This is a genomic window from Arthrobacter mangrovi (assembly GCF_026011795.1).
Taxonomy (GTDB): domain Bacteria; phylum Actinomycetota; class Actinomycetes; order Actinomycetales; family Micrococcaceae; genus Crystallibacter; species Crystallibacter mangrovi.
In genome coordinates, this window is the sequence record NZ_BRVS01000027.1 from 1 (window position 1) to 57294 (window position 57294).

Consider the following 57294-nt stretch of genomic DNA (forward strand, 5'->3'; position numbering starts at 1 on the left):
GAGTCTGCAACTGCGGCCGCAGGATCCGGCAAGCAATTCCTGGTCCCGCCCCTGAAAGACAACCATCCCAAAGCAGCTCCTGTCACAGCACGAAGCGAACCCCGCCCTGTTGAACGCCACCGCGGGGGAGTGCGGCCGAAGCCGGCCGCCGCATCAGGCGACCCAACGCACCGCCTCACCCCGGCCCCCGCCGACTCTCAGCCACCAACCACAGACACAAACACCCAGGCTCCACCAGACCGGCACTCCATGTCGTCAAGCTGTTCAATTGAGGGCGCGGGAAGCGTCCAACTGATTGTCTCGCAACAGAATCATCGAGATCCGCATTAGGAAGCACGTGGATAAACAAATGCAGTGAGAGATGTAGTCTCATCCGGGGGACCGGAGTGGTCGAAGTACTCGTATTCATCCGTGACTTTAGCTAGCACTGCTTCACGGGCAAGGGAACGTCGAAGAAGCCACTGATGCCAGACGGATCGCTCGTGCGAATATCGCTTTAGCTGGGCTGCTACAGCCATCTGAACACCGAATCGCTCGGCTAAAAGCTCCAGACTCGTCTCGTGAACGATTCTCCAGCGACCGTCAATCCGCTGGATCATGTTCCAGGCCGCCATCAACTCCAATGCCTGTGTCACCGCTCTGGACGATAGCCCAGCAATCCTAGCGATTTCCGTACTGTTCAAAGGGAGATCGGCCTGTTCGATTGCTTCATAAGCGAAAGCTGCCACAGAGCCCAGCTCGCGGAAAACGGGGCGTAATGCATGAATCTTGCCTGGCCGCCACGATCTCTCTTCTGCCCTCTCCCTCAGGCAGTCCGGGATTACCAGTTCATACATGTCTGCATAAACTCCTCTCCCTTCCCTGGCAAGCCGAATCAATCTCACCTCTGCATCTGAAAGCTGTCGCAATAACTTCGCAACCGTTGTCTCGTGAACACCAACGGCTACGGCCAGAGATCGAACCCCGAATTCGATGAACCTGCTGCCAGTCTTAGCAGCTGCTTCTCCCATGGCACGAAGCAGTAGACGAATGCCCAGTCCGGCCCTTGACCCAACCCAGCTTTGTTCGAAAAGAGCTAAGGCGTTACGCCAGGAGAGTAGATATTCGTACTCCGCAGGAGATTTGGTTTGAGGGAGCAAACTTACATGCGGGGGGTGTGTATTGGGCGGGCTTGTGTAGCTTTTATGCCTAGTTTGATTCCCTCCGCTTCTGGCCTGTTGTTTTTTCTTCTGTTCTCGGACATAGGTCACGGCTACTTGCCAGTCTCGGCGTAGGGCCTTGCTGCGATTTGCTGGTGAGTACCGTGAGTAGAACGCAGTCATGCCGGCCCAGACGTTCTGGTGCATACGCTGTTGCACCTGCACGAGTGTCCATCCCGCTGCTGCGGCCGATGCCAAAACGCCTTGGCGAGCTTCTGAGGGGCTGTTGTATCGAGTGGGGTCGTAATTGCCGGTCCGTGCTGTTTGTTCTTTGCTCGTCGATAGTGGGCGGGGCCCTGCCGCCAGCGGTAGTGCTTCGCTGTCTTCTATAAGTTCGAGCGGTCGCAGCCGGCGTTGCCGGATGAGCGCCAGCTCCGGTTCGAGGCCTTTGTAGAGCTTCGCCCAGGCAGTCCAATTGTTGCGTTGTGCGCGGGCAATCTCGTAGGCAACGTTGAGGCTCATAGTGAGCCTTTGGTATCCACCCTTTTTCCAGACGCTGCCAGGCACGCGAATTGCGCCAGTGCTTGCATTCTCATGAGGTCCTGGGTCGAGGCTGGTGTGGCGTTTTGCTAGGGCCTGCACAAATTCCTTGGCCTCAGTGAACGCGACGCCGAAGTTGAGAGGGATGTATAGATGACGACCACCGCTCGGGGATTGGTCTTCGATCCATCTCACTTCGTTGGCGGAGAACCACGTCCGTAGGTTGAGGTAGTCGTTATTGACCTTGTCTGTGCCCCCGCCCTTGATGTCGAGGTCTAGGCAGATCGTACGAACGAGCCCATCCCTACCGCAGGTCCTTACTGCGGCAGGGAAGGACGGCAGCGAATCGGTGAGGTCACGTTCTCCGCTGTCGCGGTATGTCTTGCCGCCGTCTTTGGATAAACGGACGCGCGGCTGCGACGCGATCAGCGGAGCTAGGGCGCGCCATTCGGCTTGAGCCTGTTCTCTTTCCGATGAGTAGAGGGTGTTTCCGTTCGACACGCCATGAGGGTGCGTTTCGAAGGCATCACGCTCTGTAAAAAGGTGTGCGTGTATGATGGAATCAACTCCATATGGAGAAGGGCATGAAAATACCCGGTATCTGTATGAAGCTCTTCGTTGAGGAGACTTGGCGGAATCGCAACGATGAGCTTGGATAACTTCATAGGAAGGCCCGCAACCGCGGGCCTTCCTCGTTTAACTGGCTCGGCTGATAGGCAAAGCCTCCTGACCGTACAGCGAGTCGAGATCAATGGTCATCAGGTGTTCGTGCATGACACGTGCAACGTAATCGCTGACCGTGCTTCCTTCCGCTTCCGCGACGCTTCGGAGTTTGTCGGCGTCAGGTACTGGCATGCGGGCTCCAATGAGGTGGCGTTCACCCTTGCTGCGGCGCCCGCCACGACGATTTCCTGAAATAGCCATGTCGTAATTCAAACGGTTACTGTAACCGATTGAGGTGAAGCTGTTCGGCGTGTCGGAAAACACCGGGTTGATCCTTCAAATTAGGCGCAACGCCAGCGCTGAACTCAGTTGCAGGGGTGCGCTGACTACTCGATGGAGGCAGTGCCAGGTCAGCTTTTGCTGTGGGGGAGCCGAGCAGCAGCACATGTCCATAGCAGCCATGCTCTAGTGACAGAGTCTCGTGGTCGTAAATTGAAGCCGTAAGAAGGTCTGCCGGTCGTGCTGGAACGCCCTCGATTCGACGCATGTTTCCTTCCTCGTGCTAAACAGGTCAGTGAGTTGCTCGATGAACGGGCCCTGCTGTTTCGGCTTTCAGGCGCGGGTACCGCTCAATAGGTAGTGTACTCACACATGCGTGAATCATGTGTGAAAGTTCGTGTAGTGGAGATGTAATGCGAAGAAGTAGGGATGGAGCCCCAGAGGCACGCCTCCCACGTCGAGTGCCTCAGGCCGCTGTGAATCAGCTTCAACTAGCGGGCCACGTAACCTTCGAGCGGCTCCTTGAAGCAGTGGAAATCGCGCATGGCAAACCTATTACTATTCGGATCGTCCCCGAGTCCGTCATTCCTGGCCTTTCCGGACTTTGGCTCGAAACGGATCTAAAATCCCACATCCTCGTTCCACAAGATCACTCGGAACTGCACCGGCTGCACGTGATCTGCCACGAGTTCGGCCATATCCTGCTGCAGCATGACGGGTGCGACGGCCTCGCTGCTTCCATGCCCTCAGTCTTCAATCATCTGGGGCAGAGGAAAGGCATCAAGCGGATGCTTGCCCGATCCCCACAATGGAATGGTGTGGAAAAGGCCGCCGAGGAAGTCGCTTACCTGCTTTCTGGGTTGGTGCTGGTCAGGCCAACTGCACCGACCAGTGACTTCGAAAAGGTCTTTGGATGAGCCTGCTGCAGATATTGCCTGCTCTCATCCTTTGGACGGTGGTGATTATCCGGATCGTTGGGCTGAGGTTCGGGTGGAAGCCGGGCATTCTCACTGCGATGCTTCCCGTATCGATCGGCACGACACTGAATATTGATCCGATGTACCTAGCCGTTGACGCCCTATTGGGCGGGCGAAATATTCTGAACCTGGTCGTCCACATCGTGTTGGGGCTTGGCATGACCGAGCTTAGCCGCCTGATCGTTGGTGCAACGGGAGCGTCAAACGCCCGCTGGCTTCTCCTGGTACTGGCGGGACTCGCGCTATCGATTCTCCAGACAGTCCTGCTGCTCGCTTCGGAAACACCCGGATCTGCAACTAACTTCACGGACGTTTTCGCGGGTATCCCAACTATCGGTTGGTATCAGAGCCTCTTCTTCGCCTGGATCGGGCTAATCACGGGTTACACCGGCATCGAATGCCTACGCCGGGACAGGACAGGCGAAACCGTGTCCTTTCGCGTCGGGTTCGACATCACTGCCGTCTCTTGCCTTATCGGAGTTCTGGCAGTCGGGGTCAAGCTGCTTCTGGTGGCACAGGAGGCAACTGGGATAGACAGCTACGTCTCGAATACTGTTTACGTGGGTTACCGGGCGCTGGTCGCGCTGACCCTGGTTGGCTTCGCTGTGGGCTTTGCGCTTCCTGCGTACCAGCGCATTCGACTGCAGTCGGCCGAGCACACGCGAATACGGAGCGCTCTTAGGAGGCTTCGACCCATTGTCAGCCGGCTCGTTGAAACGGATGCGGGTCAACGGGCCCGGGAAGGAGCGGCGCTCAGTCTGCGACCGCGGGCCTGTAGGAACCAGCTGTACCGATGGGTGATCTTTATTGACGACATACGGGTTCAAAGTCCGGAACTTCTGTCAGCCGAAGAAATCGAGTTAGTAGACAACATTGAGGCAAGAATTGCACGCTCAGGTCCGGTTAGCGCCAAAGTTCAGACTGGCAGCTAGTTTCTCGAAAGCGTTCGCCCCCGCGGTTGTTCTGCTGGTGGTCATTGTCCTGGCTGGAGTGAAGGCCGGCCTCGGTCCCTTGGGCGTCCTTGCGCTTGCCGTCGGCACCATCGTCATCCCTGGATTCACCTACAAGAAATACGCTCTGATCTCTACGCTGCTGGGTTTACCCGGAACATGGCGAACTAGAGTGGTTACAATACTGACAGTTGTTGGGGTAGTTGCTTGTGCCTTGCTGAACGTCCCGGCCCCTGTTCCTGCAACAGTCATAGGACTAGTTGCAGGCAACGCGGGGTTGGCTTTGGCACGACGCTGGATGAACGCCTCGGCCCATGTATCAGTTATAATCTTCGCGGCCCTCTGGGGAACGGCAGTATTCGGCCCGGCCCTTGGTTGGCTGTTGGTACTATCGCCGATGATGATGGCGAGCCGAACCGCCCTGAAGGAACACACATGGGGCGAAGCCTTAGCCGGCGCCCTTATCGGAACAGTCACCTTCGGCTGTTTCGTCGGAGCTACAAATTGGAGCTGGCTTGAGCGATTTTGATCTGTCGCCGGAGCGGACCGCGGGGATCCGCCGAGCAGAAACGCTCGCACGGAAGATCAGTCTTCTGCTGGACGTGATCATGTCGGAAAGCGGTAAGCCCTTTGACTACCCGGCTATCCGTGATGGGGCTCAGAAGGCCGGCTACTATCTTTCGCGGACCAGATGGTCGCTGCTGAAGGCGGGCAAAGAGCAGGTGGTCCCGGACGAAGCGCTGCGCGCAATAGCCTCTGTCTTCGACGTGGACCCAGAATATCTTCTTCAGGACGGCGGCAAATTGCCTGAACGAGTAGAAGCTGAACTCGAGCTGCTGCGCAGTATGAGGCGAGCGGAAGTGCGAAACTTCGCGGCCCGCGCCCTGGGTCCGGTCGATCCGGAAGCGCTGAAGGCGATCACCAGAATTTTGGACGAGGAAAGCTGAGCCGTCAGGCAACCCTACGATTCATTCGAGCGAGACGTATTAACGCTTCCTTCTGAGGGGTGTTCACGCATGTGTGACACATGCGTGATAAGCTCGGCGCGATGCACCCGGACGCTCGTAAAGACCCATCCAGTGAGTGCCCCCTAGGGCGCACTTCATTCACCCAACAAAAACCTCATGTATATGAGTCCCTGCTCGCGCAGCTTGGCGAGGTCAATGAAGTAAAGAACGCGCTGTCCGCTGCGTTCACCGACCTCACCGCCCGCGGAGACGACCCCTTCAGCTTCAAGAGTCTTGATATGGGTGTAGACCTGCCGATAGTCGACCCCGATTCGCCTTGCGATATTTCCCGTGGTGTCACCGTCCGGGTGCCGGGCCAGGTCACGGATAACCGCCGCCCTCAGGGTGTTCGCATTGAAAACACTCAAAGCGTTTCCAACCTCATTGGGCAGTCCGGAAATCGGCTTGTAGATGCGCGGCACTCCATAATTCTCGCCCACCTGTGCGAGTCGCTGAACTTACATCATCGTTTAGGTGATGTTAGCATCACTTTAAAAGTGATGCTTGCCTTATCCTTTCCACTGCTTAGAAGGGGGATCGGTCGTGAAACCGACAGGTCTCGTGACCGGGGCGGTCGCTTCGGCGCCCGTGTTGTCTATTGGGCTGATCTTCGCGTTAATGCAGCAGCCGGCCGGGTCCGAGCCCGCGTCGGCCGTATGTGCAGCGGCCGTTTCAGCGGCAGTCGACGGCAATACCGCGGTTGAGGGGTACTCGGCAGAGCAGCTGAAGAATGCTGCAGCCATCATCAATGCCGGCGAGAGGCTGGACCTGCCGGCTAGAGGGCAGATGATCAGCGTGATGGTGGCCTTGGGTGAGTCCGGCCTGAGGGTACTAGACCATGGCGATGGTCCAGGCCCGGATTCCCGGGGATTGTTCCAGCAGCGGGACAACGGCGCCTGGGGCTCATACGAGGACCGTATGGACCCGGCCGTTAGCGCCACCAACTTCATCAGGGCCCTTCAGAGAGTCGACGGCTGGGAGTTGCTGGAGCCCACCCTCGCGGCCAACCGGGTGCAGCGTAACGCCGACCCGTATCACTATGAGAAGTTCTGGCCGGCCTCGGTCAAAATCGTCGAGGCCATCTCGGACGAGGACATCTCCCTTGAGGGCAGCGGCTGTGGCGTTATCGGCAGCGCGGGGGTCGGGGATGACCTGCCGTGGAAGGACGCGCCGACCTGGCGTCAGGTTGGCGTCAACGACGCGAGCACGTCCCCGCTCGGCTTGTACAACCGGGAGTGCGTCGACTTCGCCCTCTGGCGGGTGAACCAGCAGCTGGGCAGTACCAGCGCGCCGTTCAGGCTCCACAACAGCACCTTCCGCCCCGATGGAAAGAATCTGGGATCGGCGCTGACCTGGAAAGACGGCTGGAACGCCAAGGGCTGGCCCACGGGCAGCACGCCGCGTGCCGGCGCGATCGTCTGGTATGCCCCCGGCACCGGCGGTGCCGATCCGACGTTCGGGCACGTGGCCGTGGTCAAGGAAGTCAGGGACGACGGCACCTTCATCGAGGAGGGCTACAACGGCAATCCTGCCCCGAACAATCACACCTACTACACCCGCACGGTCAACAATGCGGCCCCCAACGCATTCCTATACCTGCCCGCTCAGGAGGAGAAAAAGTGAAAAAGCACCTGCCCCTCATCGCGGTGGCCCTGCTCTGCGCTGCGTGTGCACCGGCAGTCGACACCACCCCGGCACCGGCAGGACCACCCGGCACCACGCCGTCCGCGCCCGTCTCGCTCAGCGCCGGGAGCGGCCCGCAGGCCCCCGGCGGCACAGCTCCGGCCACCACCGGCATCAGCTGGAATCAGGCCAGCAAGGAGAAGGCTGTCGACGTCGCGGAGAAGGCCATGGCCGACTACGCCCGCCCTGCCGTGGAAGACAACCAGTGGGCCAATGATCTTGCCCGCTGGCTAACCCCGCGGGCGACCGCCGACTACTCAACCGTCGACCCGGCCAACATCCCGGCGACCCGCATCACCGGCACCGCCACACTGACCGTCGACGAAACCAACGGCTACGGCGTCACCGCGAAGGTCCCCACCAACGCCGGCACCTACACCCTGCAGCTGCTCCGCACGGGCCGAGATGCCCCGTGGCAGGTCAATCGTTTCACTTCACCAACGCCCTAAGCACCGCCCCTGTCCACCTCACCCACGTAAAGGAAAAAGTTCATGGGTACGACACCAACCGAAGTCCTGGCCTTTCCCAACATCAGGGCCATCGTCCGCGACAACGGAACCGCCGAGGTGGTCGTTGCCGGAAACTCCCGCGTCGTTCCTGCCGGGGAATCTATCCAGGACCTCCGCAACAACGCGCTGGCCCTCGTCGTGAAAGAGGCTCAGACCCTGCAGCGCCCCGTCAGGGTCCGGATCGAGGATCCCGAAGGGCACGGTGAACTGATCGTGCACCCGGACCAGACGATTGAATCCGTCACCTACGAGACCCGCCCAGCCCGCCGAACGACGGAAACTTCCGAAACCGCGCCCGGGAAGGCGGAGACGAAGTCCGTCGGCACGGTTCCGGCCCCGGAACCAGAAACGGCGCCCACAGAACCCGCCGCTGTTTCCTCCGATCCCGGCAAGGTGGACGACGGGCCTGGGTCGCCGAACCCCGTGTCGCCCGGGCCGACGACACGCCGCGCACTCAGGGACGCGGGAAGCTTCCTTGCCGCACCCAGCACGGTTGAACCGGCCACCCAGGGCATCCGGGGAATGCTCAACACCATGGGTTTCTCGCTGGCACCGTCCGCGGATGAGCTGCGTGAACGCGAGGATATCCGTCTGGCCTCCAAGCACTTCGCCGGCACCCGCACCATCGCCGTGGTCAATCAGAAGGGCGGATCGAACAAGACACCTACCGTCGCCGATCTGGCGGCCGTGTTCGGCCGCAACGGCGGCAGCGTCGTGGCCTGGGACAACAACCCGACCACGGGAACCCTGGGCTGGCGCACGGAACAGGGCGACCACACCAGAAGCGCCTTGGATGTCATCGCTGCGGCCGATGCTCTGCTCTCGCCCACGGCCCGGTCCGCAGATATCAACGCCTTCGTTCACCATCAGAGCACCGATAAGTACGACGTGCTGCGCTCCGACTCGGACGTGGATGGCACCCACGAAGTCACCGCTGAAGAAGTGGACATCCTTCACCGGGTCGTCTCCAAGTACTATCGCCTCATCCTGATGGATTCAGGCAACAACCACCGCAGCGCCGAGTGGAACCGCATGATCGACCACGCCGACCAGCTGGTCGTTCCCACCACCAACGAAGAAGACCGCGTAGAGGCCGCCCTCCTGACCCTGCAGGGCCTGGACCTGAAAAGCGAACGCTCGGCCTCACTCGCTACCAACGCCGTCGTCATCGTCTCCGAACGGCAAAAAGGCGAGGCCCGGCTCTCGCAGGAAACAGCGGACAAGTTCCGTCCCTACGTCCGTGATGTCGTCGTAGTGCCCTTCGATGCCGCGCTGAAGTCCGGTCAAATCCGCTTCGGTGCCCTCCAGCCGGCAACGCGCAGGGCGTGGCTACGGGCGGCAGCTGCCGTGGCGCGCGGCCTCTAACCGTGACTGAAACCGCCCGGACATTCGCTACCGGCCACTGAACGAAAGGAGGAGAACATGCAACAGTCCCTGAACCCCTGGGTTACCAGCCCTCCCCGGCCGGAAAACGCATCAGGAGAAGCACCGGATACGCACATGCCGCCTGCGGCCGTGATCAATGCGCCGCTGCGGGGCATGATCGAACCGGACGCAGCCGACCGCCTGGCCCGCCGCAGCATGACCGGTACGGCCGCCCTGTGGATCACCGGGGTCCACGGGGGAGCCGGAGAAAGCAGAATCGCCGGCCTCCTCGACGGCGCACGGGCCACCGGGCGCTGCTGGCCCGTCCTCCAGGACGGCAGCAAACCCCGGGTGCTGCTGGTCTGCCGGGCCGACATGCGCGGCCTCACGGCCGCCCGGAGCGCACTGACCCAGTGGGCGTCAGGCGCCGCACCGGAAATCGACCTGCTCGGCCTCGCCGTGCTGGCAGACGCGCCCGGGAAGACGCCCAAAGCTCTCCGCGACTTCGCCGCCATCGTCGGCGGGGGAGCGCCCCGCCTCTGGACCCTGCCCTGGGTAGAGGCCTGGCGCCACGGCGACACCACGCCGCCAACGGCGCGCGACTACCAGCGCTTCATCACTGACATAGCCGCTCTGGCTACCGACAACACGCCACGCACCACTCACTGAAAGGTCTCGCCATGAACTCCCTCTCCGTACCTGCGGCAAACGTCATCCCCAACCCCACCCCGACCGTCCCGGAACAGGCCGGCGGCCTGCTGACCATCCTGGACTGGGCCTCCGGTATCGGCCTGGTCCTGGGCGTCCTGGGCGTGATCATCGTCGGCATCAAACTCGTCATCTCGCTCCAGCGCGGCGAGGGCGGCCAGACCCTCGCCACGCTCGGCTGGGTCCTGATGGGCTGCATCATCATCACCGGATCCGCCGGTATCGTCCGGGCCTTCGTCTAAAAGCCAGCACCAGCAACGGGAGGTTCACCATGGACCAGTCACCAGAGAACACCACCGACAGCAATCCGTTCACCAAACCCGGTTTCATCATTGCCGCCGCGCTGGTGCTCGCGCTGATCGCGGGGGCCATTGTCATCTTCCTGCTCCCCAAAGGACAGCCAAACGCACAACCGGCCCCGGTAGCCAACAACGGTTCGACCGCAGCCAGCCCCACGACCTCGGCGGAGGCAGGCGGCAGCGTCTGCGGACTTCCCGCCTCATCCGAAACGGCTCTGGGCGCAGCACCGGAATCCAAGTGGGAGCTGGTGGGCCGCATGGCCACCCCGACCGATCCGGAAACCTTCGGACCCGGTACCACTGACAAAGACGGATTCCGCTCGTGCTTTTCCCAGTCACCCACAGGAGCCCTCTACGCAGCGGCCAACCTCCTGGCAATGGGCTCATCGGGCGACCGCGCCATCAATCAGAAGCTGACGGATAAGCTCTTGCTGCCCGGGCCCGGCAGGGAAATCGCCAAAGAAGATGCGCAATCCATGCCGGTGACGACTACACCGAACTCAACGGTGCAATTCCGGGGCTTTGTGATCAAGAGCTACTCCCGGTCAGCTGCCAACGTTGATATCGCTTTTCAGACCGACCAAGGCGTTTTGGGACACACGGTCCTTCCCCTGAAGTGGACAGAAGGCGACTGGAAGCTGGCAATTGCTGACTCCGGCCGCTTGGTCAACGAAATAACCCAAATCCGCGACCTCAGCGGCTTCATCCCCTGGTCAGGTGCATGACATGGCCGAGAAGTGTTTGCCGCTGGATGCCGGCTGCGCACTGGGGAACTGGGCTCTAGGGCTAGCTGATGACGCGCTGACCAACATGGCGAAAGCGATCATCGAGGGCATGAGCCAGATGGTGACAACACTGTCAACCTTCTGGGTATCCATGCCCACGGTGAACCTGGCCAGCGAGGACGGCACCACGCCAAGTCCCGTCGTTTCTACAGTCAACAGTGAACTGATGCCGTGGACGCTGGCGTTGGCGGTCCTCGCCGTCATCCTCGGCGGCATCCGGATGATCTGGGAACAGCGCGGGGCACCGCTGAAGGATCTGCTCCGTTCGCTGCTCACGCTCACCCTGGTTTCCGGACTTGGCCTGGGCGTCATCTCGATCCTGGTGGTCGCGGCGGATGCTTTTTCGACCGCCATCATGGAGCGTTCCACGGATGGCCGGGGATTCGCAGAGTCGATGAGCCTGCTCGTGATGGCCAACCAAACCGAGACCGCAGTGTTCATCCTCATCGTCCTGGGCTTGATCGGGTTGATCGCTTCCCTTGTCCAGATCGTGCTGCTGGTGGTGCGCAGCGGCATGCTGGTGATCCTGGCCGGCATCCTGCCCACCACAGCTGCGTTCACGAACACCGAGATGGGCCGGCAGTGGTTCCAGAAGGCTGTCGGCTGGACCATCGCTTTCATCCTTTACAAGCCGGCGGCAGCGATCGTGTACTCGGTCGCCTTCCTCCTCATGGGAAAGAACAACGGGCAGACTGCCTTGATCGGCTCGATCACGGGTTTCACGCTGATGATCGTTGCCCTTCTGGCGTTGCCGGCGCTGATGCGGTTCGTCACGCCGATGGTCGGTGCGGTCGCTTCGGGCAGCGGAGCGGCAGCCGGAGCCGCCGTTGGTGCGCTGGCTACGGGAGCTGTCTCCCTGGGCCGCAGCGGCAGCGGCAGGGGCAACGCCGCCCCGACCCCCGCGAGCACCACCAGTCCGCCCGCCACGCAGAGCACTCCTGCGGGCGACTTGCCAAAGGGCAGTGACGGAACACCCGGCCCTCAGGGCGGGGGAGGGCAGCCCACCCCCGGCGCTACAGGCCCGGGCGGACCCGCCGGTGCTGCCGCCACAGGCCAAGCGGGCACGGCAGGAGCCGGGTCCGCAGCCGACGCTGCAGGCCCGGCGACCCGAGCACCAGCAGCGACCGGATCACCGGCAGCGACCGGAGCAGCAGCGGGTCCGGCCGGCACGGCTGTAGCTGTTGGAGCACAGGCCGTGTCCATGACCGCACAGGCCGTCGAGAAGACCGCGCAGGATTCAACCGGGGAGGGCCCCAGTGGCAGCAATTAACACCGAATACAAGGAACCGTCCTACGGAAACTGGCGCGTACCGCGCTCGGCAGGTCTGGCGAACCTTGGCACTATCGGCACCGCCATTGTCATGGTCGGGCTGTTGCTGGGGATCGTCAGCTTCGCGATCTGGGGCCTTTTCGTTGGCCTGGGTGTTCTGGCCGCGGCCGGAGCGAGTGCCCTGCTGCTGACCGTCAAAGACAAGCACGGCCAGTCCGTGGTCGACCGCGTCGGCACCCGCCTGGCGTTCAGGCTCTCGAAGAACTCCGGGACCAACCTCTACCGCTCCGGGCCGCTGGGCGTGACCCCGTGGGGCATGTACCAGCTGCCCGGCCTGGCCGCGCAGTCGACCCTCTACGAGTTCACCGACTCGTACAACCGCCCCTTCGCGCTGCTGCATGTGCCCGCCACCGGCCACTTCACCGTGATCTTCTCCACCGAACCCGACGGCGCCTCGCTGGTGGACCCGGAACAGGTCGACTCGTGGGTCGCGAACTGGGGCGGCTGGCTTGCCGGGCTGGCCGATGAGGCCGGGCTGGACGCCGCGGCGGTCACGGTGGAAACCGCCCCGGACTCCGGGTACCGGCTGCGCAACGAAGTGGACATGAACATCGACGAGAACGCGCCGGAGTTCGCGAAGGCGATTCTGCGCGAGGTCGTGCACACCTATCCGGAAGGATCGGCCACGGTCCGGGCCTGGGTTTCCCTGACGTTCAACGCCTGTTTGCGGGCCGGGTCGAAGAAACGCGAGCCGGAAGACGTTGCCCGTGACCTCGCCTCCCGGATCCCGGGACTCTCGGCCCGGCTGCAGTCCACCGGTGCCGGCATCGCCCGCCCGATGCCGGCGCAGGAACTCTGCGAGGTCGTGCGGGTCGCCTATGATCCGCCCGCCGCTTTGATCATTGATGAAGCCCACGCCGCCGGTTCCCCGGTCTCCCTGAGCTGGGGCGAGGTCGGCCCCACCGCGACACAGGCGAACTGGGACGACTACCGGCATGACAGCGGATTCTCGGCTTCCTGGACCATGACCGGGGCGCCGCGCGGTTCGGTGAACTCCTCGGTCCTGTCCCGGCTGCTGGCCCCACACGGGGACATTGACCGGAAGCGCATTTCGCTGCTCTACCGCCCGATGGACTCCGCCCGCGCCGCCGCCGTGGTGGAGCGGGACCAGAACAACGCGAACGTGCGCATCACCTCCGGGACCCGGCCCAGTGCCCGGGCCCTGGTCGATGCCCGCTCCGCCGTGCAGACCGCGTCGGAGGAAGCCCGGGGCGCCGGGCTGGTGAACTTCGGCATGATCGTTACCGCCACCGTGACTGATAAGGAACGCCTGGCGGGCGCGGTGGCGGCCATTGAGCAGACCTCCGGTACCGCCCGAGTGCTGCTGCGCCGCGCCTACGGCGCGCAGGACACCGCATTCGCTGCCTCCCTGCCCCTGGGGCTGGTCCTGCCCGCGCACAGCATGCTGCCGACCGGGATTAAGGATGCCCTGTAATGGCCCGCGCGAAACTCTTTGCCTGGAAGACCGCCGTGCCCGTCAAGGCGACAGCTAAGCGGAAGCCTGTGAAGCAGCCGGGCGGGGCCCGTCCCGGTACCCGTGGCTGGACGGGCCGGGGCGGGGGCATGGCCCGGCTCGTCCCGTCGGTGACGGAGTATCGGGGAACGACGGTCCAGGTCTGCGGGCTATGGCCATTTTCCTCGGGCGCGTCCTCGCCCATGATCGGCGTTCCGCTGGGCCGACATGAAGAAACCCAGGCAACGGTCTGCTGTGACCCGATCGGCTGGTTCCAGCGTGCGCGTCTGATCTCCAACCCTTCGGCCTTTATCCTCGGCAAACCCGGGCTGGGCAAGTCCACGCTGGTCCGCCGCATGTTTCTGGGCCTGTCCGCGCAAGGGATCCACCCTCTGGTCCTCGGGGACCTGAAGGGTGAGCACGTCAAAGCCGTCCAGGCTCTCGGCGGGCAGGTAATCAGGCTCGGCCGCGGTGCCGGGTACCTGAACATCCTCGACCCGGGCCAGGCCGTCGAGGCCGCCGGTCTCCTCGAGGACCACGGGCACTTTGAGGCTGCCGCCCGGGTGAGGGCCGACGCGCACGGCCGCCGGCTGAACATGGTCGTCTCTCTGATCACGATCAGCCGGAACAACCCGCCCACCGATCAGGAACAGACCATTCTGGACCGGGCGCTGCGGGTCCTCGATGACCGGTTCGACGGCATCCCGGTGCTCAAGGACCTGCTGGACGTGATTGTCTCCGCCCCGGACGAGCTGCGCCAGGTCGCGCTCGACCGCGGTGACATGAAGGTCTACCTGCGCGAGACCCGGGCGCTGGAGGCAACACTGCTGGGCCTGACCGGGGGAGGGAAGCTGGGCGAAATCTTCTCCCGGCAGACCAGCAACCCGATGCGGCGGGACCGCGCCGTGGTCTTCGACGTCTCCAGCATCGACGAGACCGAGACCGACCTGCAGGCCGCCGTGCTGCTCGCGTGCTGGTCGTACGGATTCGGAACGGTGAACGTCGCGAACGCCCTCGCGGACGCCGGCCTGGAACCGCGCCGGAACTACTTCGTGGTCCTGGACGAGCTGTGGAGGGCGCTGCGCTCCGGCAAGGGCATGGTCGACCGGGTGGACGCGCTGACCCGACTGAACCGCTCCGTCGGCGTCGGACAGATCATGATTTCCCACACCATGTCCGACTTGCTGGCACTGCCCGCAGAAGAGGACCGCATGAAAGCCAAAGGTTTCGTCGAACGCTCCGGCATGGTGATCTGCGGCGGCCTCCCGGCCTCGGAGATGCCCCTGCTGACCGCCGCCATTCCCCTCTCCCTCCAGGAGCAGCAGAAGCTCATCTCCTGGCAGGACCCGCCCGCCTGGGACTCCCGCGGCATCGACGTCGACCCGCCGGGCCGGGGCAAGTTCCTGATCAAGGTCGGCGGCCGCCCGGGCATCCCCGTGCAGATCGGCCTGACCTCCATCGAGAAGAACGACGGCCTGAACGACACCAACACCCGCTGGCACAAAGAGCGAACAGAGAGGCCCACGGAACCTCCCCTGGGACCGGTGGCTGTCCGTTTGCCCGGCGAAGGAGGACGTGCGTGAGTGCTCCGAACCGGAAAGGAATGGGCCTCGGGGATGCCCTGCTGGTCTGGCTGGCCATCGCCTTCATCATCGTGTTCAGCGGCGGCACCTACGCGGCAGCCCATCTTGGCGCCCGGTTGGCCGGCATTCAGGCTCCGCCTGCCCACCCGATTGATCTGCTGGCCGGACTGGCCAAGGGCCGCGTGCCCTGGCCAGCCCAATCCACACTCGCCGCTTTGCTCATGGCCGGCCTGGTCCTGGTGCTGGCCGTCGTCGTGCTGGCGGCCTGGCTGAAGGGCGCGTCCAAGCGTGCCCGCGTGGATAAGGCGGCCCGCTACCTCGGCCGGGGGAAGTCACTGGCCGCCTTCTCCGAGAAAGGCGCCACAGCCAAAGCCGAACGGCTGGGGGTGAAGGACAACCCCGGCATCGTCGTGGGCAAGGTGGTCTCCACGGGCCAGAAATTCTTTCAGTCCTGGGAAGACCTCAGCCTCGATATCTGGGGGCCACGAACAGGTAAGTCGACCTCCCGAGTGATGCCCGCGATCCTGGACGCCCCCGGGGCCGTGGTGTCGACGTCGAACAAACGCGACGTCGTGGACGGCACCCGCAGCGTCCGCGCCGAAACCGCACCGGTGTGGGTGTTCGATCCGCAGAAGATCGCCCAGGAAGAACCGGACTGGTGGTGGAACCCCCTGTCCTACGTCACCGACGAAGAGAAGGCGTACAAGCTCACCCAGCACTTCTCGGTCGGCTCACGGGTGCCCGGGTCCAAGCCGGACGCCTACTTCGACCCGAAGGCCGAAGACATCCTCTCCTCCTACTTCCTCGCGGCCGCGCTCGGCGGGCTGCCCATTACCCAGGTGTATCTGTGGGTCACCGAACAGGTCAGCCGCCAACCGATCGAGATCCTCAAAACACACGGGTACGAGCTGCAGTACAAGGGCCTGGAGTCCACGCTGAAGCTGGCAGACAAACAGCGCGACGGCATCTTCGGCACCGCCGAGAAAATGATCCAGTGCCTCAAAAGCCGCAACACCCTGCGCTGGGTCGCCCCCGAACCCGGGACCACCGTAACGAGTGACCGCCGCCGGCAGTTCAACCCCCATGACTTCGCTGGCTCGAGGGAAACGATCTACATCCTCTCCAAGGAAGGCGCCCGCTCCGCCGCCCCCTTGACGACTGCACTAACGGTGGCGATCGCCGAAGCCATGGAGGAACGCGCCGAACGCCGCGGCGGCCGGCTGGATGTTCCAGCATTGTTCGCGCTGGATGAGCTGGCCAACGTGGTCCGCTGGGCCGGCCTGCCCGACCAGTTCAGCCACTACGGCTCCAAGGGCCTGATCGTCATGGGCATCCTGCAATCCTGGTCCCAGGGCGTCGAACTCTGGGGCGAGGCGAACATGCGCAAAATCTGGTCCGCCGCGAACATCAAGGTCTACGGCGGGGGAGTGGCAGAAGACGGCTTCCTCCGCGCACTCTCAGACCTGATCGGAGACTACAGCTACACCAACATCTCCATCTCCTCAGGCAAATCCGGGCGCAGCCGCTCCCGCCAGGAAGCCAAGGAACGCATCCTCGATGTCTCCAACCTCGCCGAACTCGACCGCGGCCGCGCCATCGTCCTCGCCTCCGGAGCCCCCGCCACCCTCGTCCGCACGCTGCCCTGGTACACCGGCCCACACAAGGAAGCCGTCGAAGCGTCCATCAAAACCAACAGCCTACGGCGCCAAGAAGACTTCGTGCCGGTGTCGGCGGGCGGAGCTGCTGCCACTAATCCATGGGTCAGCAGGTAGGAGGACACGATGTCAGTTGAAATCGGACTGTTCGCGGACACGGGAGACGACAGTGCCGGCGCGCCGGAGGCGGTAACCGCCGGGCCGGCAGAAGCGCTTCAGCTGGTGTTCGGTTCGGCGGAGGAGTTCCTGCACGAGCAGCTGCTGCCCACTTACGTCCGCGATGTCGACGACAGGAGTGCCAAATGGTGCATGGAATGGTACTTCCACCCCGAAGCCGTCTCCCGCGTCGAAGCCCTCTGGCGGGCCTGGGAACACCTCCGCCTCGACGGCGCCACCGGCATCAGCATCTGGTGGCGCGACCACGCCGACCACCACATGCGCATCCTCCTCGACCCCCAAGGCCCCTTCTACAACTGCGACAGAACGGCACACCGCGACCCCGAACACCTCGAACCAAAACTCGCACCCGACGGATGGTTCCCGGACGTTCGGGTGCAGTGATAGCCTCGCATCCTATAGCTCCCACCCGTCCAACCCGTACTGGTCATATGCGCCGTTATCGGATTCGTTTTGAGGGAGCTGTCTAGAGTTTCGAATAATCGGAGCGCGGGCGGTCAGTGGATTACCAGGTTGATAATGGTTCCGGATCGCAAGGCCGTAGCGACCATCGGTAGTGCAGTCTACCGGTTGCTGAGGTCGACTCCCCGTCCTTCGCGCAGCGAGAGCACTGTTGCGGCGCCGACGAGCAATAGGGCGATCGTGTACAGTGCGAATGCGGTGGGCCCGGCGTCGCCGAACCAGACGCCGAATCCGGCTTGCAGGTAGGCCGCGGTGCCGCCGAACGCCGCGACGCAGAGCGCGTACGGGATGGCCACACCGATGGTGCGGACTGCGGTGGGGAAGAGCTCCGCATACACCGCCGGCATGATCGAGGCGGATCCGGCGATGAAGACCAGCATGGCAGACATAGCCAGACCCAGCTGCAGGGCCGAGTCCCGGACGAACCAGGTGGCGGGGAAGAAGAGTAGCGCGCTGCCAATGCCGCTGATGAGCAGGACCGGTTTGCGGCCGATCCGGTCCGAGAGCCGGCCCCAGAGCGGCAGGGCCACGATGAACACCAGGTTGGCGGCCACACCGGCCCAGAGCGCCTCCGCCGCGTCGACCTTCAGCACGTTGATCGCGTAGGCCGGGGTGGAGACGCCCCAGACGTAATAGGCGACGGTCAGCCCGACCGTGAGGCCGATGACCTGTAGGGCCTGGCGCCAGTGCCGGGCCAGATCGGCGAACAGGCCACCGCGGGCCGTGGCGGGATAGCCGGAGACGACGGCATCATGGGCGGCCGCCTCCGATTTGAAGAGTTCGGACTCTTCCATCCGGGAGCGCATGACCAGGGCGACCAGCCCGAAGACCGCGCCGAGGAGGAAGGGGATGCGCCAGCCGTAGGCGGCCATGGCGGATTCCGGCATGACGCTGGAGAGGACCGCGCCCAGCAGGGTGCCGAACAGGATGCCGGCCGTACCCGAGGCGTAGATCAGCGATGCCCAGTAGCCGCGGCGGGACGCGGGAGCCATTTCCGACAGGTAAGTCTGGGCGCTCGGCAGCTCGCCGCCGTGCGCGAGGCCCTGGATGAGCCGTGCGATGAGCAGCATTAGCGACGCGCCCGCGCCGATCGAGTCGTAGGTGGGGGTAAGGCCGATCGCCAGAGAGCCGAGCGAGGCCAGGCCGACGCAGAGCGTCAGCGATGCCTTCCGGCCGACCTTGTCGCCGATCCAGCCGAAGATGAAACCGCCGAGCGGTCGGGCCACGAAGCCGACGGCGAAGATCGCGAGCGTGGCGAGGAAGGCGCTGGAGGGGTCCTGTTTGCTAAACAGCTGGGAAGCGATGAAGGAAGCGAAGGTGGCATAGATGGCCCAGTCATACCATTCGACGGCGTTGCCGGCACCGGTGCCGATCAGCGTCTTGATGATTTTCGACCGGGGCGGGCGGATCTCGGGGACGGACGCGTCGGCCTGCTTGGCGATGTGGGGGCGGGGGAAAGGCATCAAAATCTCCTGGGAAGGGGGAGCGGCTGAGGGGAAGTCGTGGTCAGGCGGACGCGAGTCGTTCGAGCGCCAGTCGCGCGTAAAGCGCGGTGCCGTCGGCCAGCACGGCGTCGTCGAAGACGGCGAACGGCGAGTGGTTGTAGGCGGCCTCGGTCGAGTCGGTGCCTTCCGGCACGGCGGAGAGGAACAGGAACGCCCCCGGCACCTCGGCCAGGACGCGGGAGAAGTCTTCCGAGCCGGCCAGCGGATTGGCCAGCTCCCGGTAGCGCTGGGGGCCGAAAAGTTCGTCGACGGCGTGCCGCGCGAATGCGGACTCGGATCCGTCGTTGAGGGTCAGCGGATACTCTTCGATGTAGTCGACCGTGGCCTCCAGTCCGTGGCCTTCGGCGATGGCGCCCAGCAGCCGCGGGATCGAGGCTTTCAGCCGAGCCTTGGCCTGTGGGGAGAAGGAACGGATGGTCGCTTCGAAGCGGGCCGTCTCGGGGATGACGTTGCGCTTGGTGCCCGCCTGTAGCATGCCGACGGAAATCACTACCGGGTCGAACACATCGAATTGCCGGGTGACCATGGACTGCAGCGCCATGACCATTTCCGCGGCGACCGTGACCGGGTCCTTGGCGGCGAAGGGCGCCGAACCGTGTCCGCCTGCCCCGTGTACGGTCACGACCAGCCCGTCCGAAGAGCTCATCACGGCGCCCGGTCGGGAGAGGAACGCCCCGCTCTCGCCGAGCGCGCTCATGACGTGCAGCGCGTAGGCGGCATCCGGTCGGGTCCCGGCGGCGTCGAGGACGCCTTCGCGGATCATGACCTCGGCTCCGTCGAAGCCTTCTTCGCCGGGCTGGAACATCAGGACCACGTCGCCGCGCAGCTGGTCCCGCCGGGACGAGAGCAGGGTCGCCGCACCGACAAGCATCGCGGTGTGCAGGTCGTGGCCGCACCCGTGCATGGCCCCGGGGATCTCGGAGGCGTAGTCCAGGCCCGTTTTCTCCTGTACCGGAAGGGCGTCCATATCACCGCGCAGCAACACTACCGGGCGCTGCGTTCCGCTGGCTGGTGTTCCCGCCGTTCCTCGCAGCACTGCCGTGACGGAGGTGGTGTCCGTGCCCGTGGAGATCTCGTAGCCCAGACCGTCGAGGGCCGTCAGTACTTTCTCCTGGGTGCGTGGAAGATTTAGGCCGATCTCCGGCTCGCGGTGCAGGCGGTGGCGCAGGTCGGTGATATCGCCGGCCAGGGCCGCGGCGTCTTCACGCAGGGTGATAGTCAGGTCGGCGGAGGAAGCGGGCAAAGCCAAAACGGCCCCTTTCGCTGGAAAGCAGATCCCTTGAGTGTGACGTGCCCTCGCTCACTTGGTCCCATTAAGCTGAGAAAATTGCATCACGCGGCCACTAAACCGAAGGATCCTGCATGGAGCTTCCCGCTGAGGACCTCGAACTGATCCATGCCCTCCAACTCGCTCCCCGCGCTACCTGGGCCCAGCTCGGCTCGGTGCTGGGCCGGCACCCCGCCACCTTGGCCGCCCGGTGGGAGCGGCTGCGCTCGGACGGACAGGCTTGGGTCACCTGCCATATCGGAACCGCCGAAGGCCAGGGGTGCGTCACCTTCGTCGGCATCCAATGCCGCCCCGGGCATCGGACGAAGGTACTGGAACGCTTATGCGCAGTCCCCGAGATCGGAACCATCGAGGAGGCGGCCCGGGCGTGGGATTTGCGTCTGACCGTCCTGACGCGCAGTTGGGAGCAGGTGGCCAGGGACGTGCTGCCCCTGGTGCGCACCGATCCGGACATTCTGCGCAGCCAGGTGACGCTGGCGACCAGGCTTTACTCTGCCGGGAACAACTGGCGCCTGGATGTCCTGTCCCCCGAGCAGCAGCGCCGCATTGCTGCCTTGCATCCCGGCGTGGTGCGCCCTCCCGGGGCCACACCTCCGACACTGCCCCAACTGATGACTGTGCTGGCCGGGAACGGGCGGGCGTCGGCAACCGAGATCGCAGCTGCAACCGGTACCCATGCGACGACGGTGGCCCGGCATCTGCGCCAGGCCCTGGAGACCGGCCTGGTGGCAATGCGCTGCGAACTCGCCCAGTATTACTCGGGCTACCCGATCGGGTGCCAGTGGTACGTGCGCGTTCCGCCCTCGCAACTGGAGGCTGCGGTCAGCTATCTGCAGTCCCACCGAACCCTGCGGCTGTGCGCCGCGACCACAGGAGATGCCAACCTGACGTTCTATCTGTGGCTTCGTACCCCTGGCGCCATCGCCGATGTGGAAACCGGGCTCCAACAGGCGGCGCCAGGAGTGCAGGTCATCGAGTCCGATGTCGGGGTGCGTACCCACAAGCGCACAGGATGGATGCTGAACGAGGACTCCACCGCCACCGGCGAAGTGGTCGTCGGCACCACTGCCGACTAAGGGTAACTCCACCGGAACGATTCCAGCTTGTGGGTGAAAAAACTTAACGTGTAGTGTGCGGACTTCCGTCGGCGTGCCGCGTGGCGGTTCTAGTAAGCCATGGGAATCACTTCGGCGAAGGTGCCGTCCTCGTTCAGCCGTGCCCCGTTGTATTTGAAGGTCCGCAGTACGATACGGCGGTCGTCGATGGACAGGCCGGGGACGGCATCGAGCAGTTGCTGTTCCACTGCCGGGAGGTCCATGGGGTTGTTGAGCCACACAACGATATGGATGTTATTGGCCCCCGTCACAGTCGACATCATGCGCAGCGCGGCGACCTTCTCAAAGAGCGTTCCATTGATTCGGGCGATGTCAGGCAGCGCCATGGTTCCCCACAAGATGGCGCTGATACTGCGACCGGAGCCGCGGCGCGCGACGTCGCACCGGACGTTGATGTACCCCCCGCTGATTAGCCGGTTCACCCGTCGTGCGGCGGAAAGGGGGGCGATGCCGGTTCCCGCGGCGAGTTCGCGGTAGCTGGATCTCCCGTCTATGCTCAGGAGGCGCAGCAGCGTTCGGGTGGTCTGGTCCAGCTGGACGGTGCCGCCTGCAGACTCAGTGGACTTGCGGTGCAGCGCGGCCAGGGCGCGGGCCTGGGCCGGCGGTAGCGCACGAAAATTCCAACTGCTGGCCTCGGCGACCTGACTGGTCACCGTGCGGACTGAGTAATGCATGACCCCCGGGATCTCGCCGAGGGTGCCCAGCAGGAAGCCGGCAAGGCTGTGACCTGCGGCGGCGACGGTGAGCAGAAGGTGTCCGGCGCCTGCGATGAACTGGATGGACATCAGCCGCTCGTCGGGGATCAGGCGGTCCGCCACCTCTTTAACGCGCTGGTTTTCGCAGGTGAGTTCCACGAAGGCGACGTCGATGGCGCGCATGAGCATGCTGCTGGGCGCTATCGACATCCGCGCCAGCCCCTGCCCGACAAGACGTGCCCAGCGCCGCGACAGCGTGGTCGGATGGGCGTGCAGGACCTCGGCCAGCTCGGCCCAGGAGGCGCGAGGGGCGAGCTGCAGGGCGTTTGCCAGCTCAATGTCCCGTTCGGAGAGATAGCCCTGTTCGTGCGTTTGATCGGTCATACAAAAATTATCGTGCGTTTTTTGGGACTTTCCTAAACGTCTTATAGCGTATCTCCAGCCCTATGGCGCCAGACACATTTGGAGTACGAGATGTCCCACGAAACCCACCCTTTGACAGCGTTCCGCAACGCGACCCTGGTCGACGGCACCGGCGCAGAGCCGTGCCCCGCGTCAACCGTTGTTGTATCGGGCCGGACGATTGCGTGGACGGGCCCCGACGGGCAGCTTCCCGAGTGGGCGCTTGGGGCACGACATGTCGACTGCTCCGGCCTCTTCCTGCTCCCGGGCTTCATCGACACGCATGTACACCTGACCATGACTCCCGGAGGAATGGGCATGCAGGCGCTCGACAACCCGCCGGGCTACCCCTACTACCAGGCCATCCCGCTGCTCCGACAGACCCTGGAGGCGGGCATTACCGCTGCCCGGGACCTGGGCGGCCTCGACATGGCCACAGAGCGCGCCATCGTCGAGGGCATTGTTGAGGGCCCTGAGCTGGTCTACGCCTACCGGGCGCTCGGTCCCACCGGAGGCCACGGCGACTTCCGGACGTGCTGCGGTTTCAACATGGGCTCCGCGCTCTCACCAAACGGGGACATCGGCATGCTCACCGATGGCGTCGACGAGGCGCTGCGCAACACCCGGGAGGCGATGCGCCTCGGCGCGGGCGTCATCAAGGTCATGGCTTCCGGCGGCGTCTGGTCCCCGCGCGATACTCCCTGGCACGACGGTTTGAACATCGACGAGATGACGGCCGTCGTCCAGGAAGCCGGGGCCCATGGCGTCCCGGTCGCCGCCCACGCGCAATCCGCGCGGAGCATCCGCAATGCGCTCACCGCCGGTGTGCACAGCGTGGAGCACGCCTACGAGATCGACGAGTCCGGCATCCAGCTCATGCTGGACACGGGCGCGTACATGGTGCCTACGCTCACTACCGGCCTCACCCCACCCGATCCTGCCAAGGCCGCCCCCTACGCCGTGGAGAAGAAGTTGCGGCTTCAGGAGAAGCTCCACGGGTGCATCCGCGAGGCCATCGCCGCGGGCGTTAAGGTCGCCATGGGCACCGACGCCGGAATCTGCCCCCACGGTAGCAACCTCACGGAGCTTTCCCATTTGGTCGACTTCGGCATGTCCCCGATGGCCGCCATCTCCGCCGGCACCCTTGAAGCCGCCAGGCTGCTTGGCCGCGCAGATCGGATCGGCTCCGTCGAGGAAGGCAAAGACGCCGACCTCGTACTTTCCCGAATCGATCCCCTCGCCGACATCGGCGGCCTCTCCGCCAGGGAAAACATCCTGACGGTGATGGCCAAGGGTCGCATCGCCAAAGATATCCGCCAGCACGCCACGATGGAGGCACACGCATGAGCCGGAAAACGATGGAAACGAAGGACCGCGTGCAGAAATCACCGACGGCGCCGCATGGAGGAAAGCGCGGCTTCGGCAGCGCGTGCATCGACGGCATCGAGCGCGTCGGCAATAAGCTGCCGGAGCCCTTCGCGTTATTCCTCTACCTCTTCCTGGCCATCGGTGTCGTCTCGACAGTGGTTTCCTGGTTCGGTGTCAGCACCCAGGTCCCGGGAACGGCCGAGGCGACACCGGTGCGGGGCCTGTTCTCCGGAGAGGGGATCGCTTGGCTCTTCACCAACGCGGTGGACAACTTCATCTCCTTCCCGCCGCTCGGAGTCGTCGTGACTCTTCTGCTGGCGGTCGGCGTCGCAGAACGAACTGGCCTGCTGATAACCCTGGTGAAATCGACTCTGGGCCGGGCCCCGCGGTGGGCACTGCCCTACGTGATCGCCCTCGTCGCCCTCTGTGCGCACATCATGTCCGACGCGTCCATCCTGGTCATCCCCCCGATCGCCGCTCTGGTCTTCAAGGCAGCTGGCCGCAACCCTGTCGCTGGCCTGCTCGGCGCCTACGCCGTGGGCCTCGCCGCGTTCAGCTGCACCCCGTTCATCACTTCCACCGATGCCCTGCTGGCCGGCATTACCAACGCCGCCGCTGCACCGGTCGCCCACCAGGTCCTGACCGTCACCCCGGTCTCGAACCTCGCCCTGAACATGGTCCTGTCCGTGGTGTTAACGATCGCCGGCGGCCTCGTGATCGACAGGATTCTGGAACCGCGTCTCAACCGGATGGGTGTCGGTACCGGAAAATCCGCGGAACAGGAACAGGGCGCCGCCGCGGCGGTCACCGCCGAGGAGCATGCGGCCCTGCGTTGGGCCGGCTCGGCCCTGCTCGTCGTCGTCGTCATCATCCTGGCCCTTGCACTGCCCGAGGGAGCGCCGTTGCGCAACGAGGAAGGCGGCTTCCTCCCGAAGTCGCCGCTGCTCAGCTCGGTCATCTTCCTGGTCTTCACGGTGCTGATCGTCCCGTCGATCGTCTACGGAGCCAAACTGAAGAACATCACGGGGATCCAGTCCGTCGCCGAGATGATGGGTCAAGCCGTCAAGGACGCCATCTCGTTCATCGTCGTGGCCTTCGTCCTGGCCCAGTTCCTGGCCCTGTTCACCTGGAGCGGACTCGCGTCCTGGGTCGCCGTGAACGGTGCCCAAGGCCTGGAGCGCGCGAACTTCACCGGCTTTGGCGCAGTGCTGGCGTTCGTCCTGGTGGTCTCACTGTTGAACCTCGTCGTCGCCTCCGGATCGTCCCTATGGACCCTGATCGCAGCGGTGTTCATCCCCATGTTCGCCCTCATCGGCTACGAGGCAGGCTTCACCCAGGCTGCCTTCCGCGTCGGCGACTCCGCCACCCAGGTGCTCACGCCGCTGAACCCCTACCTGGTGATCATCCTCAGCTACCTGCGCAAGTACGAACCAGACGCCGGAATTGGCTCAGTGATCGGCCGGATGCTGCCCTTCACCGTCGTGTTCTGGATCCTCTGGGTCGCGGTGCTGACGGTATTCTTCTTCACCGGAACCGGCACCGGGCCGGGAATGGACATCTTCGCCCATTAACGCCCCCGCAAGTACATGGTGCAGACCTCCGGCCCAGGCAGTTTTCAAACCCCGAGGGGCCGTGGCAGTGCCCCTGGCCCAGTAGCTCCTAGGCAGGGGCCGAACTCAACTCCGGGAGCCCGGCAGCCCTTGGACACGGCATTGAATTGCCCGCCTTCAACCAATTCCACATTGGCCGCTCCCTGCGCCCCAAGGAATCGTCATCGTCACCATCGACTGTTGAACTGGGTGCACGCGCGGCAGGCCATCCATGAAGGCTCGAATGAGCGCAGGAGATGCCGGTTCCCCGCAGAAATTCCGTGACATATGTCCGTTGGCGTCGGCGCACTGCTGAGAACCGTGTCGCGACTGCCTAGACTCACTTATCACAACCTTCAGTAAAGCTTCACAAACCTTGAGGAGGGCTGAGATGGGGGAGCACCTCATCAGTATTGGAGCGGCTGCTGCGCGGGTGGCGGTCTCTCCTTGGAAACTGCGGTCGTGGGAGCAGGCCGGGCTTTTGAGCCCCGTGCGTTCCGCCGGAAATTACCGGTTGTACCGGGAAGCCGATGTGGAGGCGGCTATGCGGATCAAGGCGGATGAGGAATCGGGGCATCGTGCGCGGCTGGTGCCTCTTGAAGTTCTTCCTCAGCCCCAGCGCATGGATCAAGGAAGCCCTCGCAAAGGCACAGAGGGGGAGAGCGATACCGGATCAACAGATTCGCGGCCTCTGAGACGAATGGCGCACACCATTGGACATGTCGAGGACGATGCCGCAGTCCTCCAGGCAGTCCTCGACAGCGGCCTCGAAATCGTACACACCGGCATCGGCACCATCTCCTATGCCGACATGATCCAGCAGCGTTACGTTCTGGTAGCCAGCCGAGGACTTTCCGATGAGTACGTCCGGGGCATCGAAACGTGGAAGTTGCATGAGGGTTTGGCCGGGCAGTCGTTCGGGCTTCGGGAACCGCTGGCTATTGAAGATCTCAGCGCCGATCCCGGAGTAGCCAGGGATATCGTGCACAAGGAGAAACTCCGTGGCTACGCCTGCCTGCCTTTGATGCGCGGTCAGCGGAGGCTCGGCATCCTTGAGGTCTTCTCCTCGCGGCCCCGGCGGTTCGGTCTGGACGATCTGGCTCCGCTGGAGGTGGTGGGAGCTACCGCCGCTGCACTGATCGAATCCTTCCTGTTGAAGCGGGACTTCCAGCAGCTGCGGTCGGAGCGGTACAGGGTTATCAGCGACTGGAGCGTCCAGGCTGCGGATGAGGCCAACAGGGACCTGGGCAGGTTTGCGGAGGCAATCCGGGCGGAGGCGTTGCTGTTGGCGGATGGATCGGCGGCCGTCGATCTGCCGGGGATGGCCGGACGCCTAAAGGGGCTGGCATTGGAAATGGAACGGGGGATCAAGGCTGGTATCGACGTCCTGCCGTCGATCCGCGACCAGCTTGTGCCCCGCCTGTCTGCCCGAACCGGCAAGGAAATTGCCATACGCATCGACGATTGGCCGGCCAGTATTCCGATCGACCTTGCGCCGCGGCTTGTCCATGTTGTTGATGCGCTGGCAGCGCCAGCGGCAGCGGCGGCGGAATCATCGGCACTCCTCGTATTTGGCCAGCGTGACGGATCGTTGTGCATTGAAGTCCATGATGACCGGGAGGCTCCCTCGGGCCTGGACCGGCTTGCGACTGTTGCCGGAGACGCGCGGTTGAGCGTGCGCGGACTGGATGGCTTCATTGAACGGGCGGCCGAGGCCGGCTGGTCATGTGGAGTCAGGGCTGTCATTCCGCACGCTTCTGCTGGTGCCCGGCTGGACGCGTTGACGCCGCGCGAGCGCCAGGTGCTGGAAGCGATGGAGCTCGGGCAGCCCAACCGCGAGCTGGCTGCAGGCCTGGGCATGTCGGCAAAGACCCTGCAGAACCATCTCACTTCCATCTACAAAAAGCTGGGTGTCACCAGCCGAGGCCAGGCGATGCGGATCGCCGCCGGGTCATAGAAAAGCGGGAAGCGGCCACCCTCATGGGAGGGGTCCTAGGTGCTTGCCCGGATATAAATCCCATGGTGATCGGCATCACCCTCGATCTAGCGTCTTCTCCTAGCAACCGATCCGAGCCTTCCGGTGCGGATCCGGACTCACAGGATGGAGACGTAAGCCATGCAGATGCTCATCGACGGCGAGTGGGTCGACGCAGAGAACGGCAACACCATAGAGGTCGTCAATCCCGCGTCGGGGACAGTCATCGACACTGTTCCGGAAGCTTCCGACGCCGATGTCTACCGCGCAGTCGCAGCGGCCGCTCGGGCCCAGCGCGGCTGGGGCCAGACCTCCGCGCTTGCCCGGGCCGCAGTCATGCACGAATTCGCCGCCAAGGTGCGGGCCAACCAGCGCGAGCTGGCCGAGCTGCTGACCCTCGAGGGCGGCTCTTCCCTGGCCGAGAACATGGATGAAATCCGCTGGGTCGCGGAGGCGACCGAGTACTACGCGGAAATGGGGCGCAACGCGGGCGGCAGGATTGTCCCGTCGCAGGAGCCGACGCTCACCAACCTGGTGCTCAAGCGGCCCGTCGGTGTTGTGGCGGCCATCGCACCGTGGAATTACCCTGCTCTGCTGCTGTCGTGGAAACTGGCTCCCGCGCTGGCGGCGGGCAATGCCGTCGTGATCAAGCCCCCGGCCGAAGCTCCGCTGACGGTACTCCGGCTCGTCGAGATGCTCGGCACCCCGCCGGGCGTCGTCCAGGTGCTCACGGGGGGCGTCGAACCCGGAATCCGGCTGGTTGAGCATCCGAAGACGGACATGGTGGCGTTCACCGGATCGGTAGCGGCCGGGCAGGCAATCATCCGCTCCACGGCGGATCAGGTCAAGCGCCTTTCCCTCGAGCTTTCCGGCCACGATGCCATGATCATTTGCGACGACGTCGATGTTGACGACGCGGTCGAGGCGGCCCTCTGGGCCGGCTTCACCAACGCCGGCCAGGTCTGCACTTCCTCCGAGCGCATCTACGTCATGCGCAACATCTTCGACGAGTTCTCCAGGAAGCTGGCCCAGCGGGCGGAGGAGCTCATCGTCGGCGATCCGATGGACCCCAACACGGACATCGGCGCCTTGGGCAATGCAAGCCAGCTCGAGAAGGCCCGCAAGTATGTGGAAACGGCGCGCGGGCTGGGCGCCACCGTGCTCGCCGGAGGCACTGAACCGGAAGGTCCGGGCCTCTTTTACCGGCCCACCGTCCTGACCGGCCTCACGCATGACCAGTTGATCGAACTCGGGGAGATCTTCGGGCCGGTGATGCCCCTGGTCCCCGTGGAATCGTTCGATGATGCCCTGCAGCTCGCCAACGACAGTGACATGGGACTGGGCGCCAATGTGCTGACCACCAACATGGAGCGTGCCTGGCGTGCAGCCAAGGAACTGCGGTTCGGGCAGGTCTGGATCAACAATCCGCTGGTGGACAATGACGCAGGTCCCTTCGGGGGGTTCCGCCGCAGCGGGCTTGGCCGGGAACTGGGCGAGGAGGGCCTGGAGACCTTCCAGGAGACGAGCCACGTCAGCTTCGACTACCAGCTGGAACGCAAGTACTGGTGGTACCCGTACTCGAGTTACTCCGAGGTCATGGGGCTCAAGGATGGGCGCACCAGCGGGTTCCTCGGGGGGCATGCCGGCACCACCGCGCAGGCAGCGGGGTCCTGACATGCACATGAAAGGAGCCGTCTTCAACGGGCCCGGGACACCCCTGCAGATCGCCGAACTTTCGGTCTCCGGACCGCAGCCGGGTGAAGTGATGGTGCGGATGACAGCCAGCGGCGTCTGCCACAGCGACTACCACGTCGTGCTCGGTGAATGGGCGGCGCAGACCCCGCTGGTCCTCGGGCACGAAGGAGCGGGCATCGTGGTCGAGGTCGGCGACGGCGTCACCGACGTGAACGTCGGCGACAGCGTCGCTCTCTCCTGGACACCGTCCTGCCGCAGGTGCCTCTACTGTGTCTCCGGCCGCCCCCAGCTGTGCACGTCGGCGGTACAGAACGCCTATCGGAATGTACTTCCGGACGGCACCACCAGGCTCAGTCGCGGCGGTGACCCGGTGTACAGCTACCTCTCGGTCGGATCGTTCGCGGAGTATGCGGTGGTTCCGGAAAGCGGAGCCATCAAGATCGCCGACGACGTCTCACCCGCCATCGCAGCGCTGGTCGGCTGCGCGGTCACCACCGGCGTTGGCGCCGCCATGAACACGGTTCCGGTTGCACCGGGATCGACTGTTGCAGTGATTGGAGCCGGCGGCGTCGGCCTGTCGGCCATCATGGGCGCACGCCTGCAGTCTCCTGCAACAATCATCGCGGTGGACCTTTCCGAGGAGAAACTCGAATTGGCGCGCCGCGCCGGTGCCACGCACACCATCAACGCCCGGGAAACCGACGTCGTTGGGGCCATCAAGGAGATCAGCGGGGGCGACGGCGTGGAGTATGCCTTCGAGGCGATCGGGCGGGCCGGCACCATAGAGCAGGCCTATGCCGCACTCGCCCCGGGAGGCACCGCCGTCGTTGTAGGCCAGGTCCCCAGCGGAGTGAAGATCTCCATTGATCCGATGGCCATGTCCGGCCGGGAGCTCACCCTCACCGGCAGCAACTACGGCTCATCCCGGCCCTCAGTGGATTTCAACCGCATCCTCGGTCTGCACAGCAGCGGAGCGCTCGATCTTGAGCTCCTCGTCGGCGATCGCATTCCCCTGGCAGACATCAATGAAGCCTTTACCGCCATGGGCTCAGGTGCGACGGGACGCACTGTCATCGAATTCCCCTGACCCCCAGCCGAGAAAGAGACAGCATGACAACCACAACCTTCGCGGCCGCGCACATTGCCGGTGAAGCGCGCGCGGGCTCCGCCGAACGTGTCCACGCCGCCGTTGATCCCTCCACCGGGCAGACCATCGCGGAGGTGCCCATTGCGGACGCCAGCATGGTCCATGCCGCCGTCGTGTCGGCGCAGTCTGCGTTCGACAACTGGGCGGACACGACGCCGGTGGAACGCGACACGATGCTCAACGCTCTGGCGGACCGGCTCATCGATCATCAGCAGGAACTGGGGGACCTCGAGGCACGCAACACCGGCAAACCACGCGGTGTTGCCTTCGACGAAGTCGCCGGCGCCGCTGAGCAGCTGCGGTTCTTCGGCGGGGCGGCACGTGTACTGGAAGGCAAGGCCGCCCGCGAGTATGTCGCCGGGCGGACGTCGTTCATCCGCCGTGATCCGGTGGGCGTGATCGGGCAGATCACCCCGTGGAATTACCCGCTGGTGATGGCGGCCTGGAAGATCGGTCCGGCCCTCGCCGCCGGCAACACCATTGTGCTGAAGCCGAGCGAGCTGACGCCGCTGTCCACGCTGCGGCTGGCGGAACTTACGGCCGACATCCTGCCACCGGGTGTGTTGAATGTGGTGGCCGGCGACGGGTCCACCGGAGCTGCGCTTAGCGGGCACCCCGGGATCGACATGGTCTGCGTCACCGGGAGCGTAGGCACCGGCCAGCACGTGCTCCGTGCTGCGGCTGAGCGGGTGAAACGCACGCATCTTGAGCTGGGCGGCAAGGCACCGGTGATGGTTTTCCCCGACGCCGACTTCGCCCGGCTTGCCGAGACCCTCAAGGTGGCAAGTTTCTGGAATTCCGGCCAGGACTGCACGGCCGCCTGCCGCCTGCTGGTGCAGGACAACGCGTACGACGACCTCATGGCGGCCCTGGTGCCGGCGGTTGCCTCCCTGCGCGTCGGCGGTCCGTTCGAAGCGGACGCCATGGACATGGGGCCGGTGATCTCTGCGGCCCAGCGGGACCGGGTCACCGGATTCATCGACCGGGCCTCAAGTGCGGGGGCCGACATAGTCATCGGGGGTTCGGCGACGGGCCCTGCAGGCTACTTTGTCGAACCGACCATCATCGGCAATGTGGGGGCTGACGCGGAGATCGTCCGCAGCGAAGTCTTCGGCCCGGTCATCACCGTGCAGCGGTTCAGCGACGAGCAGGAAGCCCTGTCGATGGCCAACGGGGTGGACTACGGTCTTTCCGCTTCGGTCTGGACCGAGAACCTGGGCCGCAGCCTGCGACTGGCGCGGAAGCTTCAGTTCGGCGCCGTCTGGCTCAATGACCACCTGACGGTGGCCGACGAGATGCCGCACGGCGGCTACAAGATGTCCGGCTACGGCAAGGACCTGTCCACTTACGCCATCGAGGACTACACCGTCGTCAAGCACGTGATGGCTCGGATCGACTAGCCGGCAGGAAAGGAACCCATGGAAGAGCAAACCAACTACGACGCGATCGTCGTTGGAGCGGGATTCGCCGGCCTGATCGCTGCACGCGATCTTGCCGCCCGGGGCCAGCGCGTTGTGGTTTTGGAGTCGCAGGAGCGCATCGGCGGGCGCACCTGGTACAAGGAGTTTCCGGGCAGCGGACGCAAGGTCGAGTACGGCGGAACGTGGTTTTCCACGGAAAGCATGAGTAGCCTCGCCACGGAGATTGACCGCTACAGAGTCGAGGTCGTCGACCAGCCGGCGCCCAAAACCTTCGTCTGGGATACCGGCGGCGTGCGTCGGGCGACGGCACCGATTCCCGCGGAGGAATTCGGGGCAGCCGAAGCCTTCCTCGCCGCCCTGCACCGGGCGATGGCGGCGGTGCCGGGAGGCGCCATCGTTGCCGGGACGGATTACAGCGAATGGGACGTCGCCATCACCGAGTGGGAGCCCACGAAGGCTCTGCCGCTGGCTTCCCGCGAGTTTGTCTACGCCTGGGCGGCGATGTACGGCGGGTGCGCCCCGGGGGAGGTCAGCGTGTTGCACTACGCGCGCATGATGGCCGAGTTCGGCGACCGGGCCAGTGCACTCTATGACGGGCTAGCCCAGAAGTTCGCCCACGGGACCACACAGCTGGCCGAAGCAATCCTCGCTGACAGCGGCGCCGACATCGTACTCTCCACCCCGGTGACGGCGATTGCTCAGGATAGCACCGGGGTCCGCGTGGACACGGCCAGGGGTCCGTATACGGCAGAGACGATTGTGTGCACGGTTCCCCTCAACGCGCTGCATCGCATCCGCTTCGAACCCCCGCTTCCGTCCGACAAAGCCGCAGCTATCAGAGCGGGTCACCCTTGCCGCTCGATCAAAGTGTGGGCCCGGGCAACAGGGGTCCCCGAGGGACTGTTCGCACTGGGCTGGGGCGGCCCCATCCAATGGCTTAGCAACGAGTACTCCCTGGCGGACGGCAGCAGCCTGGTAGTGGGCTTCGGATACGATCCCCAAGCCCTTAGGGCGTCTGACCCCCGCGCCGTGGAGGCGGCCATCCGGAAGTATGCGCCTGACGCCGTGGTTTTGGCCTGCGACGCACATGACTGGGACAGTGACGACAATTCCGACGGAGCCTGGAGTATCTGGGGTCCCGGATGGGTAGTGGCCGGCCACGAGCAGGCCTTCGACAAGCCACACGGCCGGGTCCACTTTGCCTCATCCGACCTGGCGAAGCAGTGGCCCGGCTGGATCGACGGAGCCATCCACTCGGGGGCTGCCCAAGCCCGGAAAGCCGCTGACCCTGACAACCAAGAAAAGGAAGGTAATGGCATGACGGAGAAGACATTGGCGGCTGAGCAGGCGGCGGTTTTCCGCAGGACCGATATACCAGCCGTATCACCGGACTGGCCTGGCGTCCGATCACGCTGGATTACACCTCCGCCGGCCGAAGGCGGCTGGATCGGGGGACTGCTGGCCGAATGGGAACTGGAAGCAGCCGGCTGGGCAGATACCCATCCGCACGACGAATACGCCTTCGTGATCGAAGGGGAGCTGCACGTCGAATGCGCCGGCGTCGAACATGTCTTGTCTCCCGGCGACACCATTTGCGTACCTGGTGGTCAAACGGGCCGCTACTGGGCCCCTGTGTATGCGCGGATGCTTGGCGTCTGGGGGCCCAATCCCGACGGCGACGAGACAGAGCACGGAGAGTGTTTTGCCATCAAAGGAGATGCACAATGAATGAGCTCGACGACCGCTTGTCAGCATTGGAAAGGCCGGAGAACCAAGGGGAACCGCTCGACCGGCAGGGATTCTTCCTGCTGGCCGGACTGACCCTTGTGCTTCCCGCGGCGCTGCTCCTGGTGGGGCTGGTGTTTCCCGCATGAGCAGCCAGCAGAACTCCTCCGCCATTGTAGAAGGCTCACTGCCCCTGCTGCCCGGGCAGCGCACCTGGGGGCCCCTGGCCCTGTTCGGCAATTCGGCCTCGGCCGCGGTGGCCACCTGGTGCTTCATCACCGGCGGATACATTGCCTACTGGCTTCCCGCCGGGCGGGGCAGCATCGCCATCACGGCCGGCACCCTGCTGGGCCTGTTCATCATGATGCTGGCCGCGGTGCCCGCCTCAAGCCGCTACGGCATCGAAGCCGTCCGCTCCACCCGCCCGCAGTTCGGCGTCCGCGGCTCCAACTTCGCTCTGGTCCTGGTGCTCTTGATCATGGCGGGCTGGAACGCAGTACTGACCATCTTCCTGGGCCGCGCCGCAGCTTCTGCGCTCATCACCATGAACGTCCTTCCGGAGGCCCAACGCGCCGCGGCGGAAATCGGCTTCGGGATCCTGGGTTGCCTGGTCGTCTTCATCCTGCTCCGCAAGGGCCCGGACACCCTGCGCAACATCGGCCCGGTCATCGCCGTCAGCGTGATCGCGCTCTCCGCCGTCATCATGATCATCCTCGTGACCAACGTTGGTCTGGAGACCATCTTCGCGGCTCGTCCCCTCGAGCCCTACCCCAGCGAGCGACTGAACTACGCCCTGGTTACCGAGCTGGGCATCGCCGGTGCCGTGGCCTGGTGGCCATACGTCGGTGGCCTAACCAGATTCAGCAAGTCCACCCGCGGCTCCATCCTCCCCGTGGTCCTCGGACTGGGCGTGACGATGAGCCTGGTCATCATCATCGGTCTGTTCGCCAGCCTCGCAGTGCCGGAATCGGGTGGAGATCCAACAGCCTTCCTGATCGAAGTAGGAGGACCCGTATTCGGAGTAGTCGCTCTCGGGTTCATCGTGCTGGCCAACATCGGCACCACCATGATCGGGGTCTACGTCTGCGCACTCGCCCTCAAACAAGTACCGTCCATTGACCGGAAAGTCAGCTGGAAAGGCTCCACGGCGATCTCCATCCTTCCGGTACTGGCCATCCTGGTGTTTTTCGCGGGCCCCTTCATGGACAACTACGGGACCTTCCTGGCGTTCGCAGGCGTGACGCTCGGACCGATCTGCGGCGTCCAAATCGCCGACTACTACTTCATCCGGAAACAGCACCTCGACGTGCGGGCACTCTTCACCGAGGACCGCGGAGGAACGTACTGGTACTTCGGCGGGGTCAACCCTGCCGGCTTCATCGGGGCCGCCGCCGGTGTTGCCACCTACCTCCTGATCCTCGATCCCGTGCACTTCACGGCCCGGCCCGGCTTCGAATACATGACCGCTACCATTCCGGCAACTATCGCCGCAGGCGCATCCTATTGGCTGGCCATGCGTTTAATCCCTGGACTGTGGACGCGGAGCGCCCCCCAGTCCCAGCGCCTGCCCGTGGCCTAGGCATCCCCAACCGGGCGGCAGGCGTGCTACTCGACAACGCGCGCCTGCCACTCCCGGTTTTACAACCTCAATCTGACACGACACAGGAGCTAGACCATGACTGCCGTATCGGCCGAGCCCCTCAACGGACACCTCGGCTTTTGGATGGCGAACCTGCAGCCGGAGCATCTGTCTCAGCCCCGGTTCGAGGGGGAGGACACCATTGACCTGGCCATCATCGGCGGCGGGCTGACCGGCCTCTGGGCCGCCTACTTCGCCAAATCACTCGACCCTTCGCTTTCCATCGCCGTTTTAGAAGCGGAACGTATCGGCTACGGCGCTTCTGGCAGGAACGGCGGCTGGGCATCGGCCCTCGTCCCCGGGAACCGTGCCCGGTTTGCCCGCGCCGCCGCCGAAGGCAAGTCCGCCAGCATAGCGTTGCAGCAGGAGTTCATCAGATCAGTGGACGGCATGCTGGACACGCTCGGCGGTGAGGGCATCCAAGCCGACCAGCACAAAGGCGGGACGCTCTCGGCCGCCCACACAGAGGCCGGACTCCAGCGGCTCTTGGACAAGCGCCAGGCAGACCTTTCCTATGGCTACGCACCGGAACAGGTTCAGGTTCTGGACCGGCAGGAGTTCAAGAACCTGATCAATATCGACGACGTCCACGGAGGGCTCTTCTATCCTGATGTTGCACGGATCGATCCCGCCAAACTGGTGCACGGCCTGGCCGGGGTACTGGAATCCAAGGGCGTAAGGCTGTACGAATCCAGTCGTGTACTCTCCGTGGAGAACGGCACCGTCACCCTTGAAGCAGGGAGGGTGAGGGCACCTATGGCCTTCATCTGCACCGAGGGCTATTCCGCCCCGCTGCTTGGACCCCGCAGGCTCATTCCCATCAACTCCTCCATGATCGTTACGCAACGGCTGGACGACCGGGACTGGGAACACATCGGCTGGAACGGCCTCCAGTGCCTCAACGACTCGGCCCATGCGTTCATTTACGCGCAGCGCACCGCCGACAGCCGGATCGCGATCGGCGGCCGTGGCATGCCCTACCGGTTCGCCTCGGGAACCGGAGGACACGGCCGGACGTCGGAGGCAACCGTGCGCCAGCTGCTGCAAAAACTGCACCGCTTCTTCCCCGGCATCGAATTCAGGGCCGAGCACGCCTGGTCCGGAGTTCTGGGCGTGACCAGGGACTGGAACGCAAGCGTCACGTGGGATCCGGGATCCGGCGTCGGCGCGTCCGTCGGCTACGCCGGACACGGTGTCACCTCCGCCTTCGTCGGGGCACGAACCCTCGCCGAGCTCGCACTCGGACACAAGACCGAGCGAACGCAATTGCCCTGGGTCGGTTACCGCTCACGCAGCTGGGAGCCGGAACCCATCCGCTGGCTCGGCGTTCACGCGATGTACCGGCTGTTCGGTATAGCAGACGCATGGGAGGAATGGCGCGGCTCGGCCAAGACCTCGGCCCTCGCGAAATTCGGCAGCCGCCTGGCCGGCTTACACGAATAACCAAGACTCCCGAACCCATCCGTAGCCAACCGGCGCGACGCTCCCGCTAGCAGCCCTCTTTCTGCATCCCGATCACCCACGGCGGCACGCTTCCATGCACTAACGGCAACGTGCCGCCGCCGCACCAAAGAACCAGGCGCTTGCGCCGGACAGTACGAGACGAAAGGAAACTGAGGTGGAATGGCCACCCGAGCAAGACTGGGAAGATCTCTTGGGCCAACAGGTGCAGATCCGAAAGGACGGGCATCTGATCCGAATCGGATACGTAGAGGACGTGACACAGACCGGTGATGCCCTCTGGCTGGAAAACCATGGCATCGACCCGAGAAAACTCTTCACCAAGGCAGATGGATACACAGCCACGAGCCTGACCGCGGGACTGCAGAACCAAACATGACAGCAGCCGCTACCCGACACTCAGTCCGTGTCACGGCCCCTGACAGGGCATGGACCGTTTCCTGGACGCAGCGGTCCACCAGGTTATGAAAGTCGCCCTTGCGCACCGCACCTGCGGAATTCTCGTGACCCGGCATGAAGATGCACACTTTGCAGTGGAGCTCGACGAGACCATCCCGTTCGGGTACACCGAAGAACACGACTGCAGGCGCTGCACGCCGTTGTGGGATCTTGCTGGAGGCGACAGCAGAGGAGGGTCCTCCAAGCAGACAAGTCAAAGCACCTTGTAGTGGTCGGAAGGGCGCAATCCTGTAGACATACAGGGTGTCCTCCTCGGCATCAAGGGTAAACAGCAAACGGTAGTCACCACGGAGTGCCGTGCGCATGCGCAGCAGTTCGTTGGTCAGCGGCTTGCAAAGGCGATGGGGGTATCGGCAAGAACACCGGTAACGACTCGCTGATAGCGGCGGCCGCCTTTTCCGGCAGCCGCCGAAACCCCTTAGTCACATGGCTGGCGACTCCGACCTTCCACTGGCCCTGGTCTGCCGATGGTGATTCACTCACCGCAGCGGAAGGCCCGACCCCGGCCCAGGTCATCAACGCTAACCGTGCTGCCTTCGGCGACAGGCAGTGTACGGTTTCCTGCAGGGACTCCGATGATCCATGGACGTGAGCGCAGCGGACGGCTGCCCGTGCCGGAGGTCCGGCCTATCGCTAGCCTGACTATGGCTGATAAGGGGCGTTATGGGCCGAATATCAAGACAGTTTCAGACCCTGTAGGCCCTCCGGTGGGTTCAGCGGTTGGGACCTACCGTCGCCGGTTGTCGAGCGGCAGGCCTGCGTGCCCCACGAGCAGCCAGCCCTGATTGGTCTGGACCCAGGTGGCCAACACGCGGTTCTGCAGCCGAATCGTCTTGCCCTCGGCATTCAGCTCGGCGATGACGTCGCCCATCACCACGGCCGTTCCATCTGCGACCGTGATCGAATGGATGGGGTGCTCCACCCGGTTGTACGTGTACCGCCCTGCCTCCAGCTTCGAGAGATAGCTCTCGCGGGTCTCCGTCTCACCCGTCGCGTGCAGGAAGATGAGGTTCGGATGACACAGGAGAGCGAATCCCTCGGTATCTCCGTTCACCAGGCATCGATATCGCTGCTGTTCCAGACCTCGCACAATAACATCGGCACTGGAGGTATCAGGTGTCTCTCGGGTCATGGTCTCTCTCGGGTGCAGGCTGGATGATCGGCCTGTCGGCTGGGGCGGGCGACGGGTTGTACGCTGGTCAGCGTGGCCATTGCACTTGATGAGATAATCGCGGGCCGGGCCCCTGGGGAACACAGCCAGGCTGCCCATCACCGGTTCATTATCACTATATTCGGCGTGTATGGCCGTCCCGCAGGCCGGGCGTTGAAGGTGTCGACGGTCGTCGGTCTCATGTCTGTGCTGGGTTACGAGCCGGCCAGTGTACGCTCGTCCATCTCCCGCTTGAAGAAGAAGGGGGTACTGGTCCCTCAGGCGGTGGACGGTGCCGTAGGCTACGCCTTGGCTGAGGAGCTCGAGCCGCACATGATTATTGGAGACGAGCGGATCTTCTCCCCTCGGTCTCAAGGGGCCAATGAACCGTGGCTGATGGTCTCCTACTCCGTCCCGGAAGCCCAGCGGAAGAACCGGCAGATCATTCGCACCGGCCTGACACGCCTGGGCTTCGGGACTGTGGTTCCGGGGCTGTCGATTGCGCCGGCGCATCTTCGCGCTGAAGTGATGGAGTACATGACCAAGCACGGAGTCACGGAGTATGTGGACTACTTCGCCTCCGAGCCGATCGGGCCAGGGGGGATGCGGCAGCGGGTCGCCCAGTGGTGGAACCTCGAGAGCCTGGAGAGCCACTACCGGGAGTTCGTGGACCTTTATGAGCATGAGGTCGCGAAATGGTCTACTCACACCTCTACCGATCTGGTCTCCCTCCGGGCCGCCTTCCAGCTTTACATTCCGCTGCTGACGCATTGGCGGCGACTTCCGTATCTGGATCCGGGACTGCCCATCGAGTTCCTTCCCGACGGGTGGATGGGGATTAGAGCCCGGCGGGCGTTCACGGAGCTCCATCGTTCGATCGCGCCCCTCGCCGCGGCGTACGTCCGCCGGGAGATGGCCTGAGCGGTAACGTCCTTAGTGCTGCTGGCTGATGAAAGCGACGAGGGCGCCCATGGTGTCCTCCGAGATCCGCTCGAACTCTTCCTCGGTCACGCCGCGCAGCATGGGTGCATCCTGCCAAGCGGCCGCATTGCCGAACTGGAACGGCAAGTCGAAGCAGTGAGCGCTGTGAAGGTGCGGCAAAGGGCTGGCATGCACAAACGGGTCGACGACGGTAGTGACGCACGCCGCCTGCAGGCTTTGAGCGAACTCCGAGGGGAATCTTTGGAACTGCGACCAGGACGAGGCGTCCACGAGTTGTCGGTAGGGGCTCAGCCCCGAGTCGGCGCCCGTGAACCTGCCGCCCTGTACCAACCGATCCGGAAGGTCCTGAACGGCCCAGGTGCCCAGGTCGGCGTCCACCTGGTCCTGGGTGGCCTGGAGGTGTTGCGGTGAGTTCCAGAAGAACGCGGCCGATTCCTCCGCGGTCCATCGCAGGAAGACGGCCCGGGCATGGACCGCGGACGCTGCCCAGTCCGGGTCGAGCAGGGTCTCCGGCAGCCCTGGGGTCTGCACCGGCAGGTATCCGGCAGGTGCGTGGGACAGCGGGGGCCGGGTTTGTGTCTGCCTGCTCGCCTGCAGTGCCTGTGCTCCCGCGGAGAGCAGCAGGGACAGCGGTGCCTCTGCCGGGTCCTGCGGGCCCACGGCTTCGGTTGCCAGCTGGTGCACGTGCTGCTGGTGAAGCTGGCTCCACGGTGCACGGGTCCCCATGCTCAGGTGGGCCACCTGGTGGATCATGCCGCGGGTCCCGGGCAGGACGGAGAGCAGGTGGCCGTACCAGCCGCCAGCGGACTGGCCGACCAGCGTGATGTGTCCGGGGTCGCCGCCGAACCGATGGATCTGTTCCTGGACCCATTGCAGGGCCATGATCAGGTCTTCGGCCGGCAGGGGAAGTCCGATTCTGGACTGATCTCCCAGATGACCCAGAGCACCTAGGCGGTAGTTCACGGTGACCACCACGATGCCCCGGGCAGCGAGCCGGGCACCGTCGTACCACTCCTGAGCCCCTCCGCCGGTCATCCACGCGCCGCCATGTATGAAGACCATCACCGGGAGGCGGTCGGCGTCCTCAGGTGCCCAGACGTTGAGGAAGTGGGCGTTCTCGGACTGCGGATTGTCTCGGCCGGTGCCCATGAACGCGGCGAGCCGGCCGGGGGATTGAGGAAAGACCGGAACCTCGGCCAGACGCTGCACCTCGAGGCGTCCGCCGGCGGGCTGGGGGAGGGAGAATCGACGGTTCGTGCAGGCGTACCGAAGCCCCAGCCACGCCCGGACTCCCGTGCCGGTAGCAGTTTCCCGCAGGGTAGGGGAATCGTGTCGACCGAGAGTTCCGGTCATGATCTTTGTCCCTTCAATGGCCTCGAGGCCGGTCGGGTGTTCCTAAAGTTTGGTCGAGATGAAGGGAGTGTCTGTCAGGCCGTTGCCGTGCAGCTGGTAGCCCATGGGTGCGGTGATGGAGGCATGTCGGGTGCCCGTGTTGACGTCGCGCCACATCCGGCCCAGCAGACTGGTCTCGCCGAAGGAAGCGGTGCCGTGCAGCCAGCACAGGTCATTGACAGCATCTACCAGCGCGTGTCCGGCATGCCCGATGCCACCGCGGAACCGGGCACGCTCGGTCAGCGGTAGTGGCGTGTCGCCGCTGGCGGCGGCGTCGATGGCAGCGGCAGAACGCTGCAGCATCAGCAGCGCGGTGTCGATCTTCGCGCTGGCCTTGCCCAGATCCTGGACGAATGCGCCGGAGTCCGATGCCTTCTTGAAGTGGGTGTAAGTGATGCCGCGCTTATTCGCCCGCTCTCTCACGTAGTCCAGGGCGGCATAGGCTGCACCCACGGAGGATGACTGGATGGTGGTGGACATGGTCAGGTGCGGGGTGAGACGCCGCGCGAAGGTCTCATCGGCCTGCTGTTCGTATCCGCGACCCATCAGCTGCTCAAAGCTGATCACCCTGTGGTCTTCTACCCAGAGGTCCCGGGTGTGCATGGTGTTGGAACCGGTGCCGCGCATGCCGATGGTGAACCAGGTGTCCTCCACCTCGTATTCGCCGCGCTTCATCATGACGAAGCCGATCGGCGGGTTCTGCGGGTCGCCGCCCTCTTCATGCACGTACAGGATGCCGATGGCCCATTCGGAGTGGGAAATGTTGGAGGAGAAGGGCCACTTGCCCTGGATCCGCCAGCCGCCGTTCTCCCGGATGGCGGTGCCCTGCGGGCTGGCGAAGATCGAGGCCATCCGCACTGGCCCGCGAGCGAACACCTCATCAAGCAGGCTGTAGTCGAAGCGGTTCGCCAACATGACCGAGCCGTTGGAGATCACCGTGCACCAGGCAGCGGCCGGGTCGTAGTAGCCGATGGTGCGGGCGGCCTCCAGCAGCATGGAGGCTCCGCCCTCGTAGCCCCCGTACTTCTTCATGCAGGCGATCTTCATCGCGCCGATGGACTCCAAGGCCTCGATGGTTTCATCGCTCTGCACCCGGTTCCGGTCCGCGTCGACGGCGTTCTTGGCCAAAAGCGGACCGATCTCGTGAACGCGCTGAACCAGTTCATCGGTGACTTCCCGGGACGGGGGAGCGGCTTGACGAAGCGGGTTGGTGACCTGTTCCAGGATTTCAGTCATGATGTTCTTCCTTCTGGATGTGTGGAGGGTGGGAAGCGCTCAGGCCTTGGCCTGCCGGCGGGCCTGCTGCTTGGCTCGCGGGCTGTCCTCAGGAGGCAGCAGGGTGATCCCGTACTTCTCGCAGGCAACGTCCAGGCGCTCCAAGGTGGCCGGGTCCATGCGCCACCCGCGCTGCGGGCCGGGGTATTCGGCCGGAACGGAGACGTCCTCGAAGAACTTCTCCAGGCCGGCGGGCCCGCTGATGTTGAGCCAGCGGGACTCGACCTCGGAGGAGGCCTGGAAGATGTGGGGGACGTTCCTGGGCATCAGGATGCTGTCGCCCGGGCCCAGGGTGACCTCGGTGTCTTCGACCCAGAACGTGACTGACCCCTCGAGCAGGTAGAAAATCTCGTCCTCTCCGTTGTGCTCGTGGACGGGGGGCTCAGACCCGAGATACGCGTGGGTGTGGCTCAGCATGAACTGGCCGTTGGTCATCTCCGAGGTGATGATCGGCTGGACAAGGTTGCCCAGGAACCACAGGTTCTTCCTCTCGGCCGCGCGAATCACGTAGATCCGCTCCTCGTCGACCTCGCTGGCCTCGGCCGGGTAAGGGCTGGTCGATTTTGAGACCTGGGCAGTGTCAAGGGTCATGGATGGTCCTTCCATCGTCCGGCTGTGAACCACAGCACATCAAGATGTGTCAAAGCTAATACGGTCGATCAAATTGTGCAAGAAGAACTTCAGCACGGCCCTAAGTTGCAAAGTTATAGCGACCGCAACAATTTTGCTATACAGCGCAGCGGATCTGTGCAAAGCTGTTGCTCAGGTCACTTCCGCGGCCTCGAGATGACTTAGAAAGGATTTCGTCATGTCAATTGCCACCCTTCAGGACCCGCAGACCGCCATCGACCCGATGATGCTGCGTCAGACCTTCGGCCACTTCCCTTCGGGCGTCGCCGCCATCTCGGCGAGGGTGGAAGGGCAGGCCGAGGTCATGGTTGCCTCATCCTTCTCAGTGGGGGTCTCCCTGGATCCGGCCTTGGCCCTCTTCTCCGTGCAGAAGATTTCAAGTACGTGGCCCCGCATTGCCCGCGCCAAGCGAATCGGCGTGTCAATCCTGGCCGTTGATCAGGCTCGACTGTGCCGGCAGCTGGCCGGCAGGGACCGGGCCAGCCGGCTGGCCGGCGTGGATAGCCGCACGACCGAGGAGGGGGCCGTGTTGGTGAATGGCGCCGCTGCATGGTTCGACTGTTCGATCCATGCAGTCCACGAGGCCGGCGACCATGACGTCGTGATCTTCCAGGTCCATGACCTGGGCATGAGCCAGGACATTTCTCCGCTGGTCTTCCACGGGTCCAGGTTCACCGGCGTCGCCCCTTCTCCGGCGGACCGGTAAACCTCTCGTCGCCTGGATCCAAGCCCTGAACCCTGCCGCGGGAGCAGAGGGTCAAGTGGCCTAATGGAAACGATCGGAAAAAAGGGGATATACATGCGGCCCCACCTTATGGCAAGATGTGACCTGAAGCACGCAGGCTTCTCGTGCGAGGTCGGTCCAAGCAGGTTCAGCAGTCTCCGGACGCACCGCCGAGCCGACGACTTAGCCCTTCAAGGTAGCCCTCGCAATGTTCTCGTCGGACACGTCCTCCGTGCCGATCCACATTCCCAAAGGAACAAAGATGACCGAACTCACGCACTCCGTTGAGCCGCCTGTGCAAGGGACGGAACCGGCCGCGCTATCCCGATCGGAGAAGCGACGGGTGATCCTCGGGGTAGGCGTAGGTAACGCCCTCGAGTGGTACGACTGGACCGCCTACTCGATCTTCGCCGCCTACTTCGCAGGCCAGTTTTTCCTCGCCACGAACCCGTTGACGGCGCTTCTCGGGACGCTGGCCGTCTTCGCGGCCGGATTCCTCATGCGGCCGCTGGGAGGCCTCTTCTTCGGCTGGTACGCGGACCGTCACGGGCGACGTCGCGCGATGACGACCTCGATGCTCCTGACCGCCGGAGGCAGCCTGCTCATCGGTGTCTCCCCGACCTACGAGACCATCGGTCCGGCCGCTGCCGTCTTCCTCCTCGCGGGGCGCCTCCTGCAGGGTCTGGGGCACGGCGGTGAAGTGGTCTCCTCCTTCACCTATGTCACGGAGATGGCGCCTGCCAGCAAGCGCGGCGTGTGGGCTTCCTCCGTCTTCGTCTTCGTCACCATCGGCGTTATCGCCGCCACGCTGCTCGGAGCCGGCCTAACGAGCACATTCGGCCCCGACGCCGTGGGCGAATGGGGCTGGCGCCTGCCCTTCATACTGGGCGGGCTGCTGGGAATTTACGCGTTGTATCTCCGTCGCAGCCTGGATGAGACCCCGATGTTCAAGCGCCAGCGCGAAGAGCGGGCCGCCGTTGCGGCGCCGCGCGGCCGCGGGATGTGGGCGGAGATCTGGAAGCACCGCAAGGCCTGCCTCCGTATCCTCATCCTGTCGGCCGGCGGCGGCGTCATGTACTACGTCTGGGCCATCATGGCACCCGCGTTTGCGATGGGTCCCCTAAAGATGGAGCCTGGACCGGTCATGTGGGTCAGCACCGGCGCTAATCTCTTCTTGATCCTGTGCCTGCTGTTCTGGGGCCGAGTGTCCGATCGATTCGGCCGCAAGCTCAACTGGATCGTATTCGGCGTCGGGTCGGTCGTGATGATCATCCCGCTGTCCATGATCCTCACCGGTGGAGACGGGATCTGGCGGCTCGCGGTCTACATGGGCGTGGGAATGATCCTGGTCGCTGCCCCAACCGCCATCATGCCGGCCTACTTCCCCGAGCAGTTCCCCACGCATGTGCGTGCAGTAGGAATGGGTATGCCTTACTCGCTCGGTCTGGCACTGACCGGTGGCACCGCCCCGTATCTGCAGGCCTGGCTCTACTCACTCGGACAGCCGCGAGTGTTCGACTTCTACCTGATCGCCGTATGCGCGATCGTCCTAACGGTCACCCTGATGTCTCCCGAAACGCGAGGCAAGAAGCTGACGAACTGACCCCGACCGCATCGTCAGTATCACCTGTCGGCGCGTCCTGGACACCACGGTCTCCAGGACGCGTCGACACGCATCTCCACCCACTAACCATCGATGACCGGAATGCCGCCGGCATCCCGAAGAAGGTACTCATGATTGAAACACGCCCTCTCTTCTCACTGAACGTCCGTCTGGCCCCACCCCTGTCCATCGGAGGCGGAGCGGGCGAGCGTCGATTCATCTCCGTTCAGGGCGGCGAGGTCGAGGGCCCGGCCTTGGGGGGAGAAGTGCTGCCCGTGGGGGAGGACCTCCAGACTGTCAGGCCGGACGGGACGGTCGAGCTGGACATCCGGACCGTAATCCGGGCCTCCAGCGGACACCTCGTCTACCTCTCGGGGCGCGGACTCCGCCACGGCCCCCCGGAGACTCTCGCTCGCATAGCCGCCGGACACGAAGTCCCGCCGTCCGAGTACTACTTCAGGGAAACTCTGTACTTCGAGACACACGATCCTGAGCTCGAATGGCTGACCCGGTGCGCCGCCCTCGGCAAGGGACGACGCAACCGATCCACGGCGACAATCGACGTTTTCGAGGTTCTCTGACCGAGGCGACATCAATACACAGCTGACGCTCTAGACCATGCCGATGAATTCGACCATCACCATGAGACCATGGCGAGACGGTGCCGCTAAGAATGTTCCGCTCCGTGGATGCGCGGGTACACTGCGCAGCTACTTGGCGCATGCTCCACACTCCGTCTTGGATCATCCGACGTCCTGTTTACGGCAGGGCACACCCGATCACTTCCATCACTTCCGTGCGCGTGGTTCGGTTCGGGAAGCATCGGAGCGGGCACCTGCCGGGCTTGAGCCGCGGGCCCCACTGAGCTCTCAACCGAGCGTCACTTTGCGTCAGCAGCCAATGGGCCAGATGAGAGGACAAACAGGCCCCTGGTGCCAGTGCTTGACGCCCGTCTTTCCCGTGGAGACAGCACCTGAGCCCCGCAGCGTAAAGGTCTGCGTTTTGGGTGCGCACGTCACAACAAATCGGAATACGAAAGGCATCTTCATGGGAATCTAAGCAGATTGGAATATTCTGGTCGGCAGGGAGGTGCGGGTTTAGAATGATGGCCGCACCATCCGGACCGGTCACGTTGAAGCCCTAAGCGTCACTGCAGACGCGCTCTGGATCGCAGCCCACGGGGTCGAACCGCGGACCCTATATGAGAAGCCCCAGGGCTATATTGTCCTGTCGGTCTCCGAGCAGACTGGGGCAGCCCGTGGGCACAGCGCTGAGGTCCTCGTCGAACTCAGGGTCAACGACCGGGCCACCATGGACCGCTGCCTCGACACCGCAGTCGGCCGTATCATCGCACGCGCTGCGCGGGACCCTAGGCACGGCATTCCGGTAACCCGTCTGACAGACGGCACTTCACAGTCGAGCTAACCGATGAGGTCCCCTTTGACTACACCCAAGCGCTCGATACCCGGAACAGGTCGTTCTGACCTGTAGCCCGCGGCATTCACTATTTCGCTGCGTACTTCGCGAACTCGATACCAGCCCACTGACCGGCGCTTGCTGTAGCGGCCCAGAAGGCACTGCGACTGCAACAAGCCTTTTGATGTGCATGACGGTGGCGACCTAAAGGGCATTCGAAACTTTTGATTGAGTGTTGTAGCCGATCGTCATTTTAGCGACATATGATGGAAGGGCCGCCGAGCGGGCTAATCAGCGGTGGGGATACTGCGATGGAGAGGAGAGCGGTGGACGCGCAGGTGGACGAGAACGAAGCTATGTTCCTGGCGGGCGCCAGCATAGAGCGGACCGTCGAGTGGGCCGACACCGACGCGGCCGGCCACCAGCACAACTCAGCCATCATGCGCTGGGTTGAGGCGGCCGAGGCCCAGCTGTTCCGCCGATTGGAACTACCGGACTACTTTCCTAGTGCTCCCCGCGTGCAACAGGTCATCAACTATCGTGCCAAGCTGTGGTTCGGCCAGCGCGTCACTGCGACCTTGCAGGTTCAGAATATCGGGCGCACATCAATGACCTTCGCGTTCGAAGTCCACGGCCAGCCGCACGAAAAGTCGCCCGGCGGCCTCGCGGCCTTTGGGACCTTCACTACCGCCCATGTTCCCCATGGGGCCAATAATGCGGAACCCTGGCCAGCGCACATTCGCGCCGCCATCGCCACTCCGCGGCCGTCCCTGTCTGAACCACAACCCGCACCGCCAATTTCTACAGACTGTTTTCAGATGCTTCCGTAGAAGGACTTCATGCGAGGCGGTACGGGCAGATGCTCGTACGGATCGGCGTCGTGCACACTCATCAGGGGTGCAGCCTGATGAACCCAGTCACTGGGATTAGGCGCTTGAACCAAGAGCCGCCCCCCATGATCGTTTGGATAGCGGACACCCCACTTGGCCGCGGTCGCGAGCTGGGTCCGCGGACTACGAGAGAAACGGCTCTTAATTGACAAGGGAACCGCTTCCGGCGGCGCATGGCGACTGGCGGAAGCCTTCAAGGGCCACTGAGCGCAGCTGGGTCCGTGCCCCTAAAATAGGTTCTGATGCAGGCAACAAGGGAAGAAGCGAGAATGCCAACGGTGATTGCGGTTCCAAGGCCGCCGCTGAGGCACCAGCAGCTGATCCTGACGATTTATGGGCTTTACGGGAGGCGCGGGGGCGGGCCGTTGCCGGTCTCGGTGCTGATAGACATGCTCGCCGACCTCGGTCATGATGCCCCTGGGGTGCGCTCGGCGGTGTCGAGGTTGAAGGCCAAGGGCGTGCTCAACAGCGTCAAATCCGGCGGAGTGGCAAAGTACGAGCTGTCACCGCGCTCGCTCGAGATGGTCAACGAGGGCGACGAACGGATCTTTGCCCCGTACCGCGGATCGCCCGGAGGCCAGTGGGTGCTGGCGATATTCTCGGTTCCTGAGTCGATGCGGGACCGGCGGCACCAGTTGCGCACCGAACTGACGCGGCTGGGCTTCGGGTCGATGGCGGCAGGCGTGTGGATCGCTCCCGCTGGTGTGCGTGAGGGCGCGAAGCGGCGGCTGGCCTCCCGCGGCTTGGCAGATTATGTCGAATTCTTCACGGGTGATTACGCCGCCGAAGGGGATATGCGCGAGCGGGTCGCCCAGTGGTGGGATCTGGAGGCCCTGGGCGACCAGATCCGCGAATTCATGGACTACTACAGGAACGCTCTGGCCGATTGGTCCGGCTTGGTGGGCGGGGATCCGGAGATAGCCCTGGCCGAGTCTTCGCCGGAATTGCGCCGGGACGCCTTCCGCTACTACGTGCCGATGCTCACGCTGTGGCGCCGGCTGCCGTACCGCGATCCCGGTCTGCCCCTGGAGTACCTGCCCGAGGGCTGGCAGGGGCCCGAGGCGCGGCGCATTTTCTTCGGGACGCATGATCTGATCGCGCCCCTGGCCGAGGCCCACGCGATGTCGCTGGTCACTAAGGCCGAGGCTGCCTAGTCTCTGGCAACGCCGATAGCGGCCCGGCCGGCAGTGCCGGCCGGGCCGCTGTGGGCTGGAATAGGATTTCTAGCGGTCCTGGATTACTGCCACGCCCTGGATCTCGATCAGGGCTTCCTTTTGCCAGAGGCGGCTGACGCCGATTCCCGCCATGGCGGGGTACTCGGTTCCGGCCATCTGGCGCCAGAGCTTGCCGATCTCCCGGCCGTTCGCCATGTAATCGTCCACGTCCGTGAGGTAAATGGTCACGCTGACCAGGTCCTCGGCACGGCCGCCGGCCTCTTCCAGGGTGGCCAGGACGTTGGAGAAGGCCTGCTTGAACTGCTCCACGATGCCGCCGGGAACGATGTTCATGTCCTTGTCCAGCGCGGTCTGTCCGCCGAGGTAGACCGTGTTGCCGGCGAGGACGCCGTGGGCGTAGCCGGAGGGCTTGGGCAGTGACTCGGGGTTGATGGTCCGGTTGCCGACTGCGGTCTGGTTGCTCATTGCTGCCTCCTTGGCATTGGTGTGGCTGGTTTCACAATTTTTCGAAAAATGCTCTGTGCAGATCCTTCCGACCGTGCTACGTTGAGCATATGTGACGGCCGTAAAAAAGTCGACACATCTGAACAAGGGAGATCGAAAACGTGAAACTGGCCACCTTGCGCACCGGTGCAGCAACAACGACGGCGGCAGTCCAGACGGGTGCGGAAACCTACCTGCCGCTGCCCGCCAGTGACGTCGGCGCCCTGCTTGCGGACCCGGCTTGGCGGGCGCGTGCAGAGGAAACGATGCGCTCTGCCCCGGCCTCCGCCGTCGTGCAGGTTTCCCGCACACAGCTGGCGCCGCTGCTGCCGCACGCCGGCAAGGTGATCTGCTGCGGCCTGAACTACGGCGACCACATCCAGGAGATGGGGCGGGAGCTGCCGGAATACCCGACACTGTTCGCCAAGTTTGCCGACACGCTGGCCGGCCCCGCGGACGAACTCGCGGTGCACGGCAGCGGCCGGGTTGATTGGGAAGCCGAGCTGGCCGTGGTGGTGGGAGCCACCCTCACCTGTGCGGATGAAGCCGAGGCCGCGGCGGCGATCGCCGGCTATACCGTGGCCAACGACGTCTCCATGCGCGACTGGCAGAACCGGACCCTCCAGTGGTTCCAGGGCAAGGCCTTCGACGCGAGCACTCCGGTCGGTCCGGTGCTGGCCACCGCCGACGAGTTTGACGGCAGCGGCTTCGAAGTCCGCGGTTACGTCAACGGAGAGCTGGTCCAGCGGGGCCACACCCGGACGCTGGTGTTCGGTCCGGCGAAGCTGCTGTCCTACATTTCGCAGTTCACGACGCTGCGCCCGGGGGACCTGGTCCTGACCGGCACGCCCGGCGGAGTGGGCATGGGGATGAAGCCGCCGCGCTTCCTGCAGGACGGCGACGTCCTCACGACCGAAATCGACGGGATCGGCCGGCTGGAAAACCGCATGCTGATCAACCAACCGGCACTGACCAACTGAGAAGGAGCACGACATGACCGAGACAGCCACCGAATACCGCACCGAGGGCGATAACTCCAGCTATACCGGAGCCGACGGCAAGGTGGTGCCTGTGGTGACCCGCGGCGGCGCCGAGGACACCAACACGGCCCAGTCGGGGGACTGCGTGCGGGTGTCCGGTGTGAGCATCCAGCACACTCCGGCCACCAAGATCTGGTTCGGCCAGGTCTCTAATGTCCCCGGCTACCGCTCGCTGCCGCATCACCATGGCGAGGCCGAGACCGGCGGCTACGTGCTGCGCGGCCACGGCCGGATCTATTTCGGTGAGAACTACTCCGAATTCATCGACATGAAGGCCGGCGACTGGGTGTTCGTGCCGCCATTCATGCCGCACGTGGAGGCGAATATGTCGGTCACCGAGGAACTGGTCTGGCTGACTGCCCGCACGCCGGAGAACATTGTGGTCAACCTTGAGGACGTAGCCGACGAGACCCTGGAAGGATACCGCCGGGCATGAACACGATGACGGGCACCTTGACGGCCGAAACCTTCCTGCGCGCCATCGACCTGGAGGCCGTCGAGCCGCAGGTCTTCGACGAGGCCTACGAAGCCACCACGCAGTACGTCCCGTGGCCCAAGGCCTACGGCGGCGACATGGTGGCCCAGTCCGCGGCGGCCATGATGCGCTCCGTCGGCGCGGACCGCCAGCTGCATTCGATGCACAGCTACTTCATGCGCCCGGTCGATATCGGTGCTGTGGTCCGCTACGAGGTGGAGAACCTGCGCGACGGCCGCGGCTATTCCACCCGCAGCGTGCGCGGCTACCAGGGCGGTAAGGCAGTGTTCGCAGCCATGGGCTCTTTCCAGGTGCCTGAGGAGGGGCCTGAATTCCAGGCGGAAATGCCCGCCGCCGTGGAACCCGAGTCACTGCGCAGCGCCGCTGAAGCATTGAACGGCATCGAGGGCGACGCCGCGGCTTACTGGTCCGCTGGCCGCAGCTTCGACATGCGCCACGTTCCCGGCCCCGTGTACGTGGAGGTCGAGGGCGAACAGGTCCCGCAGCAGGCCGTCTGGGTTAAGGCGTTCGACCGGCTGCCCGACGGCGCCGACCTGCACCGCACGGCGCTGGCCTACGTCTGCGACTACACCATCCTGGAGCCGATCCTGCGGGCGCACGGCAACTATTGGGCGGAGCCCGGACTGGCGACCGCAAGCCTGGACCACTCCATGTGGTTCCACCGCGAGGGCCGCGCGGACGAGTGGGTGCTCTACGCCCAGGAAGCCGTTTCCGGACAACGCAACCGGGGACTGGCCACCGGCCGGTTCTTCGACCGCTCCGGCCGCCTGCTGGCCACCGTCGCTCAAGAAGGCATGATCCGCGCCGCACGCTGAGCCTCGCGGCGGCATCCACCGTCGGCGATGCCGCCCAAGCCCCGCGGCCCGCCCAACCATCCCCCTGAAAGGAACGCCATGGAACTGTCCCCGTCAGCACATGTGGACTCGTTCACGCGCGACCATCTGCCGCCGGCCGAGCAGTGGCCGGTGCTCGAATTCACCCTCCCCGAACTGCAGTATCCGGACCGCCTCAACGCCGCGGCGGTCCTCATCGACGATGCCGTGGCAACGTTTGGCGCCGACCGGCCGGCCCTGCACACGCCCGAGGGCGAGACCTGGAGCTACGGACAGCTGCAGCAGCGCGCCAACCAGGTCGCCCAGGTCCTGACCGAGGACCTGGGTGTGGTGCCCGGCAACCGGGTGCTGCTGCGCGGCCCGAACAACCCGTGGCTGGTCGCGGCCTGGCTCGGCGTACTCAAGGCCGGCGCCGTCGTCGTCACCACAATGCCCGTGCTGCGGGCGAGCGAAGTCGCCAAGATCTGCGAACTGACCCGCCCGGTCGTCGCCATCTCGGACCACCGCTTCGTGACCGAACTGCCGCATGCACTGGGTGCGGCCACCGCTGTCGTTACCTATGGAGCCAACGACGACGGCGACCTCACCGTGCGCTGTGCGTCCAAGAGCGGAAGGTTCGACAACGTGCCCACCGCGGCCGACGACGTCGCGCTGCTCGGCCCGACGTCGGGAACCACCGGCACGCCCAAGATCACCATGCACTTCCACCGGGACATCCTGGCCAATGCGGACACCTTCGCCCGCCACATCCTGAAGCCGACGGCGGACGACGTCTTCGCCGGCTCGCCGCCGCTGGCCTTCACCTTCGGGCTGGGCGGACTGGTGGTCTTCCCGCTGCGGTTCGGTGCCTCATCCCTGCTCACCGAGCGGGCGACGCCGGTGGAGCTGGCCCGCCAGGCGGCGGCAGCAGGGGCCACCGTGCTCTTCACCGCCCCGACGGCCTACCGGGCCATCCTTAAGGAAGGCGAGGCCGACCTGCTCAAGGGCCTGCGGCTGGCAGTGTCTGCCGGCGAGCACCTGCCCAAGGAAACGTGGGAAGCCGTTCACACGGCCACGGGCCTCTCCCTCGTCAACGGCATCGGCGCCACGGAAATGCTGCACGTCTTCATCTCCGCCGCCGGAGCGGACATCCGTCCGGGCGCCACCGGAGTGGCAGTGCCGGGCTTCCGGGCCACGATCCTGGACGCGGACGGCAACGAAGCCCCACCCAACGAGCCCGGCCGCCTCGCCGTCATCGGCCCCACCGGCTGCCGCTACCTGGACGATGAGCGCCAGCTCAACTACGTGCACAACGGCTGGAACATCACCGGGGACACCTTCATGCGCGACGAGGACGGGTACTTCTACTACCAGGCGCGCTCGGACAACATGATCATCTCTTCCGGGTACAACATCGGCGCCCCCGAGGTGGAGTCCGCGATCGACCAGCATCCGGACGTCGTGGAGAACGCCGTCGTTGGCCGGCCGGATCCGGAGCGCGGGAGCGTGGTCTGCGCGTTCATTGTGCTGCGCGAGGGCGTAGAGCCCGACGACGCCAAGCGCAAGGAGATCCAGGACTTCGTCAAGGCGACCATCGCCCCCTACAAATATCCGCGGGACGTGCGGTTCGTGACCGAACTGCCCCGCAACCCCAGCGGCAAACTGCAGCACTTCAGGCTGCGCGCCGCACTCGGGGACGAATCTGCAGAATTAGCCGGCGCCGGCCAGGGCCGTTGAAAGGACTAACGACATGAAAATCGCAATCATTGGTGGCGGACCTGGCGGGCTGTACTTCGGTGCGCTGATGAAGCAGCTGGATCCGGCCCACGAGGTGACCGTCTGGGAACGCAACGCCGCCAGCGATACGTTCGGCTTCGGCGTCGTCTTTTCCGATGAAACCCTCGGCGGGATCGGAAATGCCGATGCGGTAGTGGCCGACTACATGAGCCGCCGCTTCGCACGCTGGTCGGATATCGACATCCATTTCAAGAACGAGACCATTACGGTGGGCGGGCAGGGTTTCGCGGCGATGAGCCGCAAAGAACTGCTGGAACTGCTGCAGCGCCGCTGCACCGAACTCGGCGTGGACCTGCGTTTCTCGACCATGGCCCCGCCGGTGGAAGAACTCGAGGCCGGCTACGACCTGGTGCTGGCAGCGGACGGAGTCAACTCCCAGATCCGCGCCAAATACGCCGACTCCTTCGGACCTGATTTGGACCCGCGGCCGAACAAGTACATGTGGCTGGGCACCGACCAGGTCTTCGAGGCCTTCAAGTTCTTCGTCAAGGAGACCGAGTTCGGCGTCATGCAGATCCACGGCTACCCCTACTCGGACGCCGGCTCAACCTTCATCGTGGAGATGCACGAGGACGTCTGGCGTGCCGCCGGTTTCGACGAGACCGCGGACACCGTGTTCCCGCCCGGGGTCTCCGATGAGAAGGCCATCGCCAAGATCCGGGAGATCTTTGCCGAAGAACTCGACGGGTCCGAGGTGCTGGCGAATAACTCCAAGTGGCTGAACTTCACCACCGTGCGCAACCGCAACTGGCGACACGGCAATGTGGTGCTGCTCGGCGACGCCGCGCACACCGCGCACTTCTCCATCGGCTCCGGAACCAAGCTGGCCATGGAGGACGCGCTGGCCCTGGCCGCCTGCCTGCACGAGCAGCAGGACCTGGAATCCGCCCTCGCCGCCTACGAACTTGAGCGGCGCCCGGTGGTCGAATCGACGCAGCGGGCCGCGCAGGCCTCGCTGGAATGGTTCGAGCGGATCGGCCAGTACAAGGACCAGCACCCCACCCAGTTCGCCTTCAACCTGCTTACCCGCAGCCGGCGCATCACCCAGGACAACCTGCGCCTGCGCGACCCGGAATTCGCCGAGCTGGTGGACCGGCACTTCGCCGAGTCCCAGGGCCTGCAGCAGGTCGCTCCGGCCATGTTCCAGCCGTACACGATCGGCGGCCTGGAGCTGAAGAACCGGATCATCGTCTCGCCGATGGACATGTATTCGGCGGTCGACGGCGTCCCCGGCGACTTCCACAAGGTGCACCTGGGCAGCAAGGCCCTGGGCGGCGCCGGGCTGGTGATGACCGAAATGGTCTGCGTCTCCGAGGAAGGGCGCATCACCCCGGGCTGCACGGGCCTCTACAACGAGGACCAGCAGGACAGCTGGAAGGACATCGTGGGCTTCATCCACGGGCAGTCTTCGGCGAAGATCGGCGTCCAGCTCGGCCACGCCGGCCGCAAGGCCTCGACCCGCCTGATGTGGGAGGGCATCGACGAGCCGCTCGAATCCGGCAACTGGGAAGCGATCGGCCCGTCAGCCCTGCCGTACGGCCCCGGCAGCCAGACCCCACGCGAAATCGACCGCGCGGAGATGGACAAGGTGAAAGCCGACTTCGTGGCCGCCACCCGGCGCGCCGCCGAAGCCGGCTTCGACCTGCTCGAGGTCCACGCCGCGCACGGCTACCTGCTCTCATCCTTCCTCTCGCCGATCGCCAACCAGCGCAGCGACGAATTCGGAGGCAGCCTGGAAAACCGGCTGCGCTTCCCCCTCGACGTATTCGACGCCGTCCGCGAAGCCTGGCCCGCGGAGAAGCCGCTGACCGTGCGGATCTCGGCCACGGACTGGATCGAGGGCGGCAATACCCTGGATGACGCAGTGGAAATCGCCAGGGCCTTCGCGGCCCACGGCGCCGACGGGATCGATGTCTCCACCGGCCAGATCGGCAAGGAAGAAGCGCCGGCGTACGGGCGCAGCTACCAGACCCCGTACGCCGACCGCATCCGGCAGGAGGTAGCCGAACCAGCAGGAATCGCGGTCATCGCCGTCGGAGCCATTTCCTCCTACGACGACGCCAACTCGATCCTCCTGGCGGGCCGCGCCGACCTGATTGCCCTTGGCCGCACCCACCTGTACAACCCGCAGTGGACCCTGCACGCCGCCGCCGAGCAGGAATACAAGGGCGAGGCCGCCGAATGGATCCCGCAGTTCCGCGCCGGCCGGCGCAAGCCGCCAAGCTCCCGCACCGACGCGATCCGCCCCCGGCTGTCCCTGCTGCACGACACCGAGGACGAACAATCGCCCAACCACCTGAGGTGGCAGCCGGTAAAGACCGCCGACCCGGCACTGATGCGGTAGTTGCCGAAGCAACCGACTAAAACGGCCGGACGCGGCGGGGCAGTTACACAGCCCCGCCGTCGCCGTCGTTACTCACCGCAGTCGTACCTAAGCGGCCATGAAAAACCTGCCTATAGGCGCAGGTGGCCGGAAGAACATCCTCCCCACAGGGCAGGGTCACCGTGGCTTGTAGACGTCTGAACGGTGCTCAATCCGGTGGACATACAGGGTGCGCCGTTCGACATCGAGGGTGAACAGGACGCGGTAGTCACCGCGGCGCGCCGTACGCATGCCCAGCAGTTCGTTGGTCAGCGGTTTGCTGGGGCGATGGGGATTATCGGCAAGAGCGCCGGTCACGAACTCGACGATAGCGCCGGCCGCCTTTTCCGGCAGCCGCCGGAAACCCTTGAAGGCGGGGCTAGTGACTTCGACCTTCCACGGTTCATTGCCGGCAGCTGATGATTCACTCACCTGGGCGGAAGCCCGAACTCGCGGCGCAGGTCCTCACCGCTGACCGTGCTGCCTTCGGCAATGTCCCGCCTGGCCTGCTCGAGATCTTCCCGGATGCCGGGCTGCGAGAGCCAATGGACGGTTTCCTGCAGCGACTCCAAATCATCAGCGGACATCAGCACAGCGGACGGATGCCCGTGCCGGGTGATCTGAATGATCTCGTGCGTGCGGTCCGCCTCGTCGACCAGGGCGGACAGCTTGTCCTTGGCTTCACTCAGCGGTACTGTTCTCATGCAAGGATTCTAGCCGCTATTTCGGCTAATCGATAGCCAGACTTTTGGCCGATAACCGACCTTATGTCAAGTAAATACTTGAAGTATCAAGTATCTTGAGGTGTCACAATTATACCATCACCCGACACAAGTTAAGGCCGCCGCCCTCGCGGACCTCTGACGGCGCAAAATCACCGTCTCGTCATCTGCGCGTGAGCTGCTTGACCTCTCGGCTACATAGGAGCGTAATCCGCGGTGAGAATCCGATGCTCCCAATTCAGGTACGCCGACGCGCTCTAAGACCGGCTGCACTCTGTGACTCTGGTTGTTACAGACTTCGCACAGGACGGGATCTCGACCACCTGCTTACGCTGTGGTCAGGTTCTCTGACCCGGTGAATCCGGCTTGCCTTCTGCAGCGTTCCGGTTCAGGTCTTGATCAATCTCAGAACCCGGTTCGATGACCACTCCATCTTCGCGCTGGTCGATCTGTGGATCGAGTTCCGGTTTTCCCTCCGTCACGGATGCCTCCTGACCTGCCTGTTTTTTCCTACTTCTGTCCACCTATTTGAGCATTCGGTGCAAGGAACCTGGCTCCTGCGGCTGTTAGTCGTGCGGCAACTGGTCCAGCGGTCGTCAGCTGATCCCCTCCAAGAAGCAGGGCTTATCCTCCGCCGGCAGCTGTTTGTTGCGGACACCGCCATCGCAACAGCCCGCCGGAGCCAATAGCCCCTGACAGACCGGTCGAATCTCCTTACTCGAAGGCAGCCAGTATCCGTTGGTCCATCGCCACAATCTTTTCAGGGCTGTAGGCGGCCTTCGGGCCCGGGGTGTAGCGGACAGAGTGCAGCCGTCCGGTGTAGCGGAAGCAGCCGTGCCGTTCGTACACTTCCCAGTCGACGGGCCCGCCCCTGTCTAGGCCCACAGAGATCCCGGCGAACGGCGCCATGCCCACCAATTGGAAGACCTCGCGCAGCTCCGCGGTAACCATGCCGTCGACTTCCAGCGCGATTGTCCACTGGAATTCTGGGAGCACTTCGAACCTGAGCCGTATCGTGTGCCGGCCGGCACTAATTATGCAGCTCGCGCGCCGCACAGTTCCGTACTCGTTGTACGCAACGTTTAGCCGCCCGCCCTCGATGAACAGGACGTAGCCGCCGCCCTGGTCGCCGTGGGCCACCAGGACACCCTGGTCACCGTCGCGGTATTCCAGGTCCACGTCCACGGTAAAGGAGCGTAGTCGGACCAGCTTTGCCGACCGGTAGCGTTCGAGGGTGGGGGTCCCGGGATAGAGGGTCACGGGTTGTTCGAGACCAAGCTCGGTTGCGGGGCGGTTCCGGTTAAAGGAGCCGTCGTCGTTTAGTGGGAACACCTGGT

The 57294-nt window shown here is 64.3% G+C and carries 53 protein-coding genes (1 of these 53 only partly in view); 38 read left to right on the forward strand and 15 right to left on the reverse strand.

What is annotated here, in order from left to right; translation table 11 throughout:
- Positions 1-326: 326 nt before the first annotated feature.
- Positions 327-2180 carry a MarR family transcriptional regulator gene (locus tag AHIS1636_RS17760; protein WP_264797180.1) on the reverse strand — a complete coding sequence of 618 codons (1854 nt, stop codon included), beginning with the start codon at positions 2178-2180 and terminating at the stop codon, positions 327-329.
- 195 nt (positions 2181-2375) lie between these two features.
- On the reverse strand, positions 2376-2666 hold the full coding sequence (locus AHIS1636_RS17765; protein ID WP_264797181.1) for a hypothetical protein: 291 nt from the start codon (positions 2664-2666) through the stop codon (positions 2376-2378).
- Positions 2667-3097: 431 nt separating this feature from the next.
- Here AHIS1636_RS17765 and AHIS1636_RS17770 point away from each other — a divergent pair, with 431 nt between their 5' ends.
- Genes AHIS1636_RS17770 through AHIS1636_RS17785 form a run of 4 tightly spaced genes read left to right on the forward strand, consistent with a single transcriptional unit; the run spans position 3098 to position 5495 of the window.
- The gene (locus AHIS1636_RS17770; RefSeq protein ID WP_264797182.1) at positions 3098-3538 is read left to right on the forward strand and encodes a M78 family metallopeptidase domain-containing protein; all 441 of its coding nucleotides are present in this window, start codon (positions 3098-3100) and stop codon (positions 3536-3538) included.
- Complete coding sequence (locus AHIS1636_RS17775; RefSeq protein ID WP_264797183.1) at positions 3535-4530, forward strand: hypothetical protein; 996 nt, start codon at positions 3535-3537, stop codon at positions 4528-4530. Before AHIS1636_RS17770 ends, AHIS1636_RS17775 begins: the two co-directional genes overlap by 4 nt.
- Before the next feature lie 37 nt (positions 4531-4567).
- Positions 4568-5077: a phosphatase PAP2 family protein gene (locus tag AHIS1636_RS17780; protein ID WP_264797184.1), complete on the forward strand. Its 510-nt coding sequence runs from the start codon at positions 4568-4570 to the stop codon at positions 5075-5077.
- Entirely contained in the window at positions 5064-5495 is a 432-nt protein-coding gene (locus AHIS1636_RS17785; RefSeq protein WP_264797185.1) for a hypothetical protein, read from the forward strand. Before AHIS1636_RS17780 ends, AHIS1636_RS17785 begins: the two co-directional genes overlap by 14 nt.
- A gap of 155 nt (positions 5496-5650) precedes the next feature.
- Here AHIS1636_RS17785 and AHIS1636_RS17790 read toward each other — a convergent pair whose 3' ends face one another.
- Entirely contained in the window at positions 5651-5977 is a 327-nt protein-coding gene (locus AHIS1636_RS17790; protein ID WP_264797186.1) for a helix-turn-helix domain-containing protein, read from the reverse strand.
- Positions 5978-6116: 139 nt separating this feature from the next.
- Between AHIS1636_RS17790 and AHIS1636_RS17795 the strand changes: the two genes are divergently transcribed.
- The 11 genes from AHIS1636_RS17795 to AHIS1636_RS17845 are packed head-to-tail and all read left to right on the forward strand — an operon-like array spanning position 6117 to position 17486.
- Entirely contained in the window at positions 6117-7178 is a 1062-nt protein-coding gene (locus AHIS1636_RS17795) for a CHAP domain-containing protein (RefSeq protein ID WP_264797187.1), read from the forward strand.
- Positions 7175-7687 carry a hypothetical protein gene (locus AHIS1636_RS17800; RefSeq protein ID WP_264797188.1) on the forward strand — a complete coding sequence of 171 codons (513 nt, stop codon included), beginning with the start codon at positions 7175-7177 and terminating at the stop codon, positions 7685-7687. The genes AHIS1636_RS17795 and AHIS1636_RS17800 overlap by 4 nt, the downstream gene beginning before the upstream one ends.
- A gap of 42 nt (positions 7688-7729) precedes the next feature.
- Positions 7730-9112: an AAA family ATPase gene (locus tag AHIS1636_RS17805; protein WP_264797189.1), complete on the forward strand. Its 1383-nt coding sequence runs from the start codon at positions 7730-7732 to the stop codon at positions 9110-9112.
- A gap of 57 nt (positions 9113-9169) precedes the next feature.
- Positions 9170-9781, forward strand: a complete 612-nt coding sequence (locus AHIS1636_RS17810) for a DUF6668 family protein (protein WP_264797190.1) — start codon at positions 9170-9172, stop codon at positions 9779-9781.
- Positions 9782-9792: 11 nt separating this feature from the next.
- Positions 9793-10062, forward strand: coding sequence for a hypothetical protein (locus AHIS1636_RS17815; protein WP_264797191.1), 270 nt, complete (start codon positions 9793-9795; stop codon positions 10060-10062).
- Positions 10063-10091: 29 nt separating this feature from the next.
- Positions 10092-10844, forward strand: coding sequence for a DUF8175 domain-containg protein (locus tag AHIS1636_RS17820; protein ID WP_264797192.1), 753 nt, complete (start codon positions 10092-10094; stop codon positions 10842-10844).
- Position 10845: 1 nt separating this feature from the next.
- The gene (locus tag AHIS1636_RS17825; RefSeq protein ID WP_264797193.1) at positions 10846-12174 is read left to right on the forward strand and encodes a TrbL/VirB6 family protein; all 1329 of its coding nucleotides are present in this window, start codon (positions 10846-10848) and stop codon (positions 12172-12174) included.
- Complete coding sequence (locus AHIS1636_RS17830; RefSeq protein ID WP_264797194.1) at positions 12161-13669, forward strand: SCO6880 family protein; 1509 nt, start codon at positions 12161-12163, stop codon at positions 13667-13669. Before AHIS1636_RS17825 ends, AHIS1636_RS17830 begins: the two co-directional genes overlap by 14 nt.
- Positions 13669-15270, forward strand: a complete 1602-nt coding sequence (locus AHIS1636_RS17835) for a helicase HerA domain-containing protein (RefSeq protein ID WP_264797195.1) — start codon at positions 13669-13671, stop codon at positions 15268-15270. Before AHIS1636_RS17830 ends, AHIS1636_RS17835 begins: the two co-directional genes overlap by 1 nt.
- The gene (locus tag AHIS1636_RS17840; RefSeq protein ID WP_264797196.1) at positions 15267-17042 is read left to right on the forward strand and encodes a type IV secretory system conjugative DNA transfer family protein; all 1776 of its coding nucleotides are present in this window, start codon (positions 15267-15269) and stop codon (positions 17040-17042) included. The genes AHIS1636_RS17835 and AHIS1636_RS17840 overlap by 4 nt, the downstream gene beginning before the upstream one ends.
- A 9-nt stretch (positions 17043-17051) precedes the next feature.
- Positions 17052-17486 carry a DUF4913 domain-containing protein gene (locus tag AHIS1636_RS17845; protein WP_264797197.1) on the forward strand — a complete coding sequence of 145 codons (435 nt, stop codon included), beginning with the start codon at positions 17052-17054 and terminating at the stop codon, positions 17484-17486.
- A 179-nt stretch (positions 17487-17665) separates the two neighbouring features.
- Here AHIS1636_RS17845 and AHIS1636_RS17850 read toward each other — a convergent pair whose 3' ends face one another.
- A complete protein-coding gene (locus AHIS1636_RS17850; protein ID WP_264797198.1) occupies positions 17666-19027 on the reverse strand; it encodes an MFS transporter in 1362 nt (453 codons plus the stop codon).
- Positions 19028-19070: 43 nt separating this feature from the next.
- Positions 19071-20285, reverse strand: coding sequence for a M20 metallopeptidase family protein (locus AHIS1636_RS17855; RefSeq protein ID WP_264797270.1), 1215 nt, complete (start codon positions 20283-20285; stop codon positions 19071-19073).
- Positions 20286-20431: 146 nt separating this feature from the next.
- On the opposite strand from AHIS1636_RS17855, the gene AHIS1636_RS17860 reads away from it, so the two are divergent.
- Positions 20432-21433, forward strand: a complete 1002-nt coding sequence (locus AHIS1636_RS17860; protein ID WP_264797199.1) for an Lrp/AsnC family transcriptional regulator — start codon at positions 20432-20434, stop codon at positions 21431-21433.
- 89 nt (positions 21434-21522) lie between these two features.
- Here the strand turns inward: AHIS1636_RS17860 and AHIS1636_RS17865 are convergent, their stop codons facing one another.
- A complete protein-coding gene (locus tag AHIS1636_RS17865; RefSeq protein WP_264797200.1) occupies positions 21523-22551 on the reverse strand; it encodes an Lrp/AsnC family transcriptional regulator in 1029 nt (342 codons plus the stop codon).
- Between the two features lie 90 nt (positions 22552-22641).
- Here AHIS1636_RS17865 and AHIS1636_RS17870 point away from each other — a divergent pair, with 90 nt between their 5' ends.
- The 11 genes from AHIS1636_RS17870 (at position 22642) to AHIS1636_RS17920 (ending at position 36968) form a co-directional block, all read left to right on the forward strand.
- Positions 22642-23916 (forward strand): metal-dependent hydrolase family protein, encoded by a 1275-nt coding sequence (locus tag AHIS1636_RS17870; protein WP_264797201.1) that lies wholly within the window; start codon positions 22642-22644, stop codon positions 23914-23916.
- Positions 23913-25508 (forward strand): AbgT family transporter, encoded by a 1596-nt coding sequence (locus AHIS1636_RS17875; RefSeq protein ID WP_264797202.1) that lies wholly within the window; start codon positions 23913-23915, stop codon positions 25506-25508. Before AHIS1636_RS17870 ends, AHIS1636_RS17875 begins: the two co-directional genes overlap by 4 nt.
- Before the next feature lie 409 nt (positions 25509-25917).
- Positions 25918-27483, forward strand: a complete 1566-nt coding sequence (locus AHIS1636_RS17880) for a LuxR C-terminal-related transcriptional regulator (RefSeq protein ID WP_264797203.1) — start codon at positions 25918-25920, stop codon at positions 27481-27483.
- A gap of 159 nt (positions 27484-27642) precedes the next feature.
- Positions 27643-29175, forward strand: a complete 1533-nt coding sequence (locus AHIS1636_RS17885; protein WP_264797204.1) for an aldehyde dehydrogenase family protein — start codon at positions 27643-27645, stop codon at positions 29173-29175.
- 1 nt (position 29176) lies between these two features.
- A complete protein-coding gene (locus AHIS1636_RS17890) occupies positions 29177-30283 on the forward strand; it encodes a Zn-dependent alcohol dehydrogenase (RefSeq protein WP_264797205.1) in 1107 nt (368 codons plus the stop codon).
- Positions 30284-30306: 23 nt separating this feature from the next.
- Positions 30307-31743: an aminobutyraldehyde dehydrogenase gene (locus AHIS1636_RS17895; protein ID WP_264797206.1), complete on the forward strand. Its 1437-nt coding sequence runs from the start codon at positions 30307-30309 to the stop codon at positions 31741-31743.
- Positions 31744-31761: 18 nt separating this feature from the next.
- Positions 31762-33492, forward strand: coding sequence for an FAD-dependent oxidoreductase (locus tag AHIS1636_RS17900; RefSeq protein ID WP_264797207.1), 1731 nt, complete (start codon positions 31762-31764; stop codon positions 33490-33492).
- Positions 33489-33638 carry a hypothetical protein gene (locus tag AHIS1636_RS17905; protein WP_264797208.1) on the forward strand — a complete coding sequence of 50 codons (150 nt, stop codon included), beginning with the start codon at positions 33489-33491 and terminating at the stop codon, positions 33636-33638. Before AHIS1636_RS17900 ends, AHIS1636_RS17905 begins: the two co-directional genes overlap by 4 nt.
- Entirely contained in the window at positions 33635-35068 is a 1434-nt protein-coding gene (locus AHIS1636_RS17910) for a cytosine permease (RefSeq protein ID WP_264797209.1), read from the forward strand. Before AHIS1636_RS17905 ends, AHIS1636_RS17910 begins: the two co-directional genes overlap by 4 nt.
- A 96-nt stretch (positions 35069-35164) precedes the next feature.
- Complete coding sequence (locus AHIS1636_RS17915; protein ID WP_264797210.1) at positions 35165-36571, forward strand: NAD(P)/FAD-dependent oxidoreductase; 1407 nt, start codon at positions 35165-35167, stop codon at positions 36569-36571.
- A gap of 175 nt (positions 36572-36746) precedes the next feature.
- Complete coding sequence (locus AHIS1636_RS17920; RefSeq protein ID WP_264797211.1) at positions 36747-36968, forward strand: hypothetical protein; 222 nt, start codon at positions 36747-36749, stop codon at positions 36966-36968.
- 807 nt (positions 36969-37775) lie between these two features.
- On the opposite strand, the gene AHIS1636_RS17925 is transcribed toward AHIS1636_RS17920, so the two are convergent.
- Positions 37776-38318 (reverse strand): nuclear transport factor 2 family protein, encoded by a 543-nt coding sequence (locus AHIS1636_RS17925; RefSeq protein ID WP_309298631.1) that lies wholly within the window; start codon positions 38316-38318, stop codon positions 37776-37778.
- On the opposite strand from AHIS1636_RS17925, the gene AHIS1636_RS17930 reads away from it, so the two are divergent.
- On the forward strand, positions 38253-39119 hold the full coding sequence (locus AHIS1636_RS17930; RefSeq protein ID WP_264797213.1) for a PaaX family transcriptional regulator: 867 nt from the start codon (positions 38253-38255) through the stop codon (positions 39117-39119). The genes AHIS1636_RS17925 and AHIS1636_RS17930 overlap by 66 nt on opposite strands.
- Positions 39120-39131: 12 nt before the next feature.
- On the opposite strand, the gene AHIS1636_RS17935 is transcribed toward AHIS1636_RS17930, so the two are convergent.
- Genes AHIS1636_RS17935 through AHIS1636_RS17945 form a run of 3 tightly spaced genes read right to left on the reverse strand, consistent with a single transcriptional unit; the run spans position 39132 to position 42398 of the window.
- Positions 39132-40493, reverse strand: coding sequence for a carboxylesterase family protein (locus AHIS1636_RS17935; RefSeq protein ID WP_264797214.1), 1362 nt, complete (start codon positions 40491-40493; stop codon positions 39132-39134).
- 42 nt (positions 40494-40535) lie between these two features.
- Positions 40536-41768 (reverse strand): acyl-CoA dehydrogenase family protein, encoded by a 1233-nt coding sequence (locus AHIS1636_RS17940; protein WP_264797215.1) that lies wholly within the window; start codon positions 41766-41768, stop codon positions 40536-40538.
- Positions 41769-41807: 39 nt separating this feature from the next.
- Positions 41808-42398, reverse strand: coding sequence for a cupin domain-containing protein (locus AHIS1636_RS17945; RefSeq protein WP_264797216.1), 591 nt, complete (start codon positions 42396-42398; stop codon positions 41808-41810).
- A gap of 217 nt (positions 42399-42615) precedes the next feature.
- Here AHIS1636_RS17945 and AHIS1636_RS17950 point away from each other — a divergent pair, with 217 nt between their 5' ends.
- The 5 genes from AHIS1636_RS17950 to AHIS1636_RS17970 all read left to right on the forward strand — a co-directional run bounded on the left by AHIS1636_RS17950 (position 42616) and on the right by AHIS1636_RS17970 (position 48224).
- Entirely contained in the window at positions 42616-43143 is a 528-nt protein-coding gene (locus AHIS1636_RS17950; protein ID WP_264797217.1) for a flavin reductase family protein, read from the forward strand.
- Positions 43144-43423: 280 nt separating this feature from the next.
- Complete coding sequence (locus AHIS1636_RS17955; protein WP_264797218.1) at positions 43424-44764, forward strand: MFS transporter; 1341 nt, start codon at positions 43424-43426, stop codon at positions 44762-44764.
- Positions 44765-44895: 131 nt separating this feature from the next.
- Entirely contained in the window at positions 44896-45345 is a 450-nt protein-coding gene (locus AHIS1636_RS17960; RefSeq protein WP_264797219.1) for a DUF3237 family protein, read from the forward strand.
- Between the two features lie 1161 nt (positions 45346-46506).
- A complete protein-coding gene (locus AHIS1636_RS17965) occupies positions 46507-47010 on the forward strand; it encodes an acyl-CoA thioesterase (protein ID WP_264797220.1) in 504 nt (167 codons plus the stop codon).
- A gap of 329 nt (positions 47011-47339) precedes the next feature.
- Entirely contained in the window at positions 47340-48224 is an 885-nt protein-coding gene (locus tag AHIS1636_RS17970) for a PaaX family transcriptional regulator (protein ID WP_264797221.1), read from the forward strand.
- Positions 48225-48293: 69 nt separating this feature from the next.
- Here AHIS1636_RS17970 and AHIS1636_RS17975 read toward each other — a convergent pair whose 3' ends face one another.
- Complete coding sequence (locus tag AHIS1636_RS17975) at positions 48294-48710, reverse strand: RidA family protein (protein ID WP_264797222.1); 417 nt, start codon at positions 48708-48710, stop codon at positions 48294-48296.
- Positions 48711-48850: 140 nt separating this feature from the next.
- Between AHIS1636_RS17975 and AHIS1636_RS17980 the strand changes: the two genes are divergently transcribed.
- The 5 genes from AHIS1636_RS17980 (at position 48851) to AHIS1636_RS18000 (ending at position 55217) form a co-directional block, all read left to right on the forward strand.
- Positions 48851-49708 (forward strand): fumarylacetoacetate hydrolase family protein, encoded by an 858-nt coding sequence (locus AHIS1636_RS17980; RefSeq protein ID WP_264797223.1) that lies wholly within the window; start codon positions 48851-48853, stop codon positions 49706-49708.
- A 13-nt stretch (positions 49709-49721) separates the two neighbouring features.
- Entirely contained in the window at positions 49722-50204 is a 483-nt protein-coding gene (locus AHIS1636_RS17985; protein WP_264797224.1) for a cupin domain-containing protein, read from the forward strand.
- Positions 50201-51079, forward strand: a complete 879-nt coding sequence (locus AHIS1636_RS17990) for an acyl-CoA thioesterase (RefSeq protein ID WP_264797226.1) — start codon at positions 50201-50203, stop codon at positions 51077-51079. The genes AHIS1636_RS17985 and AHIS1636_RS17990 overlap by 4 nt, the downstream gene beginning before the upstream one ends.
- A gap of 78 nt (positions 51080-51157) precedes the next feature.
- Positions 51158-52813, forward strand: coding sequence for an AMP-binding protein (locus tag AHIS1636_RS17995; protein ID WP_264797228.1), 1656 nt, complete (start codon positions 51158-51160; stop codon positions 52811-52813).
- 13 nt (positions 52814-52826) lie between these two features.
- Positions 52827-55217 (forward strand): bifunctional salicylyl-CoA 5-hydroxylase/oxidoreductase, encoded by a 2391-nt coding sequence (locus AHIS1636_RS18000; protein ID WP_264797229.1) that lies wholly within the window; start codon positions 52827-52829, stop codon positions 55215-55217.
- 156 nt (positions 55218-55373) lie between these two features.
- Here the strand turns inward: AHIS1636_RS18000 and AHIS1636_RS18005 are convergent, their stop codons facing one another.
- The 4 genes from AHIS1636_RS18005 to AHIS1636_RS18020 form a co-directional block, all read right to left on the reverse strand.
- Entirely contained in the window at positions 55374-55667 is a 294-nt protein-coding gene (locus tag AHIS1636_RS18005; RefSeq protein WP_264797230.1) for a type II toxin-antitoxin system RelE family toxin, read from the reverse strand.
- A complete protein-coding gene (locus AHIS1636_RS18010; RefSeq protein WP_264797231.1) occupies positions 55664-55939 on the reverse strand; it encodes a type II toxin-antitoxin system Phd/YefM family antitoxin in 276 nt (91 codons plus the stop codon). The genes AHIS1636_RS18005 and AHIS1636_RS18010 overlap by 4 nt, the downstream gene beginning before the upstream one ends.
- Positions 55940-56295: 356 nt before the next feature.
- On the reverse strand, positions 56296-56439 hold the full coding sequence (locus AHIS1636_RS18015) for a hypothetical protein (protein ID WP_264797232.1): 144 nt from the start codon (positions 56437-56439) through the stop codon (positions 56296-56298).
- A 232-nt stretch (positions 56440-56671) separates the two neighbouring features.
- Positions 56672-57294: the 3' portion of an arylsulfatase gene (locus tag AHIS1636_RS18020; RefSeq protein WP_264797233.1), read on the reverse strand. Its footprint extends 1714 nt past the window's final position; the window shows 623 of its 2337 coding nt (coding positions 1715-2337); its start codon lies off the right edge, out of view — the gene reads right to left on this strand; it ends in the stop codon at positions 56672-56674.

Excerpts from the sequence above, each read along its gene's own strand:
- AHIS1636_RS17775 (WP_264797183.1), top strand. The coding sequence starts at position 3,535 with ATGAGCCTGCTGCAGATATTGCCTGCTCTCATCCTTTGGACGGTGGTG.
- AHIS1636_RS17805 (WP_264797189.1), top strand. The coding sequence starts at position 7,730 with ATGGGTACGACACCAACCGAAGTCCTGGCCTTTCCCAACATCAGGGCC.
- AHIS1636_RS17810 (WP_264797190.1), top strand. The coding sequence starts at position 9,170 with ATGCAACAGTCCCTGAACCCCTGGGTTACCAGCCCTCCCCGGCCGGAA.
- AHIS1636_RS17815 (WP_264797191.1), top strand. The coding sequence starts at position 9,793 with ATGAACTCCCTCTCCGTACCTGCGGCAAACGTCATCCCCAACCCCACC.
- AHIS1636_RS17820 (WP_264797192.1), top strand. The coding sequence starts at position 10,092 with ATGGACCAGTCACCAGAGAACACCACCGACAGCAATCCGTTCACCAAA.
- AHIS1636_RS17825 (WP_264797193.1), top strand. The coding sequence starts at position 10,846 with ATGGCCGAGAAGTGTTTGCCGCTGGATGCCGGCTGCGCACTGGGGAAC.
- AHIS1636_RS17835 (WP_264797195.1), top strand. The coding sequence starts at position 13,669 with ATGGCCCGCGCGAAACTCTTTGCCTGGAAGACCGCCGTGCCCGTCAAG.
- AHIS1636_RS17845 (WP_264797197.1), top strand. The coding sequence starts at position 17,052 with ATGTCAGTTGAAATCGGACTGTTCGCGGACACGGGAGACGACAGTGCC.
- AHIS1636_RS17850 (WP_264797198.1), bottom strand. The coding sequence starts at position 19,027 with ATGCCTTTCCCCCGCCCCCACATCGCCAAGCAGGCCGACGCGTCCGTC.
- AHIS1636_RS17860 (WP_264797199.1), top strand. The coding sequence starts at position 20,432 with ATGGAGCTTCCCGCTGAGGACCTCGAACTGATCCATGCCCTCCAACTC.
- AHIS1636_RS17865 (WP_264797200.1), bottom strand. The coding sequence starts at position 22,551 with ATGACCGATCAAACGCACGAACAGGGCTATCTCTCCGAACGGGACATT.
- AHIS1636_RS17870 (WP_264797201.1), top strand. The coding sequence starts at position 22,642 with ATGTCCCACGAAACCCACCCTTTGACAGCGTTCCGCAACGCGACCCTG.
- AHIS1636_RS17875 (WP_264797202.1), top strand. The coding sequence starts at position 23,913 with ATGAGCCGGAAAACGATGGAAACGAAGGACCGCGTGCAGAAATCACCG.
- AHIS1636_RS17880 (WP_264797203.1), top strand. The coding sequence starts at position 25,918 with ATGGGGGAGCACCTCATCAGTATTGGAGCGGCTGCTGCGCGGGTGGCG.
- AHIS1636_RS17885 (WP_264797204.1), top strand. The coding sequence starts at position 27,643 with ATGCAGATGCTCATCGACGGCGAGTGGGTCGACGCAGAGAACGGCAAC.
- AHIS1636_RS17890 (WP_264797205.1), top strand. The coding sequence starts at position 29,177 with ATGCACATGAAAGGAGCCGTCTTCAACGGGCCCGGGACACCCCTGCAG.
- AHIS1636_RS17895 (WP_264797206.1), top strand. The coding sequence starts at position 30,307 with ATGACAACCACAACCTTCGCGGCCGCGCACATTGCCGGTGAAGCGCGC.
- AHIS1636_RS17900 (WP_264797207.1), top strand. The coding sequence starts at position 31,762 with ATGGAAGAGCAAACCAACTACGACGCGATCGTCGTTGGAGCGGGATTC.
- AHIS1636_RS17905 (WP_264797208.1), top strand. The coding sequence starts at position 33,489 with ATGAATGAGCTCGACGACCGCTTGTCAGCATTGGAAAGGCCGGAGAAC.
- AHIS1636_RS17910 (WP_264797209.1), top strand. The coding sequence starts at position 33,635 with ATGAGCAGCCAGCAGAACTCCTCCGCCATTGTAGAAGGCTCACTGCCC.
- AHIS1636_RS17915 (WP_264797210.1), top strand. The coding sequence starts at position 35,165 with ATGACTGCCGTATCGGCCGAGCCCCTCAACGGACACCTCGGCTTTTGG.
- AHIS1636_RS17925 (WP_309298631.1), bottom strand. The coding sequence starts at position 38,318 with ATGGGCAGCCTGGCTGTGTTCCCCAGGGGCCCGGCCCGCGATTATCTC.
- AHIS1636_RS17935 (WP_264797214.1), bottom strand. The coding sequence starts at position 40,493 with ATGACCGGAACTCTCGGTCGACACGATTCCCCTACCCTGCGGGAAACT.
- AHIS1636_RS17940 (WP_264797215.1), bottom strand. The coding sequence starts at position 41,768 with ATGACTGAAATCCTGGAACAGGTCACCAACCCGCTTCGTCAAGCCGCT.
- AHIS1636_RS17945 (WP_264797216.1), bottom strand. The coding sequence starts at position 42,398 with ATGACCCTTGACACTGCCCAGGTCTCAAAATCGACCAGCCCTTACCCG.
- AHIS1636_RS17950 (WP_264797217.1), top strand. The coding sequence starts at position 42,616 with ATGTCAATTGCCACCCTTCAGGACCCGCAGACCGCCATCGACCCGATG.
- AHIS1636_RS17955 (WP_264797218.1), top strand. The coding sequence starts at position 43,424 with ATGACCGAACTCACGCACTCCGTTGAGCCGCCTGTGCAAGGGACGGAA.
- AHIS1636_RS17960 (WP_264797219.1), top strand. The coding sequence starts at position 44,896 with ATGATTGAAACACGCCCTCTCTTCTCACTGAACGTCCGTCTGGCCCCA.
- AHIS1636_RS17970 (WP_264797221.1), top strand. The coding sequence starts at position 47,340 with ATGCCAACGGTGATTGCGGTTCCAAGGCCGCCGCTGAGGCACCAGCAG.
- AHIS1636_RS17975 (WP_264797222.1), bottom strand. The coding sequence starts at position 48,710 with ATGAGCAACCAGACCGCAGTCGGCAACCGGACCATCAACCCCGAGTCA.
- AHIS1636_RS17985 (WP_264797224.1), top strand. The coding sequence starts at position 49,722 with ATGACCGAGACAGCCACCGAATACCGCACCGAGGGCGATAACTCCAGC.
- AHIS1636_RS17990 (WP_264797226.1), top strand. The coding sequence starts at position 50,201 with ATGAACACGATGACGGGCACCTTGACGGCCGAAACCTTCCTGCGCGCC.
- AHIS1636_RS17995 (WP_264797228.1), top strand. The coding sequence starts at position 51,158 with ATGGAACTGTCCCCGTCAGCACATGTGGACTCGTTCACGCGCGACCAT.
- AHIS1636_RS18000 (WP_264797229.1), top strand. The coding sequence starts at position 52,827 with ATGAAAATCGCAATCATTGGTGGCGGACCTGGCGGGCTGTACTTCGGT.
- AHIS1636_RS18010 (WP_264797231.1), bottom strand. The coding sequence starts at position 55,939 with ATGAGAACAGTACCGCTGAGTGAAGCCAAGGACAAGCTGTCCGCCCTG.